Raw genomic sequence first — 56180 nt, forward strand, 5'->3', positions numbered from 1 at the left:
ACCCTAGCGGCCCAGGCAGAGCACGATCAGGGCGGTCGTCGCCGCGGTCTCCGCCAGGCCGCCGAAGACGTCCCCGGTGACCCCGCCGAAGCGGCGCGTGCAGTGCCGCAGGAGGAGTTCGGCGGCGACGAGGGCGGCGAGGACCGCCAGCACCGGCCCTATGGCGTCGTACGGCTCGAAGGAGGCCCCCGCGGCCCCCGCCCCGGCCGTCCCCGACCCGATCAGGACGACGACGCCGCTCCCGTACGGCCCCCACCACGCTCCCGCGCCCGCCGCGGCCAGCGCGACGACGCCGGCGGCGAGGACCGCCCCGCGCACCGGGACCACCCCCGCCACCGCCGCGCCCAGCCCCTCCGGCCGCGCCGGCGGCACCCCGTCGCGGGCGGCCAGGGTCAGCGCGAGGCGGGCGGCGACGGCCGAGACGACGGCGGCCAGCGCGCCCAGGGCCCACGAGGCGTCGTAGAGCTGCGTCAGCGCGGCCACCTGCGCCAGCAGCACGAGAACGAGCGTGAGCACCCCGAAGGGGCCGATGTCCGACTGCTTCATGATCCGCAGCGCGTCCTCGGCGGGCTTTCCGCTGCCCAGACCGTCCGCGGTGTCGGCCAGCCCGTCCAGGTGCAGCCCGCGGGTGAGGACGGCGGGCACGGCGGCGGAGGCGACGGCGGCCAGCAGCGCGCTCGCGCCCAGCCGGAGCAGCAGCAGCCCGAGTCCGGCCGCGCAGCCGCCGACCACCAGGCCGACCAGAGGGGCGCTCAGCATGCCCCCGCGGGCGGCCGCCCGGTCCCAGCGGGACACCCTCACCGGGAGCGCGGTCAGGGTGCCGAAGGCGAAGCGGAGGCCGTCGAAGGGCGAGGTCGTGGACACGGCGGCAGAGTAGCCCGGACGCCCCGCCCGCGAGGCAGCCCGCCCCGCCGCCCGTGAGACTGACGGCATGGGCCACTGGCTGCAGCGCAACGTCGTCGAACCGGGCAAGCTCCCCCTGCTGCTCGCGCTGGCCGCGTTCGTGCTCACCTTCCTGGTCACCCGGGTCATCACCCGGCTGATCCGGGCCGGCCGTGGCCCCTTCGGCAACATCAGCTCCGGCGGCGTGCACATCCACCATGTGGTGCCGGGCGTCGTCCTGACCGTCGCGGGCGGCTTCGGCGCGGTGGCCAGCGGGCGGCACGGCTTCGGTTCGAGCGCCTGCGCGGTGGTCTTCGGCATCGGGACGGGGCTCGTCCTCGACGAGTTCGCGCTGATCCTGCACCTGGACGACGTGTACTGGACGGAGGCGGGCCGCAAGAGCGTGGAGGCCGTGGTCCTGACGGCTGCGCTGGGCGGACTGCTGCTGGTGGGCTTCGCGCCCTTCGGGGTCAACGACATGAGCCAGGCGGAGCTCCAGGACCGCGGGGGCGTCCTCGTGACCGTCGCGGTCAACCTCCTCTTCTCGCTGGCCGTGCTGACCAAGGGCAAGGTCATGACGGCCGTCTTCAGCGTGTTCGTGCCCTTCGTGGGTCTGATCGGCCTCGTCCGGCTGGCCCGTCCGGGCTCGCCGTGGGCCCGGCGGTTCTACCGGCGGCGCCCCCGCGCGCGGGCGAGGGCGACGCTGCGCGCCTACCGTCACGACCGGCGCTGGGCCCGTCCGCGCCGGCTCGTCGGGGACTGGCTGGGCGGCAAGACCGACGCGGAACTCACCGCCTCCGCCGAGCGGCGCTGACGCCGGCGGGCCTGCGCGGCCCCGCACAGCGCCAGGACCGCGGCGATCGCCGCCAGATGCTCCTTGCCCGCCAGGTTGCCCTTCACCGCCACTTCGACGGCCATCGCGACGATCACCGCGGCCGCCGTCGCGTACGCGCGATGACGCCAGCCCAGGAACACCGCGAGGCCGACCACGGCCGCCGACGGGCCGGTGTCCACCACCAGGGCGTCGGAGGCGGGCAGCCCGAGCGGGCCGTGCGGACCGAGGGCGATGCCCACGCGCGCGTAGAGGGTCCCGGCGAGGGTGGCGGCGTAGGCGATGACGAGCGTCCGCCACCAGCCCAGACACAGTTCGGCGATCCCGAACACCAGCAGGATCTGGGCGAGGGCGCCCCACACCGGCAGATCCAGCGCGGGGACGAACAACGACAGCGGGGTCCGTAGAAGGGCGAGCCCCAGGGGATCCTCGGCCCGCACCGCCCCGAGGTCCTGGACCGGCTGGTAGCCCCACGGCCGGTTCTGCACGACCTGGGTCGCCGACGTCAGGCACACCGCGCCCAGCGTCATCGGCGCGGCCCGCCACCGCCGGGCCGCCAGCGGATCGCGCACGGCCGTGCACAACGGCCCCCACTCGGACCGGGTCCAGCGGACGATCCGCGTCACCGGCGGGTCCCCAGGCGCCTGCGGTGCAGCCACTTCGGCAGCCCCGGCGCCTCCAGGAACCCCTCCGCCCGCGCCGCCGCGATGCCGATCCGGGGCAGGTCCGCGCTCTTCTCGAAGAGCAGGAACCTCGGCTCCCAGATGGGCCGGTACTTGGCGTTGGCGCGGTACAGCGACTCGATCTGCCACCAGCGCGAGAAGAAGCCGAGCAGCGACCGCCACAGCCTCAGCACCGGCCCGGCGCCGAGCCGCGACCCACGCTCGAACACGGAGCGGAACACGGCGAAGTTCAGCGAGACCTGCGCGACCCGGATCTCCCCGGCCGCCCGGTCCCCGCCGGCCGCCGGGTCCCCGCCGGAATCCCGGGCCTCCCAGGAGCCCCAGGCGTCCCGTGCCTCCGGGGTCTCAGGAGCCCTGGGGGTCTCAGCGGCCGCCGAAGTCTGCCGGGCCAGCCGGAGCAGCTCGATGACCATGAACTCGACCAGCCCGTTGTCGCAGTCGCGGTCCCGGCGCATCAGGTCGAGGGACAGCCCGTTCGGCCCCCACGGCACGAACGAGAGCAGGGCCCGCAACTCGCCCCCGGCGTCGGCGCATTCCAGCATCACGCAACGCCCGTCCCGCGGGTCCCCGAGCCGGCCCAGCGCCATGCTGAACCCGCGCTCGGTGGCCCCGTCCCGCCAGTCGTCGGCGCGACGCACCAGGGACGCCATCTCGTCGGCCGGAATGTCCTCGTGCCGCCGGACGCGCACGGTGTACCCGGCCCGCCTCACCCGGTTGCAGGCCTGCCGGACGGTCCGCATGGCCCGCCCCTCCAGGGTGAACTCGGCGACGTCGACGATCGCCTCGTCGCCGAGCTCCAGCGCGTCCAGCCCGTGCCGGGCGTAGACCGTCCCCGCCTCCTCGCCCGCCCCCATCACCGCCGGGATCCAGCCCTGCGCCCGCGCCTCGGCGAGCCACGGCTCGATCGCGCCGGGCCAGGCCTCCGGATCGCCGAGCGGATCGCCGGAGGCCAGCGACACCCCGCCCAGGACGCGGTAGGCGACGGCCGCCTTCCCGGTCGGCGACCAGCGCACGCTCTTCTCCCGGCGCAGCGCGAAGTACCCGAGCGAGTCCCGCTCGCCGTGCCGGTCGAGGAGCTCCCGCAGCCTCTTCTCGTCGTCCTCGGTGAGCGGTTCGACCGCCCGCCGGGAGCGGAAGGCGGCGTACAGGACGGCGAGGACGAGCGCGGTGCTCAGCACGTTGACGGCGACGTCGACCCAGGTGGGAGTGGTGATCGCGGCGACGCGGTAGTCGTCGGCGGCGACGGAGACCAGCCGCAGCGCGCCGTAGCGCCAGCGTTCGAGGAAGGTGGACGGCGCGGACGACCGGTCGGTCGCCGTCACCAGCAGCGCGGCCAGCAGCGACGAGGCCAGCAGCCCGCCGGCCGCGACGGCGGCGGCGAGCTTCGGGTTGGACCGGTCGCCCTTCGCGTAGAACTCCCGCCGCCCCGCGACCAGCGCGGCGACGAACACGGCGGTCAGCGCGAGAGAGACCCAGTTCTGGGGCTGCCGTCGGATCTCCGGGAACGCCATGGCCAGCGCGAACAGGCCCAGGAACGCCCCGCTCAGACAGACGTTCAGGATCCACGCGGCCCGCTTGCGCCGCCGCATGGTGACGGCCAGGAACGCGGTGAAGGCCCCGGACGCGAATCCGGCCGTGAGCAGGTACGGCGTGAAGAGGTTCTCCTGGTTGTGCCGCCGTACGTCCTGCCCCAGGGAGACCCACGCCGCACTGAGGAAGTTGACGAACGCGACGGCCCGCAGGTACCAGACGGCGAAGGCGGCGGCGCCCCGGGTGTTGCCCATGATCGGTGATCATATGGGTGCACTTCCGGGAAACGGCTCTTTTGCTGCCGCCTGTCCCTTTTGGCCTCGCTGTCCTACTCCGCCGCGGATTCCTCCGCGTAACCCCCGGTCGCGGGACCCCCGGTCGTGGAACCCTCAGTCGCAGAGTCCTCGGACTTCTCGTCGGCCTCCGTGGCCTCCGTGGCCTCCGTGGCCTCCGCGGTCTCCTCGGCCTCCTCGGCCTCCGCGGGCTTCTCCGGCAGCTCGGCGGCCAGCGCGGCCGCCGCCTGCACCAACGGCAGCGCGAGCAGCGCCCCGGCGCCCTCCCCGACCTTCACGCCCTGGTCCAGCAGTGGTTCCAGAGCCATCCGGTCGAGTGCCTTCGCCTGTCCCGGTTCACCGCTCTTGTGGCCGGCCAGCCACCAGTCGGGCGCCCGGAAGGCGATCCGCTGTCCGACGAGCGCGCACGCGGCCGCCACGACCCCGTCCAGGACCACCGGCAACTTCCGTACCGCGCACTGGAGGAGAAAGCCCGTCATGGCCGCGAGGTCGGCCCCGCCCACCGTCGCCAGCAGGTGCAGCTGCTCGCCCAGCACCGGCCGCGCCCGCCTCAGCGCGTCCCGGACGGCGGCGCACTTGCGCATCCACGCGAGGTCGTCGATCGCCTCGCCGCCGCGCCCGGTCACCACGGACGCGTCGGTCCCGCACAGTGCGGCGACCAGCACGCCCGCGGCCGTCGTCCCGCCCACGCTGACATCGCCGAGCACGACCAGATCGGTGCCGGAGTCCGCCTCCTCGTCCGCGACGGCCACGCCCGCCAGGAAGGCGGCCTCGGCCTCCTGGAGCGTCAGCGCGTCCTCGACGTCGATACGGCCGCTGCCGCGCCGCACCCGGTGCCGCACGACGTCCGCGGGGAACGCGTCCGGGTCGCAGTCCAGCGCCATGTCCACGACCCGTAGCGGCACGCCGAGCCGACGGGCGAGCACGGACACCGGGCGGCCGCCCTCCAGGACCTCCCGCACCAACTCCGCGGCGCTGCCCGCGGGCCGGGCGGAGACGCCGAGCTCGGCGACGCCGTGGTCGCCCGCGAACAGCACCACCCGCGGCCTCTCGATCGGCCGCACCGGCGACGAGCCCTGCGCCGCCGCCAGCCACTCACCCAGGTCGTCCAGTCGCCCCAGCGATCCGGGCGGCACGATCTGACGCTCCCGGCGCGCCTCTGCGTCACGGCGCGTCCCGCCGTCGGGGCGCTCGATCAGATCGGTGAAGTCGTCGAGATTAAGCGAGCTCATTCGCCGAACAGTACCGGCACCGATCGACCGGTTCCGCGCCACGTCGCCACCACACCGGCGCGACGTCGTTGCACCCCGCACCGGTATCCCATACGTTCCGTTTTGCCGTATATCACCACCCGCTCCTTTCTCCCCTTCCCCTCCTTCTCCTCGCCCCCCTCCCTTTTCTCCCCCGTCCCCTTTCCCGTCCCTTTCCCCCTTGCCCTTTCTCCCCTTCGCCCCGGAGCCGCTCATGCCTCTCAGGCCCGTCCACGAGCCGCGCCGCGACGACTGCCCCTGGTGCGCCTCGAAGCGCCTGCGCACCCGCCTGCGCGCACCTGATCTGCGGCTGCCAAGGCCCGGCACGTTCGTCGTCGACGAGTGCCGGGACTGCGCGCACGCCTTCCAGAACCCGCGCCTGACCCCCGAGGGGCTGGAGCTGTACGCCGCCGAGGAGAACCGGCCCGTCGACCGCGGACGCCTGCAGGCCACGGCCCGGACGATGCTGCGTTTCCCCGAGCCGGAGAGCTGGCTGGACGTCGGGACGGGGGACGCCGCCTTCCCGGAGGCGGCCAGGCCGCTGTTCGCCTACACGGCGTTCGACGGGGTGGACCCGACCCCGCGGGCGGAGCGGGCGAGGGCCGCGGGCCGGCTCGACGAGGCTCACGTGGGCCAGTTGACGGCCCCCCAGATCCTGGCCCGGCTGCGCGGCCGTTACGACGTGGTCAGCATGCTCCACCACCTGGAACACACCCGGGACCCCAGACGGGAACTCGCGGCGGCGCTGGCGGCCCTGCGTCCCGGGGGCCACCTGCTCCTCGAACTCCCCGACCCCGCGAGCGCGTTCGCGCGCGTCCTGGGCAAGTGGTGGCACTTCTACGACCAGCCCCGCCACCTCCATCTGATCCCCCTGGCCAACCTCCGGGCCGAACTGGAGGCGCGAGGCTGCGAGATCGTCGTCACGGACCGCAGAGCCGCCCACGCCCCACGGGACCTGGCGGCCGCCGCCGCGCTCTACGCCCGGCGCACCCGCCTGCCCCGGGTGGCCGGATCCCTGACGGCCCCGGCCGCGGCCCTCGACCACCTGCTGGCCCCCGCCCTGCGCCGCACCCGCTTCTGCAACGCCTACCGGATCGTCGCGCGCCGCGGCTGAGCGGGCCGGGCCCCGGGCTCACCCCCGGAGCACCAGCGCCTGCCCCGAGACGACCAGCACGACCTGCTCGCACTCGTCCGCGACCGCCGCGTTCAACCGCCCCAGCTCGTCGCGGTAACGCCGCCCCGACGCCGTGGCCGGCACGATTCCCGAACCCACCTCGTTGGACACCAGCACCACCGTCCGCCGAGCCGAGCGCACCGCCTCCGCCAACTCCGCCACGCGGGAACGCAGCGCCCGCTCACCGCCGTCCGCCCACACCGCGTCGTCCCACGCCCCGACGGAGTCCATGACGTCCGTCAGCCACAGCGAGAGACAGTCGATCAGCAGCGGCGCCCCCTCCTGGACCAGCAGCGGCGCCAGGTCGCAGGTCTCCGTCGTCCGCCACGACCCCGGCCGCCGCTCCCGGTGCGCGGCCACCCGCGAGGCCCACTCGGTGTCGCCGCCCCGGGCGCCTCCGGTGGCGACGTACAGCACGCCGGGGAAGGACTCCAGCCGCCGCTCGGCCTCCACGGACTTCCCCGACCGGGCGCCGCCCAGCACCATCGTCCGCCGCGGCACGTCCGGCACGGCTGACATGGCTGACCCGTCGTCGTATACCCCCACCGTCAGCGTCGAGCCGTCCGGCACCGCCCGCGCGCCCGCCGCCGCGAGCCGCCGCCGCAGCTCCGCGCCCGGCGCCACGTCGTGGTCCAGATGGACGGCGACCACGTCCGTCGTGGGCCCCACCGCGCCGACCGCCCGCAGCTTCGCCAGCCCGTCCGGCCGCCCCACCACGTCCGTGAGGACCATGTCGTAGCGTTCGGCGGGCTCCGAGCCCTCCTCCAGGCCCGCCGGCGCGCCGCCGGGCGGCAGATACAGCAGCCGCTGCCCGTCCGGGCCCGTCACCGCGTACCCGGTGCCCGGCGCGTCCATCGCCACCGCCCGCACCCGATGCCCTGTCGGCAGCATCGGATCGCGCCCGTCCGAGGCGCGGGCGGGCTGCGGCAGCCCGGCCGCCACCTCCACGGCAGGACCGTCGTGCGGGTGCGTCAGCAGGACCTGGCTCACCCCGCTCAGCGAACGCCCCGCCCGCGCGGCCGCGAACGCCGCGCCCGGAGTGAGATCGAGCAACAGGGCCCCGTCCACGAGCAACGAGGTCGCCGCCCGCGCGTGCGCGCCGAGCGAGGTCGCGCACACGGCGCAGGAGCAGTCGGGGCGGGGCAGGCCCGCCGGGGCGCCGGTACCGAGCAGAGTGACTTCCACGGAGCTGATTTTCGCGCGTGCGACCCGGTCTTGCGCATCCGGCTAGGCTGCGCAGCAGAAGCCGGACCTCGATCCGGCTTCTGCTCTGCACGTGGTCACAGCTGGGAGGCGTACATGGCGGCATGGACGTGGCGGTTCGAGAAGTCCGACGGGACGGAGGTCCAACCCGCGGTGCAGCCCGAGGAGTTCACCACGCAGGGGGACGCCGAGTCCTGGATCGGGGAGGTCTGGAAGGACCTCCTCGAAGGCGGCGCCGACCAGGTCCGGCTCTTCGAGGACTCCTCCGAGATCTACGGTCCGATGAGCCTGCAGGCCAACGAGGCGTAGGGCTTGGGCTCTCCGTGCGGACCGGGCCGGGCTCGCGGGCTCCGGCCCGGTCCGCACGCGGTCTTGGCCACGCCACCGGGGCGGTCGGACGTCCCTCACCGCGCCCGCCGCTCACCCGAACGAGCGGAGCACACCCGAGGACCGGCGGTGCGCGCCTGGGCGTGCGCTCAGCCGCGCACGCCGCACAGATGCAGCAGCGCCGCCACCTGGCGGTAGGGATCCGTGCGCCCGGCCCGCTCCTCGGCGGTCAGCAGCGCCTCGACGTCGCCGGGGATCTCCGTCGTGTCCGCGGCCGTGTCCGTGAAGACCCGCACGCCGTACCAGGCCTGCAGCGGCGCCCCGATCCCCGCGAGCGTGCCGGTCAGGGCGGCCAGCCGGTCCGCCCGCACGTCCAGACCGAGCCGGTTGCGGTACGCGACGGTGTCGAAGGCGGCCAGCGCGCCCGCCCAGTCCCCGGACATGCCCGGCCGCATGGCCAGCGCGTCCGCGTTGCGCACCAGCAGCGACAGCAGTCCGCCGGGGGCCAGCATCCGGGCGAGCCCCGCGAGCAGGGCGTCCGGCTCCTCGACGTACATGAGCACGCCGTGGCACAGCACCACGTCGAAGCTGCCGGGCAGGAAGTGCACGCCGGTGTCCCGGCCGTCGCCCTCGATGATCCGCATCCGCTCCCGGATGCCCTCGGGCTCCCCGGACAGCGCCTCCCGGGCCGCGGCGATCATCGTCGCGTCCTGTTCGAGACCGGTCACCTGATGCCCGAGCCGGGCCAGCCGCAGCGCCTGCGTGCCCTGGCCCATGCCCACGTCGAGCACCCGCAGCCGCCGCCCGACCGGGTACCGCCCGGCTATCTGCTCGTCGAGCTGCCGGGCCACCAGCTCCTGACGTACGACGTCACGCAGCCCGCCCAGCCTGCTGAGCCAGGCCTTGGCCGCCCCCCCGGAGAAAGCCGCAGTGCTCAGAGCCGCGCTCCACGCTTGACCTGCGGCTTCGGCAGCCGCAGCCGGCGCATCTGCAGCGAGCGCATGAGCGCGTACGCCACCGCGCCCCGGCGGTTGTGCCCCTCGAAGCGCTCGGCCAGCCGCTTGCGCAGCCGGAAGCCGGTGACGAGCGAGTCCAGCACGATCAGCACGATCACGACCAGCCACAGCAGCAGCGCGATGGTCTGCAGCGAGCCCACCCGCACCACGCTCAGCACGAGGATGACCACGGCCATGGGCAGGAAGAACTCCGCCACGTTGAACCGTGAGTCGATGAAGTCGCGCGCGAACTTGCGGACGGGCCCCTTGTCGCGGGCCGGCAGATACCGCTCGTCCCCGCTCGCCAGCGCCTGGCGCTGGCGGTCCATCTGGGCGCGGCGCTCGTCGCGCTGGCGCTTGGCCGCGTCCTTGCGCGACGTCGACGTGTTGGCGACGCTGCGGCGCTGGGACTGGGCCTCACTGCGCTTGGGCGTGGGCCGACCCTTCTTCGCCTGGGGGTCGCGGGGCTGCTTGGAGTCGGTCACCACCGCGTTGGCGGGAGCCTTCTCTTCCTTGGCACGGCTACGGAACACAAAACCCAAGGGTAAGCGCTCCCGGGCATGGACCCCAGCCCGGAGGGGAACGATCCGGCAACACCAGTCGTCTGTAGAAGGGACAGACCCGGGCGAGCACGAGGAAGAGGGGGCACAGGGTGACGTACGGCTCACCCTGAGAGTCACCTACTCCTCACGCCGGAGCAGGGGGCCCGGTCAGTCGTCCTTGGGGAGGAGCGCATCCGTCCCCGAACAGTGCGTCAATGGATGCAGGGCCCGTACTGTGGGTTCTGTCGCAGACTGAGAGCCGGAGTCCTTCAGAAGGGGGCGCGCGAAGCCCATGAGCGGTGTCATGAAGCGTATGGGGATGATCTTCCGCGCGAAGGCGAACAAGGCCCTTGACCGGGCCGAGGACCCGCGCGAAACCCTCGACTACTCGTACCAGAAGCAACTTGAGCTCCTGCAGAAGGTCCGTCGCGGCGTCGCCGACGTCGCGACCTCGCGCAAGCGCCTGGAACTGCAGCTGAACCAGCTGCAGTCGCAGTCCACCAAGCTGGAGGACCAGGGCCGCAAGGCGCTCGCCCTCGGCCGCGAGGACCTCGCCCGTGAGGCGCTCTCCCGCCGGGCCGCGCTCCAGCAGCAGGTCACCGACCTGGAGACGCAGCACTCCACGCTCCAGGGCGAGGAGGAGAAGCTCACCCTGGCGGCGCAGCGCCTGCAGGCCAAGGTGGACGCCTTCCGCACGAAGAAGGAGACCATCAAGGCCACCTACACCGCCGCCCAGGCGCAGACCCGCATCGGCGAGGCCTTCTCCGGCATCTCCGAGGAGATGGGTGACGTCGGCCTGGCCATCCAGCGCGCCGAGGACAAGACCGCCCAGCTCCAGGCCCGGGCCGGCGCCCTCGACGAGCTCATGGCGTCCGGCGCCCTCGACGACCCGACCGGCATCGCCAAGGACGACCTCCAGGCCGAGCTGGACCGGCTGTCGGGTGGTACGGATGTGGAGCTGGAACTGCAGCGCATGAAGGCGGAGCTCGCCGGAGGCCCGTCCTCCGGACAGCAGGCCATCGAGGGCGGCACGAGCCCGTCGCAGTCCCAGCAGCAGCCGCAGGACACCCCGCGCTTCGACAAGCAGTGACCCGGCGCGGGGGCCCGGAGCCGAGGAGGGCGACGTGATCGTACGGATCATGGGAGAGGGCCAGTGGAAGCTGGCCGACTCCCGCTTCGCCGAACTGAACAAGCTGGACGACGAACTGCTCGCGGAGATGGAGAGGGGCGACGAGAAGGGCTTCCACCGCACCCTCGGCGCCCTCCTGGACGCCGTCCGCCGTCTCGGCGACCCCCTTCCGGACGACGCACTGGAACCCTCCGAACTCATTCTCCCGTCCCCGGACGCGAGCCTGGAGGAAGTCCGGGAGATGCTGAGCGACGACGGTCTGATCCCCGGGTGAGCGGGCGGCCCGGGGCGGCCTCCTGAGGGAGCGGGGGCTCGGGGGCGCCCTGCGCCTCCCGGCCACGGCAAGGAAAGCGACGGCAACTGAAAAGTGACCCCTCAGTGACCCCCCTCGCCCGGGCCCGGCGCCAGCTGAAGGCCCACCCGCTGGCCCTCGACGCCTCCCTCGCGGCAGGCGTGCTGCTCTGCATGCTCGCGGGCTCCTTCGTCGACCCGCACGGGGAACAGGGCGTCAGCTGGAGCGTCCGCAGCCCCGACCCGCTCAGCCTGCTGCTCATCACCTTCAGCGCCGTCGCCCTCGTCTTCCGCCGCAGCGCCTCCATGACGGTCCTCGCTCTCACCGGCGCCGCCTCCGTGACCGAGTCCGTCACCGGCGACCCCCGCGCCCCCGTCGCCATGTCCGCCGTCGTCGCCCTGTTCACCGTCGCGGCCGCCACCGACCGCCCCACCACCGTGCGGGCCGGCCTGCTCACCATGACGGTGCTCACCGGCGCGGCCATGACCGCCGGACCGCTGCCCTGGTACGCCCAGGAAAACCTCGGCATCCTCGCCTGGACCGGCATCGGCGCCACCGCCGGGGACGCCGTGCGCAGCCGCCGGGCCGCCGTCCAGGCCATCCGGGAACGCGCCGAGCGCGCGGAACGCACCCGCGAGGAGGAGGCCCGCCGCAGGGTCGCCGAGGAGCGCCTGCGTATCGCCCGCGACCTGCACGACGTCGTCGCCCACCACATCGCCCTGGTGAACGTCCAGGCCGGAGTCGCCGCGCACGTCATGGACAAGCGGCCCGACCAGGCCAAGGAGGCCCTCGCGCACGTCCGCGAGGCCAGCCGCTCAGCGCTCAACGAACTGCGCGCCACCGTCGGCCTGCTGCGCCAGTCCGGCGACCCCGAGGCCCCCACCGAGCCCGCCCCCGGCCTGGACCGCCTCGACGAGCTCGTCGGCACCTTCCGCAGCGCCGGCCTCCGGGTCGAGGTGGCCCGCACCGACCACGGCACCGAACTCCCCGCGGCCGTCGGACTGGCCGCCTACCGGGTCGTCCAGGAGGCCCTCACCAACGTCCAAAAACACGCGGGCCCCGAGGCGAAGGCGGAGGTCAGCGTCGTGCGCGTCGGGCCGAACATCGAGGTCACGGTCCTGGACGACGGGCAGGCGGCCGACGAGGAGAGCACACCGACCGGCGGCGGCCACGGCCTGCTCGGCATGCGCGAACGCGTCACCGCCCTGCGCGGCACCCTCACCACCGGCCCGCGCTACGGCGGCGGCTTCCGCGTCCACGCGATCCTGCCGGTCAAGACCCGCGCCCGCACCGCGGCGCCCAGCACCGCAGAGGATCTCGTATGACCATCCGCGTCCTGCTCGCCGACGACCAGGCGCTGTTGCGCAGCGCCTTCCGCGTGCTCGTCGACTCCGAGCCCGACATGCAGGTGGTCGGCGAGGCGTCCGACGGCGCGGAGGCGGTCGCGCTGGCGAGGCGGGAGCGCGCCGACGTCGTCCTGATGGACATCCGCATGCCCGGCACGGACGGACTCGCCGCGACCCGCCTGATCAGCGCCGACCCCTCCCTCGCCCAGGTGCGGGTGGTCATCCTGACGACCTTCGAGGTCGACGACTACGTCGTGCAGTCGCTGCGGGCCGGCGCCTCCGGCTTCCTCGGCAAGGGCAGCGAGCCGGAGGAACTGCTCAGCGCGATCAGGATCGCCGCGGGCGGCGAGGCGCTCCTCTCGCCCACCGCCACCAAGGGCCTCATCGCCCGCTTCCTCGCCCAGGGCGGCGCGGTGGACGACGACCGGGACCCCGCCCGCTCCGCCCGGCTGGGCGCGCTGACCGTACGCGAGCGCGAGGTCCTCGTGCAGGTGGCCGGCGGCCACTCCAACGACGAGATAGCCGAACGCCTGGAAGTCAGCCCCCTCACCGTGAAGACGCACGTCAACCGGGCCATGGCCAAGCTGGGCGCCCGCGACCGGGCCCAGCTCGTGGTGATCGCCTACGAGTCGGGCCTGGTGCGCCCGAGGGCGGACTGAGGGCGGACCGAGGACGGACCGAGGGCGGCTGCGGGCGGCGCGTCGCCCGGCGGCGCCCGGCTTACCTATGCTGGGCGCCTGAACTGCTCTGCGGGGGAGAGGATCGGAGCGGTGTCACTGCACAAGGACGACCCGAAGACGCTCGGCGGGTACCGGATCGTCGACCGGCTCGGCGCCGGCGGGATGGGCGTCGTCTACCGCGGCCGGTCCCGTTCGGGGCGTGAGGTCGCCGTCAAGGTCGTGCACGCCCAGTACGCCGAGGACCCGGTCTTCCGGACCCGCTTCCGCCAGGAGATCGAGGCGGTCCGCAAGGTCAGCGGCGCCTTCACCGCCCCGGTCGTGGACGCCGACCCGGAGGCCGTCCGGCCCTGGATGGCCACCCAGTACGTGCCGGGTCCCACGCTCGCCGCCCGCATCCGCGAGCGCGGCCCGCTGCGCGGCAGGGAACTGCGCCGGCTCGCCCTGGGCCTGGTGGAGGCGCTGCGGGAGATCCACCGGGCCGGGGTCGTCCACCGCGACCTCAAGCCCGGGAACGTCCTGATCGCCGAGGACGGGCCCCGCGTCATCGACTTCGGGATCTCCCGGGCGGCGGAGAACCAGACGCTCACCGAGACCGGCAGGATGATCGGCACCCCGCCGTTCATGTCGCCCGAGCAGTTCACGGACGCCCGCTCGGTCGGCCCCGCCTCGGACGTGTTCTCACTCGGCGCGCTGCTGGTGTTCGCCGCGACGGGGCGCGGCCCCTTCGACGCGGACAGCCCCTATCTGACGGCGTGGCGGGTGCTGCGGGAGGAACCCGACGTGGCGGACGTGGCCGAGCCGCTGCGCGCGGTCCTGACCGGCTGCCTGGCCAAGGAGGCCGGGTCCCGGCCCGGCCTCACGGAACTGGCCGAGGCGTTCGCCCAGGCGCTGCCCGAGCCCGCCGCGGGAGACGCGGAGACGATGTCCCTGCGTCTGCCGTCTCCGCCCCCGGCGGGCGAGGAAGCGGGCCCACCCGCCGCCGCGCCCCGCCCCGGCCGCCGCTCCCGGCTGCGCCGGTGGCCGGTCCTGGCCGGAACGGCGGGCTTCCTGGCCCTGGCGCTCACCGCCTACCTGCTGCTCGACCTCGATCCCTTCGGCAGGACCGAGCAGTCGGGCGGCGCCGGCGCCGGCAGCGGGTCGGTCAGCTGGGACCCCCTGCCGGACGGCTGGAAGCCCTGGCGTACCTCGGTGTACGGCGCGGCCGCGAGCGGGGTGACGAAACCGCTGGGCGGTGGAGCCCCCGACGGCGCCGCCCTGTCCTGCGCGACGGGCGAGGGCGCGCTGTACTGCGCCGGGGACGGCACTCTCCCGGTGCGCGTCGACGGAGCCACCGGCCGGCTCGCCTGGCGGGCGGAGTCCCTGCCGCCCGGCCTGGCGCAGTCGCGCTACAACGGCAGGATCCTCGGGGTGCACGAGGGCGTGCTGCTGGTCCTGGAGAGCGTGACGAACAAGGCGGGCAACGACCAGGGCACCACCGCCGTCGCGCTCGACGCGGCCACCGGCAGGCCGCTCTGGTCGCGCACGCTGACTCGGTCCGCGTCCACCGCCGTCCAGGCGGGCGTCTCCGGCGATCTGCTGCTGACCTCGGCCGGTCGCCGCATGACCGCCCGCGCACTGCCGGGCGGCGCCGAGCGCTGGACGGCCACCGTGCCCGCCGGGCCCACCTACTCCTGTGAGTTCCACGACGTCGACGGGGTCCCGTACACCGTCTGCCTCGACGCGGGCACACCGTCGCGCAACGTGGTCTACGCCGTGGACCCCGCCGACGGCTCCACCCGGAAGGTGAGCGTGCCGGACGGCGACGTCGACTACGTCGGCGCCCTCGGCGGCGATCTGGTCTTCGCGGTGCAGGTGCGGCGGGACCAGCGGAGCTTCGACGAGCCGGCGTACGACGAGGTCCTGCTGATCGACCCGGACACCGGCGCCGTACGGAAGAAGAAGCTGGCCGGCAGCCCGCGCGGCCAGGCGGCGCTGGTGGGCGGGGTGCTCTGCTTCGCCGACTCCAGGGGGCGGCTGGTCGCCCACTCGCCCGAGACGGGCGGGCAGCTGTGGCAGACCTCGACGACCCTTCAGCAGCCCGGCACGCCCGCCGCCGGCGCGAAGGGGCGGGCGGTGTTCGCGGCCAGCGCCTCCGGACGGGTCGCCGCCGTCGACATCAGGACGGGGCGGCTGCTGTGGGAGTCCACCGCGAGGGCCGACCGCGTCGTCGGGTCCGGCTACGCCGCGGCGCGCGTGTTCCTCGCCGAGGGCGCCGTGGTGGTGCTCAGCCCCGACGGAACCGTCTTCTCGCTGGACCCGGACCACCCCGACCGGGAACCGCTGCCGGGGTGACCTGGGCCTGCGGCGGTCCTGCTACGGCAGCGCCAGCATGCGCTCCAGCGCCAGCTTGGCGAACGCCTCGGTCTCCTCGTCGACCTCGATGCGGTTGACCAGCTTGCCCTCGGCGAGGGACTCCAGGGTCCACACCAGGTGCGGGAGGTCGATGCGGTTCATGGTCGAGCAGAAGCAGACCGTCTTGTCGAGGAAGACGATCTCCTTGCCCTCGGGCGCGAAACGGTTCGCCAGCCGGCGCACCAGGTTCAACTCGGTCCCGATGGCCCACTTGGAGCCGGCCGGGGCCGCCTCCAGCGCCTTGATGATGTACTCGGTCGACCCGACGTAGTCCGCCGCGGCCACGACCTCGTGCCGGCACTCCGGGTGCACGAGCACGTTCACGCCGGGGATCCGGGCGCGGACGTCCTCGACCGACTCCAGGCTGAAGCGGCCGTGCACCGAGCAGTGGCCGCGCCACAGGATCATCTTCGCGTCGCGCAGCTGCTGTGCGGTCAGCCCGCCGTTGGGCTTGTGCGGGTTGTAGAGGACGCAGTCCTCCAGGGACATGCCCATGTCGCGGACGGCGGTGTTGCGGCCGAGGTGCTGGTCGGGCAGGAAGAGCACCTTCGACGTGGCGGGATCCCCCTGCCCGAAGGCCCACTCCAGGGCCCGCTGGGCGTTGGACGAGGTGCAGATCGTGCCACCGTGCCGGCCGGTGAACGCCTTGATGTCCGCGGACGAGTTCATGTAGGAGACGGGCACGACCTGCTCGGCTATGCCGGCCTCGGTCAGCACGTCCCAGCACTCGGCGACCTGCTCGGCGGTGGCCATGTCGGCCATCGAGCAGCCGGCGGCGAGGTCGGGCAGGACCACCTTCTGGTCGCCCGACGTCAGGATGTCGGCGGACTCGGCCATGAAGTGCACACCGCAGAAGACGATGTACTCGGCCTCCGGGCGGGCGGCCGCGTCCCGGGCCAGCTTGAAGGAGTCGCCCGTGACGTCGGCGAACTGGATGACCTCGTCGCGCTGGTAGTGATGGCCGAGCACGAAGACCTTGTCACCGAGCCTCGCCTTGGCGGCGCGGGCGCGCTCGACCAGGTCCGGGTCGGAGGGCGAGGGCAGGTCGCCGGGACACTCGACGCCCCGCTCGCTCTTCGGGTCGGCCTCACGGCCGAGCAGCAACAGGGCGAGCGGAGTCGGCTGTACGTCGAGTTCCGTGGTCTGGGCGGTGGTCACGACACGCACCTTTTCTACTTTTCGTCGAATTGACGTTATCTATCATAACCTGCTTCACGTCACTTTGACGATGGTCATAGCGTCGGTGTGACGTGAATCCCCGTGAGACGTTTTCGGCCCGCAACCGGGTGTGCGAGCATGAGAAGGGAACGAGTAAGAGGACGAAGACGGCGAAGACAACAGCTCGGCCCGGAATGAATCCGCGGCCCCGTGGGTTGCAACCGTCGGCAAGCAGTCTCCGTACAACCCGGGAGAGATGTAGATGTCCGTATCGGACGAGACCAGCACCGTCACCGACGGCATCATCCTGTCCGACGCCGCCGCGGCGAAGGTCAAGGCCCTGCTCGACCAGGAAGGCCGCGACGACCTGGCCCTGCGTGTCGCCGTTCAGCCGGGCGGCTGCTCCGGCCTGCGCTACCAGCTCTTCTTCGACGAGCGTTCCCTCGACGGCGACGTCGTCAAGGACTTCGACGGCGTCAAGGTCGTCACCGACCGCATGAGCGCCCCCTACCTGGGCGGCGCGTCGATCGACTTCGTCGACACGATCGAGAAGCAGGGCTTCACGATCGACAACCCGAACGCGACGGGCTCCTGCGCCTGCGGCGACTCCTTCAGCTAGGTCCGCCGTACGGCCGCCGGACCGGTACCGGCCCCTGGCCGACCGGTCCGGTCGCACGGCCGGACGACGCGAAGGCGGCGTCCCCCTCCGAGGGGGACGCCGCCTTCGCGTGCGCCGGGCCGCCGGCGGACGGGCGGTCGCTACCGCGTCTGCGGCAGCCGGGCCCCCGTCTTCTCCAGCGGGACGGCCCTGCCGTCGGAGCCGATCACCTTGCGGCTGCCCGGCGCCTCGTCCAGCTGCACCACCTGGTGGTACACCTTGGCGATCATGATGCAGACCTTGCCCGGCCACGGCGTCTCCGTCACGGTGACCTTCACCTCGCTGCCGGTCTCCACCGCCGTCGCCTTGTAGTCGGCGCACACCCCTCCCGTGAAAGCGACGGTCAGCTCCCTGCCCTCGACGGTGTAGCCGTCCACGCGCACCTTCCGCTCACCGGACGCGCCGGACGTGCCGCTCGGGGTCGGAGCGGGCGCGGGCGTCGCCGGCTTCACGAACGCGGGCTCGACGGCCGGCTGCGTCACCGTGTAGCCCGCCTCGGTCCCGGCCGCCTTCACCTCGAACAGCCAGGACGGCACGAGCACCTGCCGTCCGCCCGAGGTGTGCGGGGCCAGCCCGAGCACCGCGTCCTCGACCGTCGCGGTCTGGCGTGCCGGGGTCGTCGAGGCCTTGCACGGACTCTCCAGCCGGTCCTTCAGCGGCACCGGACTGGCGCAACCGCCGATGCCCATCCGGTGGCCGCCGCCGGGCGCGGCGTTCAGCGCGTCCAGCGCCTCCCGCGCGCTCAGCAGGGGGTATGTGGAGCCCTTCACCGGCGTCTCCAGCTGCCCGTTCCCGCCGACGACCTCGCCCTGCGCGTTGACGCTGATCCCGGTCGTCCAGCCGTAGGAGGGCAGACCGCCGATCACCGGCTCGGCGTTCACCATCCGCTGGGCGCCCATGACCTGGCTCGCGTCCACCTTGGCGTCGTCCTGGCCCACCGCCTTGAGGACCGGCGCCGCGGCCTTCTTCGCGGCCGCCTCGCTCACCGGGGCGTCGGCCTGAGCCCCGGACCCCCTGGTGCACTTGACGGCGCCGGCCGAGCAGTCGTCGCCGCCGGGCGCGTACCGGGCGAACGTCCACATGCCCGGCGCCTGCCGGTTCACCCGCAGCACCGGACCCGAGCCGTCGTTGCCGACGCCGACCTTCCAGGCCTCCCCGTCGACCACCGGCGTCCCCTGGACGCCCAGCGCCTTCGCGAGCCCGGCCACGTCCGCCCGGTCGACCTCGCCCCGCGCCCAGTACACGGGCGCGGAACCGGGACCGGCGGGCAGCGTGCCCGCGGCCTTGTACGTCACCCCGTAGGGGTTCGGCTCCCCGGGCGCGATACCGCTCGTGCCGCCCTGGGGGGCACCCGTACCCGCGGAGTAGTCGTCCAGGGCGAGGACGGCGGGAGTGCCGTCGCCGGAGGGGGCCCCGGCTCCGGAGCCGCCGCCGGAACGGCCCAGGGCGCCGGAGGTGAGATACGCCCCGCCGCCGCCCACCAGCAGCACGGCGGCCGCGACGGAGGCGACGAGCACGGGGGAGCGGCGCCGGGACCCGCCGGAGGCCTCGCCGTCGACCGCGTGAGCCACGACGGGCTCGTCGGCGGGTTCGTCGGCGGGGACGGCGGCCCCACCGCCGGACGGCTCATGGGCGTCGGGGGCCGCCCCGGAAGCGGCCCCGGAGACGGCGGCCGGCGGCTCGGCGGCGGACTCGTGACGGGCTTCCTCGTCCTGAGCGCCCCGCTCCTTGGCGTCCCGCTCCTTCAAAACCGCCGCCTTCGAAGGCTCCACCGCCGTCTCTTCGGCCGAGGGCTCTCCGTCCGAGGGCTCTCCGTCCGAGGGCTCCCCGTCCGTCACCGTCTCGGCCGACGGCTCCGCGGCCGTCGTCACTGTCTCGGCCGGAGCTTCTCCGGCCTTCGCCTGTTCGGCCCCGGCCTTCACCCGCCCGGCCGTCGTCTCCTCGGGACCCTTGGTCTCCTCGGAACCCGTCGTCTCCGGCTCGCGCGCGGCGTCGTCGTTCTCGGGTCGCTCGGTGTTCACCGCATCGCTCCTTCGGCTGCCCTGCTGTCGTACCCCACATCCCCTTGACGAGGGATGCCGATGGGACGCGACGGGGGAGCGCACGGTTCCCTTCCGAGCGCCGTACCGGAGAAACGCGCCGAAGCGGGCGGGAGCGGATGCCCTGAGGGGCAGCTCCTAGTTGCCGTAGTCGGGCATGGCCTCCAGCAGCCGCGCGGACCTCGCGGGGACCTTCACGCCGTGGATGAGTGACGGGGAGACCGGACGGGAAAGGATCTTCTCCGGGGCCGCCCAGTGCGGAGCCATCCGGGCGCAGTCGCCGCGCAGCGACGCCAGGCCGGCGTCGAACTCGGCCGACTGGGGGGCGTGGAACTCGAGGTTCGTCATAACCGAACCGTATGCACGCGCAGCCTGCGAAGAAAGATCTACTATCGGGTAGTTTCGTCTGCTTCAGTGGCGCGGACGGACCGGGTAGCGTGAACTGTCAATCCCCCTCCCCACAGGAGAGTCCACGCCGTGCGCATCGCAGTCACCGGCTCCATCGCGACCGACCACCTCATGACGTTCCCCGGCCGCTTCGCGGACCAACTCGTCGCGGACCAGTTGCACACGGTCTCGCTCTCCTTCCTGGTCGACAACCTGGACGTGCGCCGGGGCGGCGTGGGAGCGAACGTCGCCTTCGGCATGGGGCAACTGGGCACCCGTCCGATCCTCGTCGGCGCCGCCGGCGCGGACTTCGACGAGTACCGGGCCTGGCTGGACCGGCACGGCGTCGACACCGCGTCGGTCCGCATCTCCGAGACCCTGCACACGGCCCGTTTCGTGTGCACCACGGACGCCGACCACAACCAGATCGGCTCCTTCTACACGGGTGCGATGAGCGAGGCCCGTCTCATCGAGCTGAAGACCGTCGCCGACCGCGTGGGCGGCCTGGACCTGGTCCTGATCGGCGCCGACGACCCGGAGGCGATGCTCCGCCACACGGAGGAGTGCCGCTCCCGCTCGATCCCCTTCGCCGCCGACTTCTCGCAGCAGATCGCCCGTATGGGCGGCGAGGAGATCCGCATACTGCTGGAGGGCGCGACGTACCTGTTCTCCAACGAGTACGAGAAGGGCCTCATCGAGTCCAAGACCGGCTGGTCGGACGCCGAGATCCTCGCCAAGGTCGGCCACCGCGTCACCACCCTCGGCGCGCGCGGCGTCCGCGTCGAGCGCGACGGCGAGGACCCGATCGAGGTCGGCTGCCCGCAGGAGGAGCGCAAGCTGGAGCCCACCGGCGTCGGCGACGCCTTCCGCGCCGGCTTCCTCTCCGGTCTGGCCTGGGGCGTCTCCCTGGAGCGCGCCGCCCAGATCGGCTGCATGCTCGCCACCCTCGTCATCGAGACCGTCGGCACGCAGGAGTACCAGCTGCGCCGCGCCCACTTCATGGACCGCTTCGCCACCGCGTACGGCGACGAGGCCGCCTCCGAGGTCCGCAAGCACCTGGCCTGACTCAGGACGTCCGGCGGACCGTGTAGACAGCGCCGCGGTCCGCCGGCTCCTCGCCGAGGTACTCCTGTCCCCGCATCTCGCACCAGGCGGGGATGTCGAGCCGGGCCGCCTCGTCATCGGACAGCACCCGCACCGTGCCGCCGACCGGCACGTCCCCGATGACCTTCGCCAGCTCGATGACGGGAATCGGGCACCGCCTGCCGAGCGCGTCCACGACGAGCGCCTCGCCCCCCGCGTCCGCCGCCGGCGCGGACGCGGACGTGGGCGCCGGCGCCCCGAGCTTGTCCCGCACCCCCGCCACCGCCCCCGGCAGCACGGCGAGGAATCTCTCCACGTCCTCCTCGGCGGCTCCCCACGGCAGGGAAACCCGCACATTCCCCTCACTCAGCACGCCCATCGCCCTCAGCACATGGCTCGGCGTCAGCGTGCTGCTGGTGCAGGACGACCCGGACGAGACGGAGAAGCCCGCCCGGTCCAACTCGTGCAGCAGGGCCTCCCCGTCGACGTAGAGACACGAGAACGTGACGATCCCGGGCAGCCGTCGATCCGGGTCCCCGACCACCTCCACATCCGGGACGACGTCCGCCACCCGCGCCCGGATCCGTGCCGTCAGGTCCCGCAGCCGGGCCGCCTCGGCCGCCGCCTCCGCCCGCACCGCCCGCAGCGAGGCCGCAGCGGCCACGATCGCCGGGAGGTTCTCGAACCCGGCCGCCCGTCCCGACTCCCGTTCGTCCACCGGCCCCTGAGCGGCGAACCGCACCCCCTTGCGGACCACGAGCAGCCCCACCCCGGACGGGCCGCCCCACTTGTGAGCGCTGCCGGTGAGCAGGGACCAGGGCCCCTCCACCGCCCCCCATGCCAGCGACTGGGCCGCGTCCACCAGCAGCGGCGCCCCCGCCTCCCGGCACGCCTCGGCCACCGCCGCCACCGGCTGCTCGGTGCCCACCTCGTGGTTGGCCGACTGCAGGGCGGCCAGCGCGGTGTCGGACCGCAGGGCGTCGACGTAGGACTCGACCGCGACCGCGCCGGTCCTGGTCACCGGCACCCGGGTCACCGCCCCGCCCGCCGCCTCGAACGCCTCGGCCGAATGCAGTACCGAGGAGTGTTCGACGGCTGACACGATCAGGTGACGTCCGGCCCGCCGCCGTCCCGCCGTCGCGCCCGCGATCCCGGTGTGCACGGCCCGGGTTCCGGAGGAGGTGAAGGTCAGTTCGTCCGGCCGGCAGCCCACCGCCTCGGCCGTCGCCTCGCGCGCCGCGTCCAGCAGCAGCCGCGCCCGTCGCCCCTCCCTGTACAGCCGGGCGGGGTCTGCCCACCCCTCGTCCAGCGAGGCCAACAGGGCCTGTCGGGCGACGGGATGCAGGGGAGCGGCGGATGCGGCGTCGAAGTAGGACACACGGCAACCGTAGAACGTGCGGCGCCCGCGCAGGGCGCGGGCCGCTTCGCGCCGCGGCTCCGTCGCGTGGGGGCGGCCGGCAGCCGGCGCTCCGCGGCCGTCGCACAAGCCGCATTGACGAGCTATTAGGCGACGCCGGGCGCTCCTCCCACCCCTTCGGGGTGACCCGCGGCGCGTATGCCACCCTCCCCGCGACCCCCCGGAGGGCGTCGGCTAGGGTTTGGTCCGCATAAACATCCAAACCCCTGCCCGACGCAGGGCGGCGACCGACCAGCGAGAAGGCAGGCCGCAGCCAACCGCGCGGGCGAGACTCTCGGGAAGGCGCTACGTGAGTCCCAACGGCTCCGACCGCTCGCCGCGGCGCCCGATGCGGCGGAAGCTGCTGCAGGCAATGACCGCGGGCCTGGTCCTGGCGACCGCCACCGGTTGCACATACAAGGACTTCCCCCGCCTTGGCATGCCCACCCCGGTCACAGAAGAGGCTCCGCGGATCCTCTCCCTGTGGCAGGGATCGTGGGCTGCCGCGCTGGCCACCGGCGTGCTGGTGTGGGGCCTGATCCTGTGGAGTGCTTTCTTCCACCGGCGCAGCCGAACCAAGGTCGAAATCCCTCCGCAGACCCGGTACAACATGCCCATCGAGGCGCTGTACACGGTCGTGCCGATCATCATCGTCTCGGTGCTGTTCTACTTCACCGCCCGCGACGAGTCGAAGCTGCTGAGCCTCGACAAGAAGCCCGACGTCACGGTCAACGTGGTCGGCTTCCAGTGGAGCTGGTGCTTCAACTACATCGAGAAGGTCGACGGTTCCCACGGGGACGCGACGACCGACGCGAACCTGGCCGCGATCCCGGACCGGTACAAGAAGGACTTCCCGTCCGACGCGGGCGGCGTCTACACCTGCGGCACCCCCGGTGAGCGGAACCCGCAGACCAACAACCCGGGCCCGACCCTCTGGCTCCCCAAGGGCAAGACGGTCCGCTTCGTCCTCACCTCGCGTGACGTCATCCACTCCTTCTGGGTGGTGCCGTTCCTCATGAAGCAGGACGTCATCCCGGGTCACACCAACTCGTTCCAGGTCACCCCGAACCGCGAGGGCACCTTCCTGGGCAAGTGCGCCGAACTGTGCGGCGTCGACCACTCCCGGATGCTCTTCAACGTGAAGGTCGTCTCTCCGGAGCGCTACCAGCAGCACCTGAAGGACCTCGCCAAGAACGGGCAGACCGGTTACGTTCCGGCCGGCATCGAGCAAACGAGCCCCGAGAAGAACCGGGAGTCGAACGTCCTGTGAGCATCCTCAACGAACCCCAGGGTGCCTCCGCAGCTGAGGACTCGTACGAGAACGAGCTGCCGGTCAGGCGCAAGCAGCCCGGCAACGTCGTGGTGAAGTGGCTGACGACCACCGACCACAAGACCATCGGTACGTTGTACCTGGTCACGTCGTTCGCGTTCTTCTGCATCGGCGGCGTCATGGCGCTCCTCATGCGCGCCGAGCTGGCCCGTCCGGGCCTGCAGATCATGTCGAACGAGCAGTTCAACCAGGCGTTCACGATGCACGGCACGATCATGCTGCTGATGTTCGCGACGCCGCTGTTCGCCGGCTTCACGAACTGGATCATGCCGCTGCAGATCGGCGCGCCCGACGTGGCGTTCCCGCGGCTGAACATGTTCGCCTACTGGCTGTACCTGTTCGGCTCGACCATCGCGGTGGGCGGCTTCCTCACCCCGCAGGGCGCGGCCGACTTCGGCTGGTTCGCCTACAGCCCGCTGTCGGACGCGGTCCGTTCCCCGGGCATCGGCGCCGACCTGTGGATCATGGGTCTGGCCTTCTCCGGCTTCGGCACGATCCTGGGCGCGGTCAACTTCATCACCACGATCATCTGCATGCGCGCACCCGGCATGACGATGTTCCGCATGCCGATCTTCGTGTGGAACGTGCTGCTGACGGCCGTCCTGGTCCTGCTGGCCTTCCCCGTCCTGGCCGCCGCGCTGTTCGCGCTGGAGGCGGATCGGAAATTCGGGGCGCATGTCTTCGACGCCGCGAACGGCGGAGCGTTGCTGTGGCAACACCTCTTCTGGTTCTTCGGCCATCCAGAGGTGTACATCATCGCCCTGCCGTTCTTCGGCATCATCTCCGAGGTCATCCCGGTCTTCTCCCGCAAGCCGATGTTCGGCTACATGGGCCTGGTGGCCGCGACCATCTCGATCGCCGGTCTGTCCGTGACGGTGTGGGCGCACCACATGTACGTCACCGGAGGCGTGCTGCTGCCGTTCTTCTCCTTCATGACGTTCCTCATCGCCGTTCCGACCGGCGTGAAGTTCTTCAACTGGATCGGCACCATGTGGAAGGGCTCCCTGTCCTTCGAGACGCCGATGCTGTGGGCGACGGGCTTCCTGATCACCTTCACCTTCGGCGGTCTGACCGGCGTCATCCTGGCCTCGCCGCCGATGGACTTCCACGTGTCCGACTCGTACTTCGTGGTGGCGCACTTCCACTACGTCGTCTTCGGCACCGTCGTCTTCGCGATGTTCTCCGGCTTCCACTTCTGGTGGCCGAAGATGACCGGCAAGATGCTCGACGAGCGCCTCGGCAAGATCACCTTCTGGACGCTGTTCATCGGCTTCCACGGCACCTTCCTCATCCAGCACTGGCTGGGTGCCGAGGGCATGCCGCGCCGTTACGCGGACTACCTCGCCGCGGACGGGTTCACCGCCCTGAACACGATCTCGACGATCAGCTCGTTCGTCCTCGGCCTGTCCGTCCTGCCGTTCTTCTACAACGTGTGGAAGACCGCCAAGTACGGCAAGCCGGTCGGCGTCGACGACCCGTGGGGCTACGGCCGCTCCCTGGAGTGGGCCACCTCCTGCCCGCCGCCGCGCCACAACTTCATCACCCTGCCGCGGATCCGCAGTGAATCCCCGGCGTTCGACCTGCACCACCCGGAGATCGCCGCGCTCGAGCAGCTGGAGCACAGCGGCCACGGCGCCAGCGCCATCGCGGGCAGCAAGGAGGCCGGCAAGTGAAGATCCAGGGGAAGATGTTCTTCTGGCTGAGCGTCTTCGTCCTCGCCATCGCGATCGTCTATGGCGTGTGGTCGAAGGAGCCGGCCGGCACCACGGCCCTCTTCCTGGCCTTCGGCCTGTGCATCATGATCGGCTTCTACCTGGGCTTCACCGCCCGGCGGGTCGACGCGGGCGCACAGGACAACAAGGAGGCGGACGTCGCGGACGACGCCGGCGAGGTGGGCTTCTTCAGCCCGCACAGCTGGCAGCCGCTGTCGCTCGCCGTCGGCGGCGCCATGGCCTTCCTCGGTGTCGCGGTCGGCTGGTGGCTGCTCTACTTCTCCGCCCCGCTGATCATGATCGGCCTGTGGGGCTGGGTCTTCGAGTACTACCGCGGTGAGAACCGCACCCAGTAGCACGCGTGACCTGCGGCGAGAGCCCGGACACTCCGTCAGGAGGGTCCGGGCTCACGCTTTTGCCGTAGCGGGGGTCCTCCGTCCGTGTCACCCAGCGCGCCGCGGCCGACCCGGCTCCCTAGCGTGAAGCCATGAGCCACGAACCACGCCCTCGCACCGTCGTCGGCTGCACCCTGCTGGTGATCGCCCTGGGCGCGGTCGCAAGCGCCTGCGGCTCGGACGACGACCCGCTCTCCGCGCGTCCCTACGACGCGACGGACCAGATCTCCTTCAACGCCCCCGACGGCGACGGCGAGAAGGCCGACCCGGACAAGCCCCTGCAGGTCACCGCGGAGGACGACGACCGCATCACGGACGTCACCGCCGTGGACGGCACAGGCCGCTACCTCGCGGGCGAACTCGCCGCCGACGGCAGCCGCTGGCACAGCACCGAGCCGCTGGCCGCAGGCGCCCACTACACCGTCCGCGTGAGCACCGAGGACGACGACGGCGCCCCCGGCCGCCGGGTCCTCGCCTTCGACACCGGCAAGCCCACCACCAAGAAGCGGCTGGCGGTCGAGTTCGGCCCCGACGCCGGCGAGTACGGCGTCGGGCAGCCCGTCACCGCCAAGCTGGACCAGCCCGTCAAGGACCCCGCCGAGCGGGCCGTCGTCGAACGCGGCCTCAAGGTCACCTCCTCGCCGTCCGTGCAGGGCGGCTGGCACTGGGTGGACGACAAGGAACTCCACTACCGCCCCAAGGACTACTGGCCCGCCCACGCCACCGTCCGCGTGCGCAGCAACCTGGACGGCATCAAGATCAGCGACCGGCTGTGGGGCGGCCCGGCCAAGGAGCTCAAACTCACCATCGGCGACCGGGTCATCGCCGTGACGGACGCCGCGTCGCACTCCATGACGGTCTTCAAGAACAACGAGGAGATCAACCAGATCCCCGTCACCACCGGCAAGCCCGGCTTCGAGACCCGCAACGGCGTCAAGGTCGTCCTGGGCAAGGAGTACTTCGTACGGATGCGCGGGACCACCGTGGGCATCGCGGAGGGCTCCTCGGACTCCTACGACCTGCCCGTCTACTACGCCACCCGCGTCACCTGGAGCGGCGAGTACGTCCACGCCGCCCCCTGGTCCGTGGGCTCCCAGGGGTACGCGAACGTCAGCCACGGCTGCACGGGCATGAGCACGTCCAACGCCGAGTGGTTCTTCGACCACATCCGTCAGGGCGACGTCGTCCAGGTCGTCAACAGCAACGGCGACACGATGGAGACGTTCGGCAACGGCTTCGGCGACTGGAACCTGGACTGGAAGAAGTGGATCACGGGCAGCGCGCTGACCGGCGCCAAGCAGCAGACGGACCAGGAGACGGCCCGTCTGAGCCCGGCGGCCGTCTAGACGCCGTCGGGGGTGCGGGGCCGGCCGTGACGGGCACGGCTCCGCGGGCGGGCGCGACAGACGGCCCCGGCCCGCGTCCGCGACGCCGCCGCGACCCGCCCCTCCTGCGCTACGCGCTCTGCTGGAGCCTCTTCGTCCGCAGCAGGGACGCCAGGGCCCCCGCGAACTCCACGGGCTCCACAGGCAGCGTCACGGCCGCGTCGGCCCGGCTCCAGGTGGCGAGCCACGCGTCCTGGGGCCGCCCGATGAGCAGCAGCACCGGCGGGCATCGGAACACCTCGTCCTTGAGCTGACGGCACAGCCCCATGCCCCCCATGGGCGCGGCCTCCCCGTCGAGGACGACGACGTCGATGCCGCCCCGGTCCAGCTCGAGCTGCACCGCCGCAGGCGTCGCGCACTCCAGGAACTCCACCACAGGGACGTCCGGTGCGGGCCTGCGGCCGGTCGCGAGCCGTACCTGCTCCCGCGTGTTGGAGTCGTCGCTGTAGACCAGCACCGTGGCGGTCGCCTGCATGCTTCCTCCGTGACATCAGTGTCGTACGGACAGAACCGATGCCGCGGATGCTACTCCCTCACCCACCTCGTCAACACCGCTTGGAACACGGCTTCGATGGGCCATCCGGGCAGTACACACGGTGCGAACACTCCGAACGGCACCCCCCGGAGTGAGGGCGGGATAAGGGACCGACATAATGTCGGTCGTGGCGACAGCAACGACAGTAGACACCGGGCACGCGCACCCGTCGGTCAATCGACCGAACCTCACCAGCGTCGGAACCATCATCTGGCTGAGTTCCGAGCTGATGTTCTTCGCGGCCCTCTTCGCGATGTACTTCACCCTGCGATCGGTGACGGGTCCTGATCACTGGAAGGAGATGGCCGAGGCCCTGAACCTCCCGTTCTCGGCCACGAACACCACGATCCTGGTGCTCTCCTCGCTCACCTGCCAGCTCGGCGTCTTCGCCGCCGAGCGCGGTGACGTGAAGAAGCTGCGGATGTGGTTCATCGTCACCTTCATCATGGGTGCGATCTTCATCGGCGGTCAGATCTACGAGTACACGGAGCTGGTGAAGAAGGACGGGCTCTCGCTCTCCTCCGATCCGTACGGCTCGGTGTTCTACCTGACCACCGGCTTCCACGGGATGCACGTGACGGGCGGCCTCATCGCCTTCCTGTTCGTCCTCGGGCGCACCTACGCGGCCAAGAGGTTCACCCACGAGCAGGCGACCGCGGCCATCGTCGTGTCCTACTACTGGCACTTCGTCGATGTCGTCTGGATCGGCCTCTTCGCCACGATCTACCTGATCAAGTAGCCGGGGCCCGCTCCCGCACTTCCACAAGCATCGACGCAGAAGATCCTGACACCGGGGTAATCCGTGAAAAAGCTCTCCGCACGACGACGCCATCCGCTGGCGGCGCTCGTCGTCCTACTCCTCGCGCTGGCATGCACAGGGGGGCTGTACGCCGCGTTCGCGCCCGCGAGCAAGGCGCAGGCAGACGACAGCGCCCAGTCCCTCACGATCGACGAGGGCAAGAAGCTCTACGCCGTCGGCTGCGCCAGCTGCCACGGCACCGGCGGTCAGGGCACCTCCGACGGTCCGAGCCTGGTCGGCGTGGGCGCCGCGGCCGTCGACTTCCAGGTCGGCACCGGCCGCATGCCGGCGGCGACCTCCCAGGGCCCGCAGGTGGTGAAGAAGAAGAACATCTACACGCAGGCCGAGATCGACCAGCTCGCCGCGTACATCTCCTCGCTCGGCTCCGGCCCGGCCGTTCCCACCAAGGCCGAGTACGGCCCGGAGGGCGCGGACATCGCCAAGGGCGGCGAGCTGTTCCGCACCAACTGCGCGCAGTGCCACAACTTCACCGGCAAGGGCGGCGCCCTCACCAAGGGCAAGTTCGCTCCCACCCTCGAGGACGTGGACCCGAAGCACCTCTACGAGGCCATGCAGACCGGCCCGCAGAACATGCCCTCCTTCCCCGACACCACCCTGTCGGAGCAGAACAAGAAGGACATCATCGCGTACCTGCACGCGGTCAACAGCAGCGACACCGACAACCCCGGTGGTCTGGAGCTGGGCGGCGTCGGGCCGGTCAGCGAGGGCCTGTTCGCCTGGATCTTCGGTCTCGGCGCACTGATCGCGGTCGCCGTCTGGGTTGCCGCTCGGACCGCAAAGGCCAAGAAGTCATGAGTAGCCAAGACATTCCAGAAGAGAACCTGCCTGCTGAGCAGTCCGCAGGACACAACGAGCATGTGCACGGCGCGGTAGGCGTCGCGGACGAGAAGAACCCGTTCGCGGACCCCGGTCTGCCGCCCCACGAGCACCGCGTCCAGGACATCGACGAGCGGGCCGCCAAGCGGTCCGAGCGTGCGGTCGCCTTCCTGTTCACGCTGTCGATGCTCGCCACGGTCGGGTTCATCGCCTCGTACGTGGCGATCCCCGCCGACAAGTCGATCTTCGTGTTCCCGATCGGCCACCTCAGCGCGCTGAACTTCGCGCTGGGCCTGACCCTGGGCACGGCCCTGTTCACCATCGGCGCCGGCGCGGTCCACTGGGCCCGCACCCTGATGTCGGACGTCGAGGTCGCCGACGAGCGGCACCCCATCGCCGCGAGCCCCGAGGTCCGTGCGAAGGTCCACGCGGACTTCCGCCAGGGCGCCAAGGAGTCGGCGCTCGGCCGCCGCAAGCTGATCCGCAACACGCTGTTCGGCGCGGTCGCCCTGGTGCCGCTGTCCGGTGTCGTGCTGCTGCGCGACCTCGGCCCGCTGCCCGAGGACAAGCTGCGGCACACGCTGTGGGCCAAGGGCAAGCTGCTCGTCAACATGAACACGAACGAGCCGCTGCGTCCGTCGGACGTGGCCGTCGGTTCTCTCACCTTCGCCAAGCCCGAGGGCCTGGAGGAGCACGACGAGGACTTCCAGAACGAGATCGCCAAGGCGGCCCTGATGATCGTCCGGCTGCAGCCGGACAACATCAAGGACAAGCGCGAGCTCGAGTGGTCGCACGAGGGCATCGTGGCGTACTCGAAGATCTGCACCCACGTCGGTTGCCCGATCTCCCTGTACGAGCAGCAGACGCACCACGTGCTGTGCCCCTGCCACCAGTCCACCTTCGACCTCTCCGACGGTGCCCGAGTGATCTTCGGCCCCGCCGGTCACGCCCTGCCGCAGCTGCGCATCGGCGTGAGCGACGAGGGCTACCTTCAGGCGCTCGGCGACTTCGAAGAGCCCGTCGGTCCTGCCTTCTGGGAGCGCGGATGAGCACGACAGAGAACCACGACAGCGCCGTGACCCGCGAACGCGGGAAGGCGCCGGCCGGCGAGCGCATCGCCGACTGGGCCGACGGCCGGCTGGGGATCTACTCCCTCGCCAAGTCCAACATGCGCAAGATCTTCCCCGACCACTGGTCGTTCATGTTGGGCGAAGTGTGCATGTACAGCTTCATCATCATCATCCTGACGGGTGTGTATCTGACGCTGTTCTTCCACCCGTCGATGACCGAGGTGGAGTACCACGGCAGCTACGTCCCGCTCCAGGGACAGCTGATGTCCGAGGCGTTCAGCTCGACCCTGCACATCTCCTTCGACGTGCGCGGCGGTCTGCTCATCCGGCAGATCCACCACTGGGCGGCGCTGATCTTCCTCGCCGGCATGTTCGTGCACATGATGCGCGTGTTCTTCACGGGTGCGTTCCGCAAGCCGCGTGAGGTCAACTGGCTGTTCGGCTTCCTGCTGTTCGTCCTGGGCATGTTCACCGGCTTCACCGGTTACTCGCTCCCGGACGACCTGCTCTCCGGCACCGGCGTGCGCTTCACGCAGGGCGCGATCCTGTCGATGCCGATCGTCGGCACGTACATCTCGATGTTCCTGTTCGGCGGCGAGTTCCCCGGTCACGACTTCGTGGCGCGGTTCTACTCGATCCACATCCTGCTGCTGCCGGGCATCATGCTGGGCCTGATGGTGGGCCACCTGATCCTGGTCTTCTACCACAAGCACACGCAGTTCGCGGGCCCCGGCAAGAGCAACAAGAACGTCGTGGGCATGCCGCTGCTGCCGGTGTACATGGCCAAGGCCGGAGGCTTCTTCTTCCTGGTCTTCGGCGTGATCGCGGCCATCGCCGCCGTGGCGCAGATCAACCCGATCTGGGCCATGGGCCCCTACCGTCCGGACCAGGTGTCGACCGGCGCCCAGCCCGACTGGTACATGGGCTTCGCCGAGGGCCTGATCCGCTTCATGCCGGGCTGGGAGATCAACCTCTGGGGTCACACGCTGGTCCTGGGCGTGTTCATCCCGCTGGTCCTGTTCGGCGTGGTCCTCGCGGCGCTGGCGCTCTACCCCTTCATCGAGGCGTGGATCACCGGCGACAAGCGCGAGCACCACATCCTGGACCGCCCGCGCAACGCGCCGACGCGTACGGCCCTGGGCGTCGCCTGGGTCACGATGTACATGATCACGCTGGTCGGCGGTGGCAACGACCTGTGGGCCACCCACTTCCACCTGTCGATCAACACGATCACCTGGTTCGTCCGGATCTTCTTCTTCGTCGGACCGGTCATCGCGTACATCGCCACCAAGCGGATCTGCCTCGGCCTGCAGCGGCGCGACAAGGACAAGGTGCTGCACGGTCGCGAGACCGGCACCATCAAGCGCCTGCCGCACGGTGAGTTCATCGAGATCCACGAGCCGCTCAGCCAGGAGCAGCTGCACACCCTCACGGCTCACGAGCAGTACGAGCCGGCCGCGATCGGCGCCACCGTCGACGAGAACGGCGTCGAGCGCAAGGTCACGGGCAAGGAGAAGCTCCGCGCCAAGATCAGCGGAGCGTACTTCGGCGAGGACCAGCAGATCCCGAAGCCCACTGTCGAGGAGTACAAGGAGATCACGAGCGGCCACGGCCACCACTGATCGCTGAGGCGTCGCCACGCCACAGGAAAGGGCCCCGTCCGGAGACCGGACGGGGCCCTTCGGCGTGCCCGCGGCTGGATAGGGTGGGGTTCACCTCGTTCCACGGCTCGCGGCTCCCGGTTCGCGAGGCGACGACGCACGACGACGCACGACGACACACACGACTCACGACGACACACGCAGGAGCGGCTATGAGCGCTGTGACCCCCGCTGGAGGCGACACCGCGGCGGGCCGTTCCTGGCCCGAGGTACTGAACGGCCTGCTGTACGGCCGCGACCAGGACGCGGACGCCACGTTCTGGGCGCTGGACCGGATCATGCGCGGGGAGGCGACCGACGCGCAGATCGCCGGGTTCGTGGTGGCGCTGCGGGCCAAGGGCGAGACCGTCGCGGAGATCAACGGGCTGGTCCGGGCGATGTACGAGCACGCCAACCTGATCGAGGTGCCGGGGCCGACCGTCGACATCGTCGGCACGGGCGGCGACGGCGCGAAGACCGTCAACATCTCCACGATGTCGGCGATCGTCGTCGCGGGCGCGGGCGCCACGGTCGTCAAGCACGGCAACCGGGCCGCGTCCTCCGCGTCCGGCGCCTCGGACGTGCTGGAGAAGCTCGGCGTCAATCTGGAGCTGACCCCCAAGCGGGTGGCGGAGGTCGCCCGGGAAGCCGGGATCACCTTCTGCTTCGCCGTCAAATTCCATCCGGCCCTGCGTCATGTGGGCGCGGCGCGCGGCCAGTTGGGCATCCGCACGGTGTTCAACGTGCTCGGTCCGCTGACCAACCCGGCCAGGGTTGCGGCCCAGGCGGTCGGGGTCGCCGATCCCCGCATGGCGCCGGTCGTCGCCGGCGTGTTCGCCGAGCGCGGCAACTCCTCCCTGGTCTTCCGCGGCGACGACGGACTCGACGAGCTGACCACCACGGCCACCTCGCGCGTGTGGGTCGTGCGCGACGGCAAGGTCACCGAGGAGAGCTTCGACCCGCGGGACGTCGGTCTCGAACTCGTCCCGGTGGAGGCCCTGCGCGGCGGCGACCCGTCCTACAACGCGGAGGTCGCCCGCCGTCTGCTGGAAGGCGAGACGGGCCCGGTGCGCGACGCCGTCCTGCTGAACTCGGCGGCGGCGCTGGTGGCGCTCGAACCGGGCGCCGGGCCGCTGGCCGAGCAGCTGCGGGCCGGCATGGACCGGGCAGCCGAGTCGATCGACTCCGGCGCGGCCAAGCGGGCGCTGGAGCGCTGGGTGGCGGCCAGCAACGCGTGACGCCGGCGAGAGCGGTCGTCCCGCGATCCGGACACGGGTTGCGGGACGACGATCACCTGTCGTAGCTTCCTGTATCAGGTCATGAGTGACAGTCATGAGGCCCCGGCCGACTGTCCGGCAACCCTCCGTCCGTGGCGGGGTGCCCCGGGTGAAGACCAGGTCGTGGACAGCAAGGTCCACGGCAAGCGCGGACCCCTCGCGTCACCAGGGGTCCTGGGTCGTCCGAGGGAGTCTCTCGTGAGCAAGCGAATGCGATAGGGCGTAGAGCCCCGCCTCCGCATCCCCTTTCACCTTCCTCCGTGGCGGAGCCATGTCCGCCCGCACGGTGGTTCCGTCCTGCCTCTCACGGGAGTTTCGCCATGTCCGTCTCCACCCTTGCCGCTGCCCGTACCCTTTGCGCCCCGCTGCCCGTTCTGGGCCAGGATGTCACCGTCCCGCTCGTGACCGGCGGCGAGGTCGCCTACGCGGCCCTCGACTACGCGGCCAGCGCCCCCGCCCTCCAGCGCGTCTGGGACGACGTGGCGGCCTACGCCCCCTACTACGGCAGTGTCCACCGCGGCGCCGGCTACCTCTCGCAGCTCTCCACGGACCTCTTCGAGAACGCCCGCCGGACCGTGACCGAGTTCCTCGACTGCCGCTCCGACGACCAGCTGATCTTCACCCGCTCGACGACCGACTCCCTCAACCTGCTCGCCTCCGCGCTCCCCGCCGGCTGCCAGGTCTTCGTCTTCGAGACCGAGCACCACGCCTCGCTGCTGCCCTGGCAGGATGCCCGGGTCACCTACCTCGACGCCCCGCGCAGCCCGCGCCGGGCCGTCGAGACGCTGGAGCGGGCGCTCGCCGAGCGCGACCCGCAGGGCCCGGCCCTGGTCTGCGTCACCGGCGCGTCGAACGTCACCGGAGAGCTGTGGCCGGTGCGCGAGCTCGCGGCGGCCGCGCACGCCCACGGCGCCCGGATCGTCCTGGACGCCGCCCAGCTGGCCCCCCACCACCCGGTGTCGGTCCGCGACCTCGACGTGGACTGGGTGGCCTTCTCCGGCCACAAGCTGTACGCGCCCTTCGGCAGCGGCGTCCTGGCCGGCCGCGCCGACTGGCTGGCCGAGGCCGACCCCTACCTTGCGGGCGGCGGCGCCAGCCGCAAGGTCACCCGGCGCGAGGACGGGGGAGTGGACGTGGAGTGGCACGAGAGCGCCGCCCGTCACGAGGCCGGCTCCCCGAACGTCATCGGCGCCTACTCCATCGCCTCGGCCTGCAAGGCGCTCACGGAGGCGGGCTTCGACGACCTGGTCGCCCGCGAGGAGCACCTGATCGCGAAGGTGCGGGAGGGGCTGGCCGACGTCCCCGAGGTGCGGATCCTGTCCCTCTTCGGCGACGACGCCCCCCGGGTCGGCGTGATCTCCTTCGTCGTCGAGGGCTGGAACAGCTCCCACTTCGCCGCCGCCCTCTCCGCCGAGTACGGCATCGGCGTCCGCGACGGCCTTTTCTGCGCCCACCCCCTGGTCCGCACCCTCCTGGGCAGCGACCCGCAGACCCAGGGCGAGTGCGGCGCGCCCGAGGCGGCCCCGGGGGAGAAGTCCCTCAACGCCATCCGCGTGAGCTTCGGCGCCGGCACGCCCGACGAGCACGTCGACCGCTTCGTGACGGCGGTCCGTGAACTGGTCACCCAGGGAGCGAAGTGGCGCTACCGCACGGAGAACGGCCGCTGCGTCCCGTCGGTGAACTGACCCGCGGCCCCCTGCACCCCGCGCCCCCGGGGGCCCGTGCCCCCGACGTCCCGACGTGGAGGGCACGCCCCTCGGGGGCGGGGAACCGCGCGCCCGGCCACGTCGGGGCCCCGCAGGACGCGGAGCGCGACGCTGCGTTACGAGTCCAGGCCGATGGCGAACGCCGCTTCCAGGTCGTGCTGCGAGTAGGTGCGGAACGCCACGTGGGTGTCCGTCCCCTCGACGCCGGGGATCTTGCTGATGCTGCCCGGGATGACCTCTGCGAGGTCCTCGTGCTGCTTCACCCGGACCATCGCGATGAGGTCGTACGTCCCCGTCACGGAGAAGACCTCGCTGACGCTGTCCAGCGAGGCGATCCGCTCGGCGATCTCGGGGATCCGGTCCACGCTGGTCTTGATGAGGACGATCGCGGTGATCACGGCTGGTTCTCTCCCTCGGGGGCCGGAGCTGGGGCGGCCTTCACTCTAGTCGCCCGCCCGTCGCCCTCCGCCGCCCTTGCGGGACCGCCCCGGGGGCCCCTCCGCTCGCCGAAGCGGGCCCACGCGTAGAAGAGCCCCAGCCCGAAGCCGACCAGGTGCGCCAGATACGCCACCCCCGGCCCCTGGGACGCCCGCCCCGCCCCCACCCACTGCAGGGCCGCCCAGAAGGGCAGCACGACCCAGGCCGGGAAGCGCAGCGGCAGGAAGAACAGGAACGGCAGGAGACTGGTCACCCGCGCCCGGGGGAACAGGTACAGGAACGCGCCGAGCACCGCGGAGATCGCGCCCGAGGCGCCGACCAGGGACTGCGACGACGTGGCGTTGGCGGCCGCGTAGCCCAGCAGGGCCAGATAGCCGCAGCCGGTGTAGAAGAGAGTGAACTCCACGCGTCCCATCCGGCGCTCGGTCATCGCCCCGAAGACGTGGAGGAAGAGCATGTTGCCCAGCAGATGCACCCAGCTGCCGTGGACGAAGAGAGCGGTGGCCGGCCTCAGGACGGCCCCTGGAGCGCCCTCGAAGAGCTCGGCGGGCACCACGCCCCAGCGCCGGAAGTAGGCGCGCTGCGCGGCCGGCAGCCCGCCGCCGGCACCGTACGCCGGGTTGAGGCCCGAGGCGGGGCCGATCACGAAGATCAGACAGCACAGTGCGATCAGGCCATGGGTCACCGGCGCCGAGGAAGTGCGGAGCGCACCGCGGACCGTCCCGTTCCAGTTGCTGATCATGGTGACAAAGCATGACGTAACAGGACGCACTCCTCTGGGCCGCCTCGCCGTCCGACGGCCCCCGTGGACGGACGGGCGGCGAGTACCCGCCAGGCCGTAGGGTTACGAGCCACACGCACGGGGGAGCCTCCGGCCCGACCCCGGCACCAGAAGCGGGACACTAGAAGGAAGCGGAAAGTCACGATGACGGTTCCCCTGCCGACCGCCGCGACGCGGTGGCGCTGCACGCTCTGCGGCAACCTCACGCGGTTCGACGTGACGCGCTCGTCGAAGGTCGTCGAGTACGTGCACCTCGACCTCGCCGGCGAGCCGAAGGTCGAGGAGCGCGACGTGGTCAGTGAGACCATCGAGTCGGTGCGGTGCCGCTGGTGCAACGCCGTGGACCAGGTGGAACTCGTGGACCGGCCGGGCGCCGGTTCCTGACGGTGGGAGCCCCTCCGCTCGAGCGACGTCGAGAGCGGGAGAGGCCCCGCACAGTATTGGGGTGTGACGGATGGTGGAGAGCGCAGGCGGGGGGCCGGGCGACGGCGCCGCCGAGATGCTCGACCGTCCGCTGCCGGACGGCGTGCGGCGCAGGGTCGTCACGATCGTCTCCGACGGCTTCGGCGGGCTGACCGTCGGCGAACTGCCCGTCCAGTTGCGCCAGTACGCCCGGTTCGCCCCCAATCGCCGGGCGAAGTTCGCGGGGAACGCGATGGCGGCCGCGCTGGAGACCGATCCGCTCTTCAGACAACGCATCGCCGAGAAGTTCAGAGAGGTGCAGCCGGAGCTGTCCGGCGCCCTCGACTCCGGCTCGCCGGCCCCGGCCGCGGATCCGCTCGACGTGGCGGCCGCGGCCTACGTGCTGCGGCCCGTCGGCTGGGTGAAGCTGGTCACCGCGGCCGGCGAGGAAGCCCAGCGGGCGGACGCGGAGCGGGCCGACGAGGAGAGCCGGGCCGAACTGGAGCGGCTGCGCGAGGAGCTCGACCGGGCCCGGGAGCAGACCCGGACCGACACCGAGCGGCTGCGCGCCGAGCTGGACGCGGCGAAGAAGGAGACCGAGTCGCTGCACCGCAAGCTGCGTTCGGCCCTCAGCGACGTCAAGCGGGGCGAGGCCGCGCTGCGCAAGGTGCAGGCCGAGTTCGAGACCGCGCGCGCCGAGGGGCACGCACAGGTGTCCGCCGCCGAGAGCGAGGCCCGGCGGCTGAAGGCGCGGCTGGGTGAGGCCGAGGCCGCCCTGGAGGCCACCCGGCGGGCGGCGCGCGAGGGCCGCAGCGTGGAGGACATGCGGGTGCGGCTGCTGCTGGACACCGTGCTCGACGCCGCCCAGGGGCTGCGTCGGGAACTGGCGCTGCCACCGGTGTCGGTACGGCCGGCGGAGACCGTCGACGCGGTCGAGCCGGGCCGGATGACGCCGAAGGACATCGCCGCCCGGGCCCTGTCGGAGCACGATCCGGCCATTCTCGACCAGTTGCTCGCGCTGCCGCAGGCGCATCTCGTCGTCGACGGCTACAACGTCACCAAGACCGGCTATCCGCAGATGCCGTTGGAGAAGCAGCGGCTGAGGCTGCTGGGGCAGCTGTCGCAGCTCGCCGCGCAGACCGGCGCCGAGGTCACCTGTGTCTTCGACGGGGCCGAACTGGCTGCTCCGGTGCTGCTCGCGCCGCCGCGCGGGGTGCGGGTACTGTTCTCCAAGCCGGGCGTCACGGCCGACGAGCTGATCCGTCAACTGGTGCGGGCCGAGCCGTCCGGCCGTCCGGTCATCGTCGCTTCGACCGACCGCGAGGTGGCGGACGGGGTGGCCAAGGTGGGCGCCCGACCCGTGGCTTCCGCGGTACTTCTGAAGCGCCTGTCCTGAAGGTCGAACTTCGCAGGTTTAATGACCGAATTGACGCAATCGTCACGCAACGTAGCGTCAATCGCGCATCACTGCTCGTGAGTTGAGTGAAAAAACTGCGTTGCGTGATGGGTTTTTTTCTTCTGAGGATTTGAACTGATCACGGCGAGGTCACTAAGGTCAGGCCTCGAACCTCCACACGGGTGATCACTCAAAAGAAGGAGCCCGTCTCCGTGGCGTCCCACCGTCGACCCAAGCAGCCGAGTCGCGCACGCGTGACCGTGCTGACCACCGCAGCCGCCGCTGCCGTCGTGCTGAGCTCGCAGGCCGCCAACGCGGCGCCCAGCCAGAAGCTCACCAAGGACGAGGTCAAGAGCAAGGTCGACAAGCTCTACGAAGAGGCGGAGCAGGCCACCGAGACCTTCAACGGGGCCCAGGAGAAGCAGGAGAAGCTCCAGAAGGAGATCTCCACCATCCAGGACAACGTGGCCCGGGGGCAGGCGGATCTCAACGAGCTGCGCGACTCCATGGGGCTCGCGGCCGCCGCCCAGTACCGCACCGGGTCCATAGACTCCTCCCTGCAGCTCCTTCTGTCCTCGAACCCGGACGACTTCCTGGACAAGGCCTCGGCCGCGGACCAGTTGAGCGCCCAGCAGGTCGAGGCGCTCAAGAAGATCCAGGAGAAGCAGCGCCAGCTCGCGCAGCAGCGCACCGAGGCCTCCGGCAAGCTCAAGGACCTCGCCACCACCCGCACGGAGCTGGGCAAGAAGAAGAAGGAAGTCCAGGCCAAGCTCGCCGAGGCGCGCAAGCTCCTCAACACGCTGACGGCCAAGGAGAAGGCCTCCCTCGCCGCCGCCGACACCCGCGCCAGCCGGGACGCCGGTCAGCGGGTCGACCTCGGCGACGCCCCCACCGGCTCCGGCCGGGCCATGGCCGCCTTCCAGGCCGCGCAGAGCCAGCTCGGCAAGCCCTACCACTACGGCTCCACCGGCACCGCCATGTACGACTGCTCGGGCCTCACCTCCTGGGCCTACGGACAGGCCGGCGTCGGCATCCCGCGGACCTCGGAGCAGCAGGCCAACATCGGCACGCGCATCTACTCGCAGAGCGACCTCAAGGTCGGCGACCTGGTGTTCTTCTTCAACGACCTGCACCATGTCGGTCTGTACGCGGGCAACGGCCAGATCATCCACGCGCCGCGCACCGGAACCGTCGTGCGCTACGAGTCGATGGGCACGATCGGCGGCCCGTTCATGTTCGGCGTCCGGGTCTGATCCACGCCGGACCGGAGTCCTGATCCACTTCAGGATCAGGACGCCACGCCGCCCGAACGGGCGAATCATGACGACGAGGAGTGACCCCACGCCCCGCCGGTGACCTGCGTCAGCGGCGGGGCGTCACTGTGCGTGCCCGCCGAGGTCTTTGGCCGACCCCCCGTCCCGGGGCTACTGTCTGCCGCGTTTCCCTGTCCATCGGTGGAAGGAGCGCGGCTTCCCGTGGGGTCCCATCGCCGCCTTGCACAGTCCGGGTTCGACCGGGGCGCCTGCAGCGCCCTGAGCGTGCTGTCCGTCGCGGCCGCCGCTCTCGGCGCCGTGTCCGCCGTACCGGCCACGGCCGCACCGCACGACGGCGCCCGTGCCGAGGTGGACCGTCTCTACGAGGAGGCCGAGAAGGCCACCGAGGCCTACAACGAGGCCGACGAACGCGCCGGCGCCCTGCGCCGGCAGGTCGGCGACGCCCAGGACCACATCGCCCGCCAGCAGGAGCGCGTCAACGGCCTGCGCGACCGGCTCGGTTCGCTGGCCGGCGCCCAGTACCGCTCGGGCGGCCTCGACCCCTCCCTGGCGCTGCTGTTCTCCGACGACCCGGAGGAGTACCTCGCCAGGGCGTCCGTCCTGGACCGGATCACCGCCCGCCAGGCCGGTGAACTGAGGGAACTGCAGGGCGCCCTGCGCGACCTCGCCCAGGAGCGCTCCGAGGCCGCCCGCAAGCTCGCCGAGCTGGAGAAGAGCCGCCGGGCCGTGGTCGGCCACAAGCGGACCGTGGAGCGAAAACTCGCCAGGGCGAGGGAGTTGCTCAACTCGCTGCCGTCCGGGGAACGCGCCGCCTACGACCGGGCCTCCCGCTCCGACCGCGAGGACCTGCCCGGCCTTTCGGGCTCGGTCCCGGCGTCCGGCCGGGCGGCCGCCGCGCTGGCCGCCGTCCGCTCCGCACTCGGCAAGCCGTACGTCTGGGGCGCCAACGGGCCCTCCGGCTTCGACTGTTCGGGCCTCATGCAGTGGTCGTACGCGCAGGCCGGCGTCTCGCTGCCGCGCACCTCGCAGGCCCAGGCGCACGCCGGCCGGCGGGTCCCGCTCTCCCAGGCCCGGCCCGGCGACATCGTCACCTACCGCTCCGACGCCAGCCATGTCGGCATGTACGTGGGCAACGGCCAGGTCATCCACGCCCCCTATCCGGGCGCGCCGGTGCGCTACGACCCGGTCGGGATGATGCCGGTCTCGTCCGTCACCCGGCCCTGACCCTCGGCCCGTCCGGCGGGCCCGCCGTACGATCGGGTGGATGACTGGTCGAGGGCGGGTGCGCGGATTCCGGGTCGTGGGGCCCTGGCCGGTGGTCGTCACGCTCCTCGCCTCCCTGGTCGCCTGCGGCGGCCGTCCCGGCACGGACGGCGCGCGGGCCGATGTGCAGAGGCTCCTCGACCGGCGGGCCGCCGCGGTCCTCCACCGCGACGCACGTGCCTACGCGGCCACCGGCGACGCGGCCGGGTTCGCCGCCGTGCGGTCCGTTCCGCTGGCGGCCTGGTCCTACCGGGTGACGGCGCTGCGGCGCGACGGGGGCGGCGCCGGCGCGGACGCCGAGCTGAGCTACCGGGTCGAGGGCTACGACCGGGCCCCGGTGGTCGTGAAGCGCATCGTGCGCCTGGCCCGGGACACGGGCGGGCGCTGGTCGGTGACGTCGGAGAAGCCCGCGAAGGCGACCGGCCAGCAGTTGTGGGACCAGGGCACGGTGAACGTCGTGCGCGGGACGCACAGTCTGGTGATGGGGGTCGGGCAGTCCGATGACCGGCTGCGGTCCTTCGCGGAGCTGGCCGACGACGCCGTCCCCGCGGTCTCGGCGGCCTGGGGCACCGCCTGGGCGGGCCATGTCGTCGTCCTGGTGCCGAAGTCGCTGGCGGGCATGGCGGGGCTGCTCGGCTCGCCCGCCGCGGCCTACCGGGGGATCGCCGCGGTGACGACGGGGGAGACGGGCGGCCGGACGAGGGCACCCGCGGACCGGGTCATCGTCAACCCCGACGCGTACGGCATGCTCGGCCGGGTCGGCCGGCAGGTGGTGCTCACCCATGAGACGACGCATGTCGCCACCCGTGCCCACACCGACGCCGCCACCCCGCTGTGGCTGTCCGAGGGGTACGCCGACTGGGTCGGCTACCGCGGCACCGGGCGCACCCCGCCCGAGGTCGCGCCGGAACTGCAGCACTCCGTCATGACCGGGAGCGTCCCGGCGGCGCTGCCCGCGGACGGCGACTTCGCGTTCTCCGGCGACGCGGGCCGGCTGGCCGAGGCGTACGAAGGCGGCTGGCTGGCCTGCCGGATGATCGCCGAGCGGTGGGGCGAGGCGAAGCTCGACGCGTTCTACCGGGCCGTCGGGGAGCACCAGGAGCGGCCGGGGGCGGTGGAGGGCGCGCTGAAGGACGTCCTGGGCACCTCCCTCCCGGAGTTCACCGGGGACTGGCAGGACTACCTGAAGGCCCAGCTCGGCTGAGCGGCCGGGACGGTGCGGCGGGCCGCCGGGTCACCCGGTCCGGCCCGGCCCGGTCAGCTCCTCGATCGCCTCGCGCAGCCACGCCCGCTCCGCCTGGCCCGTCGCCCGTGCGACCCGCAGCATGCCCCGCCGGAACAGGTCGTCCTCCCGCTCCGCCCGCACGGGCTCGCCGTCGACGTAGAAGAAGCTCGCCGGCGCCTCCAGGAAGTCCAGGCGCCGCCGCAGAACGGCCGCCTGCTCCGCGGGGTCGGGAAGGTGACGCAGGAACGCCAGGACGGTGTTGAAGCGGACCTGGTCCGTGATCTCGGCCTGCTTCGGGCGGCGCAGGCGCTCCAGCAGGTCCGCCCGCCCCCGGTCGGTGAGGGTCAGCACCCGGCGGGGAGCCGCGCCCGCGCCGTCCTCGGTGTGCTGGTCGAGCCTGCCCGCGGTGACCAGGCGGGTGATCGCCGGGTAGAGCGCGCCGTCGCTGACCGGGCGGACATGGCCGGTCAGGGCGGTGATGCGCTCCTTCAGCTCGTAACCGTGCAGCGGCTCCTCGGCGAGGAAGCCGAGGATCGACAGCTCAAGCATGGCCCTCCCTTGCGGACGCGCTGACGGCATGCTACCTCTTATCGAGCTACCTCGTTTAGAGGTAACTCGACAAGAGGTAGCTCGATAAGAGGTAGCAGACGTCAGGTACCCGACAGCAGGTATCCGACATGAGGTGTCGGCCGGCCGCGTTGCCGGACTTCCGAGGGGGACCCGTCGTGGACAGTCATCGCGGACAGCTCGTGGCGCTCGCCCGTCCGGTCTACTTCTCGCTCCTGGCCTCCGTGGCCGCCGGGATCATCAACACGGTCTGGGTGTCCCGGCTGGGCGGGCCGTCGGTGGCCGCCGTGGCGGTCGCCACCAACGCCGAGAACGTGCTGCTGGGCGTGGCGCTGGTGTTCGCCTCGGGGACGACCGTGCTGGTCGCCCATGCCAGGGGCGCGCGCGACGCCGGCGCGGTGCGTGCGGCGGTACGGGGCGGCTGGGCGCTGTGTGCGCTGGTCACGCCGGTGATCGCGGTCGGGGGCTTCCTGCTGCGCGAGCCGCTGGCCCGCCTCGTGCTCGGCGGACAGGGCGGCCCCGCCCTCCCGCTGGCCGTCGCGTACTTCGCGATCTCGATGCCGGGCGTCGCCGTCTTCTTCGCCCAGCAGCTCGTCGACGGCATCCTCAAGGGCGCGGGCGACACGAGGACGCCGATGCGTCTGGCCCTGCTCGCCAACGGTCTGATCCTGGTCGGCGACCCGCTGTTCATCCACCTCTACGGCGTGCGGGGCGCCGCCGTCTCCACGGTGCTGTGCCGGGGCGCGGCGCTCTGCGCCGGACTGTCGGCCCTGCGCCGCCACGCCGTGCTGCGCACGGCCGTCCGGGCGGTCCCCACGCTCTCCACGGGGGCCTCCCTGCGGCGCACGCTGGCGACCGGACTGCCCATGTCGGCCGACTTCACCCTGCGCCAGGGCGGGGCGCTCGCCCTGGTCGCCGTGGTGGCGCGGCTCGGGGTGACGGCGGTGGCGGCCTACGCGATCGCCTACAAGGTCATGTATGTGGCGACCATGGCCTTCTACGCCGTCCGCCAGGCCGCCTCCATCCACACCGCGCACACCCGGGGCGAGGGCCGCGAGGAGCGCCGGGCGATCGGGCGGCAGGCCGTGCTCGTCTCCGGGGCCGTGGCTCTGGTGGCCGCCCTGCTGCTGTGCGCCGCGGCCCCCTGGATCATGACCGCCTTCGGCGCCGGGCCCGGCGTGGCCCGCGAGGGCGTGCTGTTCCTGCGCTGCGTCGGGCCTTATCTGCTGCTCATGGGCGGGTTCATCGCCGTGGGCGGCGTTTTCGAGGGCAGTGGCGGAGCGCCGGTGCTGCTGCGGGTGACCCTGCTGGGCACGGCCGTGCAGCTGCCGCTGGCGTACGCGCTGTCGGGGCTGGGGCTGCCGGGGATCTGTCTGGCGCTGGCGCTCTCCATGGGCGTGCAGAGCGTGGCGGTGGGGGCGGTGCTGCGGCGGGCGTGGCCCAGGGGTCAGGAGGAGACCGCCGGCTCGCCGGTGCGGGCGGTCTGAGCGAGCGGGGCGGCGCCCGGCGCGGTCGAGCGCCACAGCCGCACGGCCGCGGTGAGCGCGGCGGCCACCAGCAGGCCGTTGCGCCAGAACATCAGGGCGACGCCGAAAGGGGTGCTCGCGACGACGTCCGCGAAGCAGGCCGGGAACTCCAGACCCGTCACGGCCGCCGCGGCCACGACCAGCGCGGCGGGCACGGTCATGCGGCCGGCCCCGGAGCACAGGCAGACCGCCGCGAGCCCGATGAGCCATACGAGGTACTGCGGGCTGATCACCCTGCTGGTGACGGTGAACAGGAGAACCGCCGTGAAGGCCGCCTCCGCGAGCGTGTGCGGCGCGAGGCGTCTCGCGGTCAGCCGCCACAGCAGCAGCCAGCCGCACGCGAGCGCCGTCAGTCCCAGCGCCACGTCGCTCACGAGGCCCGTGTACGGACCGGCGAACTCCAGCGAGCCGTAGCGGAACAGCACCTCGCCCCGCCAGCCGAGGCGCCGGGCCACATGCAGGGCGAGGCCGGCCACCGACTCCACCTCGACGCCGCGGTCCCGCTGAAAGGCCAGGAAGGCGAAGGCGCCGGGCACGGCGAGGGCGAACGCGGCGCACAGGGCGAGGGCCGTCACCGCCGCCGCACCCCACGCCCGACGGCGCACCGCGCCCGCCAGCAGCAGCACCGGCCAGCCCTTCAGCAGCGCGGCGAGGCCGGTCAGCGCTCCCATCGTCCGGGGGCGGCGCACACCGGCGGCCAGGGCGGCGACCGCGACCGCCGTCACCATCACGTCGTAGCGGGCGTAGACGGTGGGGCCCAGCAGCGGGACGCCCGCCACCCATGTCCACGCCCCGCGCAGCGACCGGCCGGGGTGCAGGCCCGTGTGCAGCAGCGGCACGAGGACGGCCAGGTCGGCGAGGAAGGCCAGGACGAAGAAGGCCGACGCGTATTGGAGGAAGGGCAGCACGGCGGGGGAGAGGATCGCGAGGGCGGCGGCGGGCGGGTACTGCCAGGTGACGTCGTCCACCGGGAAGGCCCCGGCGCGCAGGCCCTCGTACCAGCCCCGGTAGATGACAAAGACGTCGGCGGTGACGTCCGGGCCGGGGAAGCGGAGCACCCCGAAGACGAGGAGCAGCAGCGTCAGGCGGGTCGCGCCCCAGATCGTCAGCAGGCAGGCCGGGGGCCGCCGCACGGCCGTCGTCTCCATGGCGTTCATGATCTCCCCGCGGACCGTGCGGCGCTGCCGGGCGCGGCCGTGCGGGGCGTTTGGATAGGGTCGGTCGCGATGCACAAGACCCTCATCGTGACGAACGACTTCCCGCCCCGCCCCGGCGGGATCCAGGCGTTCCTGCACAACATGGCGCTCCGGCTCGACCCGGACCGGCTCGTCGTCCACGCGTCCACCTGGAAGCGCTCCCGGGAGGGCGTCGAGGCGACCGCCGCCTTCGACGCGGAGCAGCCCTTCACCGTCGTCCGGGCCTCCACGACGATGCTGCTGCCGACGCCCGCGGCGACCCGCCGGGCGACCGGGCTGCTGCGCGAGCACGGGTGCACGTCGGTGTGGTTCGGGGCGGCGGCGCCGCTCGGGCTGATGGCGCCGGCGCTGCGCAGGGCGGGCGCCGAGCGGCTGGTGGCCACCACCCACGGGCACGAGGCCGGGTGGGCGCAGCTGCCCGCCGCCCGGCAGTTGCTCGGCCGGATCGGCGAGAGCACGGACACGATCACCTACCTCGGCGAGTACACCCGCTCGCGGATCGCGACCGCGCTCAGCGCCGAGGCAGCGGACCGGATGGTGCAGTTGCCGCCGGGCGTCGACGAGAAGACCTTCCATCCGGGCTCGGGCGGCGACGAGGTGCGGGCGCGGCTCGGGTTGACCGACCGGCCGGTGGTCGTGTGCGTGTCGCGGCTGGTCCCGCGCAAGGGGCAGGACACGCTGATCCTGGCCATGCCCCGGATCCTGGCCGCCGAGCCGGACGCCGTGCTGCTGATCGTCGGGGGCGGCCCGTACGAGAAGGACCTGCGCAGGCTCGCGCGCGAGAGCGGGGTGGCCGCGTCCGTGCGCTTCACGGGGTCGGTGCCCTGGTCGGAGCTGCCCGCCCACTACGGCGCCGGTGACGTCTTCGCGATGCCGTGCCGGACGCGGCGCGGCGGACTCGACGTCGAGGGGCTCGGGATCGTCTATCTGGAGGCGTCGGCGACCGGACTGCCCGTGGTCGCCGGGGACTCCGGGGGCGCGCCCGACGCCGTGCTGGACGGCGAGACGGGGTGGGTCGTGCGGGGCGGTTCGCCGGCGGACGCCGCCGAGCGGATCGTCGCCCTTCTCGGGGACGCCGAGCTGCGCCGCCGGATGGGGGAGCGGGGCCGGCGGTGGGTCGAGGAGAAGTGGCGCTGGGACCTGCTCGCGGAGCAGCTGAAAACCTTGCTCTAGACTTTTCCGCCCTTTGCTCTAGGCGGAGGGCGAAAATCCGCTGATGCTGCGCACATGACAGCCAAACTGATGCAGCGTCAGCTGACGAGACGTCACATTCTTGGTATGGCCGCCCTCCAGACGGCGGCCGCCCTCGGCTTCACCCGCGTGGGCCTGCAGTCGGCCCGGGCGGCCGAGCCCGCCGCGGTCGAGTCCGCCCCCGCGATCGTGGTCGGCTCCGGCTACGGCGCCGCCGTCGCCGCCCTGCGCCTCGGCCAGGCGGGAGTCCGCACCCTCATGCTGGAGATGGGCCGGCTCTGGAACACCGCCGGCGCCGACGGCAAGGTGTTCTGCAACACCGCCAACCCCGACCAGCGGTCCATGTGGTTCCGCACCCGCACCGAGGCCCCACTGGCCACCTTCCTGTGGCTGGACCTCGTCAACAAGGACATCAGCCGCTACCCGGGCGTCCTGGACCGGGTGCACTTCGACGCCATGTCCGTCTTCGTGGGCCGGGGGGTCGGCGGCGGCTCCCTGGTCAACGGCTCCATGGCGGTCACCCCGCTCCCGGCGTACTTCGCCGAGCAGTTCCCCACCGTCGACGCGGCGGAGATGTACGCGACGTACTACCCGCGCGCCCGCGCCATGCTCGGCGTCAACAGCGTCGACCCCGCCTGGTTCGAATCGACCGAGTGGTACCGGTTCACCCGCGTCTCCCGCAAGCACGCGCAGAACACCGGCCTGAAGACCACCTTCGTGCCGAGCGTCTACGACTTCGACTACATGCAGCGCGAGGCGGCCGGCACCGCCGTCAGGTCGGCCCTCGGGCAGGAGGTCATCTACGGCAACAACCACGGCAAGAAGAGCCTCGACAAGACGTATCTGGCGGCGGCGCTCGGCACCGGCAACGTCACGATCCACACCATGGAGAAGGTGCGCGGCGTCAGCCGGGCCGCCGACGGCACGTACGTCCTGACCGCCGACCGCATCGACGACACGGGCAAGGTCGTCGAGACCAAGCAGTACGGCTGCACCTACCTGTTCCTCGGCGGCGGCAGCCTCGGGACCAGCGAACTCCTCGTCCGCGCCCGGGAGACCGGCACGCTGCCCGCGCTGAACGCCAGTGTGGGCGCGGGCTGGGGGACCAACGGCAACGTGATGCTGGGGCGCGCCAACCACCTGTGGGACACCGTCGGCGCCAACCAGTCGACCATGCCGGTCATGGGCATCGACGACTGGGCCAACACCGCCAACCCCGTCTTCGCGGAGATCGCGCCGCTGCCCACCGGGCTCGAGCACTGGGTCAGCCTCTATCTGGCGATCACCAAGAACCCGCAGCGCGCCGCGTTCACCTACGACGCCGCCTCGGGCGGGGTGAAGCTCGACTGGAGCGCCGCGCAGAGCGCCGTCTCGGTGAGCATGGCGAAGAAACTGTTCGACCGCATCAACGCGGCGAACGCCACCATCTACCGCTACGACCTGTTCGGCTCCGGGAGCAAGGTGTTCGCCGACGACTTCACCTACCACCCGCTGGGCGGCTGCGTGCTGGGGAAGGCCACCGACGACTACGGCCGGGTGAAGGGCTATTCGAAGCTGTACGTCACCGACGGCTCGCTGGTGCCCGGCAACATCGGCGTGAACCCGTTCGTCACCATCACCGCGCTCGCCGAACGCACGATGGCGCGGGTCCTCGCGGAGGACCTCGCGCCATGACGTGCCGTCAGCAGGCCTTCAGGGGCCGCTACTTGGCGTAGATCGCCTCGATCTCGCCCGCATAGTCCTTCGCCACCACATTGCGCTTGAGCTTCAGCGACGGCGTGAGGTGGCCCGAGTCCTCCGTGAACTGGGAGGAGAGAATGCGGAACTTCCGCACCGATTCCGCCTTCGAGACCGCGGCGTTGCCGTCGTCGATCGCCGACTGGATGGCGGCCTGCAGGTCGGCGTCCTCGCGCAGCGACGCCGCGGTCGAACCCGCCGGCTTGCCGTGGTCGGAAGCCCAACGGCCCAGGAACTCCTCGTCGATGGTGACCAGCGCGCCCACGAACGGCCGCCCGTCGCCCACCACCATGCACTCCGCGACCAGCGCGTGCGCGCGGATGCGGTCCTCGATCACGGCCGGGGCGACGTTCTTGCCGCCCGCGGTGACGATGATCTCCTTCTTGCGGCCGGTGATCCTGAGGTAGCCGTCCTCGTCGAGGGTGCCGATGTCGCCGGTGTGGAACCAGCCGTCGGCCAGCGCCTCCGCGGTCGCGCCCGGGTTGTTCCAGTACTCCTTGAACAGGTGCTCGCCGTGCAGCAGCACCTCGCCGTCGTCCGCGATCCGCACCACCGAGCCGGGCAGCGGCTGACCGACCGTGCCGATCTTCTGCCGGTCCCACGGGTTGAACGCGGTCGCGGCACAGGACTCCGTCAGGCCGTAGCCCTCCAGGACGGTGAAGCCGATGCCGCGGAAGAAGTGACCGAGGCGCTCGCCCAGCGGGGCGCCGCCCGAGATCGCGTACTCGCCCTTGCCGCCGAGCACCGCGCGCAGCTTGCTGTAGACCAGCTTGTCGAACACCTTGTGCTTGATCTTCAGTTTCAGCGGCGGCCCGGCCGGCAGTTCCAGCGCCTTGCTGTACGCGATGGCGGTGTCCGCCGCCTTGTCGAAGATCGCGCCCTTGCCGTCCGCCTGCGCCTTGGCGCGCGCCGAGTTGTAGACCTTCTCGAAGACCCGCGGCACGCCCAGGATCAGCGTCGGGCGGAAGGACGCCAGCTCGTCGGTGAGGTTCTTGATGTCCGGGACCGTGCCGAGCTTGATCGGCGCCATCATCGGGGCGATCTGCACCAGCCGGCCGAAGACGTGCGCGAGGGGCAGGAACAGCAGGACGCTGCACTCGCCCGTGCGGAACAGCGGCCGCAGCCGCTCCACGACGTTCCCGCACTCGGCGAAGAAGCTGCGGTGGGTGAGCACACAGCCCTTGGGCCGGCCGGTCGTGCCCGAGGTGTACACGATCGTCGCGGGGTCGTCCGCCCTGGCCTGCGAGCTGCGCTCCTCGACGACCTGGTCGGAGACGTCCCTGCCGAGGCGCCCGAGCTCCTCGACGCCGCCCGCCTCGATCTGCCAGACGTGCTTGAGCGCCGGCAGCGACTCGCGCACCGACTCCACGGCCGCCGCGTGGGCGTCCAGCTCGACGACGACGGCCGTCGCGCCGGAGTCCGAGAGGATCCACTGCACCTGCTCGGCGGAACTGGTCTCGTAGACGGGCACGGTGACCGCGCCCGCGCACCAGATCGCGAAGTCGAGCAGCGTCCACTCGTAGCGGGTGCGCGACATCAGGCCCACCCGGTCGCCGGGCTGGACGCCGGAGGCGATGAGGCCCTTGGCGGCCGCGTGCACCTCGGCGAGGAACGCCGTGGCCGTCACGTCCTGCCAGACGCCGTCCGCCTTGCGGGCGATGACGGCGACGTCGGGATGCTGCGCGGCGTTTCTGCGGACGATATCGGTCAGATTGCCGTCCGCAGGGACCTCGTACAAAGCCGGAAGGCTGAACTCGCGCAAGACTGCTGCTCCTCATAGGGCGCCGGCGCCACGACGTTGTGCGATGCGACGGTGCGGTCCAAGGCTCGGGCTGCGCTCAGGATCTCGGCGAACCCCGTGGATCCGGTGAATCTCGGTGGTTGAAATCCTGAGCACGACTGGACTGCCCGGACGTTACCCGCCGGTATGGCCTCTTCGACAGGGGGGTCCGACGAGATGTTCGCTGCGTCACACAGATTGGTGTCTCCCGGCCGACACTAGTCCACCACTTTACTGACTGGCCAGTAACCGGTATTCCGGCCGCCACTGTTCACGTATGCCGCACACGCCTACCCTTGATCGACATGGCATCCACACCGTCCGGAAATCCCAGGACACGCATTCACGTGGTCAGCGACGTGCACGGCAACGCGCGCGACCTGGCCCGGGCCGGGGACGGCGCCGACGCGCTGATCTGCCTGGGCGACCTCGTCCTGTTCCTGGACTACGCCGACCACTCCCGCGGCATCTTCCCCGACCTCTTCGGCGTGGAGAACGCCGACCGCATCGTCGAGCTGCGCACCGCCCGCCGCTTCGAGGAGGCCCGTGAACTCGGCGCCCGGCTGTGGGGCGGCGTCGGCGGCGACCGGGCGGCGCTGATCGAGCAGGCGGTCCGCAGGCAGTACGGCGAGATGTTCCCCGCCTTCCCGACGCCGACCTACGCCACCTACGGCAATGTCGACATGCCTCAGCTGTGGCCCGAGTTCGCCGGACCCGGCACGACCGTCCTCGACGGAGAGCGGGCAGAGATCGGCGGCCGCGTCTTCGGCTTCGTGGGCGGCGGTCTGCGCACCCCGATGCGCACCCCGTACGAGATCAGCGACGAGGAGTACGCGGCCAAGATCGAGGCCGTCGGCGAGGTGGACGTGCTGTGCACCCACATCCCGCCGGAGGTGCCGGAACTCGTCTACGACACCGTGGCCCGCCGCTTCGAACGCGGCAGCCGCGCCCTGCTGGACGCGATCCGCCGCACCCGGCCCCGCTACTCCCTGTTCGGCCACGTCCACCAGCCGCTCGTACGCCGGATGCGGATCGGGGCGACCGAGTGCGTCAACGTGGGGCACTTCGCGGGCAGTGGCAGGCCTTTCGCCCTGGAGTGGTGAAATCGCCCGACCGACCGCGCGGTAGCCTTCACGCTGCACACACGTACCCTTACGGGCCCGCATCCGGAGGAGCCACGGCGATGGCGGAACACACCAGCTCGAGCATCACGATCGAGGCGGCACCGGCCGACGTCATGGCGGTGATCGCCGACTTCGCCCGCTACCCGGACTGGACCGGAGAGGTGAAGCAGGCAGAGGTCCTCAAGGAGGACGCGCAGGGCCGCGCCGAACAGGTACGCCTGGTCATGGACGCCGGCGCGATCAAGGACGACCAGGTCCTCGGCTACACCTGGACCGGCGAGCGCCAGGTGTCCTGGACGCTGGTGAAGTCCCAGATGCTGCGCCAGCTCGACGGCTCCTACCTCCTCGAGCCGGCCGGCGCGGGCGGCACCCAGGTCACCTACCGGCTGACCGTGGACGTCAAGATCCCCATGCTGGGCATGATCAAGCGCAAGGCCGAGAAGGTCATCATCGACCGGGCGCTGGCGGGCCTGAAGAAGCGGGTGGAGTCGGGAGAGAAGTAGGACGCAGGCCCGCGGGCGCGATCTCCGCGGCGGCCCGACCGGTAGCGTTCCCCCTCATGCGCACCCTCCTGATCACCGGCCCCGGCGGCAGCGGCCGTACGACAGTCGCGGCCGCCACGGCTCAGCGCGCGGCGGCGGAGGGCGCCCGCACCCTCGTCCTCAGCGCCGACCGCACCGACACCCTCGGCGCGGCGCTCGGGGTGCGCACCGGACCGGCCCCCGTGAACGTCGCCCCGCGCCTCACCGCCTGGCGCCCCGACGCCGCGGCCGGCTTCCGCGACGACCTCGCCGGCTTCCAGGAACGGGCCGCGACCGTCCTCGACCTGCTCGGCGCCTCCCGGCTCGACCCGGAGGAGGTCACCCCTCTCCCCGGCGCCGAGGAGCTGACCCTGCTGCGCGCCCTGCGCGACGCCGCGCTCGCCGAGGCGCACGACCTTGTCGTCGTCGACCTCCCGCCCGCCCCGCAGGCCCTCGCCCTGCTGGCCCTCCCGGAGGAACTGCGCCGCTACCTGCGTCGCCTGCTCCCGCCCGAACGCCAGGCGGCCCGCGCCCTGCGCCCCATGCTCGGCCGGCTCGCCGGCGTGCCGATGCCCGCCGAGTGGCTCTACGAGACGACGGCCCGCTGGGACACGGAGCTGGCCGCCGTCGAGGCCGTCCTGGCCGACCGGGGGACCGCCGTACGGCTCGTCGCCGAGCCCGGACCGGCCGGCGCCGACGCGATCCGCGACGCCCGCCTCGGCCTGGCCCTGCGAGCCCTGCCCGTCGAGTCGCTCGTCGCCAACCGGGTCCTGCCGGACGACGCCGCCGACGACGGCCCGCTCGGCCGGCTCGTCACCCAGCAGCGCAAGACCCTTCAGGAGTGGGACGGGGCGGCCCGTCCCGTCCCCCACCTCGGCCACGACCCCCGCGGCGCCGACGACCTCGCCGCGCTCGCCGCCCCCGCCGTCAACCCGGCCGCCTCCCCGGTCGAGTGGCCCGTCGCCGACCGGCTCGCGCAGGACGGCGTGCTCGTCTGGCGCCTCCCGCTGCCCGGAGCCGTGCGCGACGAACTCGACCTGGTCCGGCGCGGGGACGAACTCGTCGTCACGACCGGGCCGTTCCGCCGCATCGTCGCGCTGCCCTCCGTGCTGCGCCGCTGCACCGTCGAGGGCGCCGCCCTGCGCGACGGCGAGCTGTGCGTGCGCTTCGCGCCGGATCCCGGTCTGTGGCCGCGGACCCGGTGAACGGCATACCGCCGTTCGGGTAACGTCGTAAGGACGAGCCGCGGCCAGGCCCGTCAACCCGCAGTCGTCAGGAGTCCGCCATGAGCGAAGAGCGCCCCACGCCCGACGCCGCCGGGGAGCCCGCCGGCGCAGACGCCGCCGAGGAACCGCGCGTGAGCGACGCCGACGCCTGGGCCACCGCCGCCGCCGAGGACCTGGCGGCGGAGAAGGCCCGCCGCCGCGCCGAGCACGGCCCGCCGCAGGGCTCGGCCGCCGACGAGCTGCGCAAGCTCGTCGACGCCGTCAGCGACAAGTTGTCGTCGATCCAGTCCCCGCTGCTCGGGGCCGTCGCCGGGCCCGCCGCCCAGCAGGCCGTCCGCCAGGTCGTCCAGCAGGCCAGGGCCGCCGTGGAGCCCGTCATCGAGCGCAACCCGGACGTCTTCGACCACCTCGCGGCGGCCGGCAGCGAGCTCCTGGCCGCCTACCGCTCGGCCGTCCAGACCCAGGAGCGGCGCTGGACCGCCGGGGCCGGCGAGCCGGGCCGTGAGGGCGGCGACGACACCGGTCCCGGCCAGCGCATCGACTTGGACTGAAGCCTTCCCGGGGCAGGGGCTCGGGTACGGTTGGCCGTAGCGGGGCTCGACCGAAACTGAGGGATTCATGGGACTCACCATCGGCGTCGACATCGGCGGCACGAAGATCGCGGCCGGCGTGGTCGATGAGGAAGGCAGCATTCTGTCGACCCACCAGGTGCCGACCCCGGGCACGCCCGAAGGCATCGTGGACGCCATCGCCGCCGCCGTCGACGGCGCGCGCGTGGGGCACGACATCGTCGGTGTGGGCATCGGCGCAGCCGGTTACGTCAACCGCCAGCGCTCGACGGTCTACTTCGCGCCCAACATCGACTGGCGCCAGGAGCCGCTGAAGGACAAGGTCGAAGCCCGCGTCGGTCTGCCCGTCGTCGTGGAGAACGACGCCAACGCCGCCGCGTGGGGCGAGTACAAGTTCGGTGCGGGCAAGGGCCACCGCAACGTCATCTGCATCACGCTCGGCACCGGCCTCGGCGGCGGCATCATCATCGGCAACAAGCTGCGCCGCGGTCACTTCGGCGTCGCCGCCGAGTTCGGCCACATCCGCATGGTGCCGGACGGCCTGCTGTGCGGCTGCGGTTCACAGGGCTGCTGGGAGCAGTACGCCTCCGGCCGCGCCCTGGTGCGCTACGCCAAGCAGCGCGCCAACGCGACCCCGGAGAACGCCGAGATCCTGCTCGGCCTCGGCGACGGCAGCCCGGAGGGCATCGAGGGCAAGCACATCTCCATGGCCGCCCGTCAGGGCGACCCGGTCGCCGTCGACTCCTACCGCGAGCTCGCCCGCTGGGCCGGCGCCGGTCTCGCCGACCTCGCGTCCCTCTTCGACCCCTCCGCGTTCATCGTCGGCGGCGGCCTCTCCGACGAGGGCGAACTGGTCCTCGACCCGATCCGCAAGTCCTACAAGCGGTGGCTGGTCGGCGGCAACTGGCGCCCGGTGGCCGACGTCATCGCGGCCCAGCTGGGCAACAAGGCCGGCCTGGTCGGCGCGGCGGACCTGGCCAGGGAGCCCGACCCGATCATGTAGTCGTGCCGGTCGTCGCACGGGCGTCGTAGCGCACGTCCTGGCCGCCGTACCGCCGGTCCGGGCCGCCGTACGAGGCGACAGCGGTAACACGGGGGCTGCTCGCAGCCCCCGTTCGCCTTTCCGGACGTAGCGGACGGGGCGGCGTATCTTGATCGCTATGCCGACGACCTCGCCGCTTCCGAACTCCCGCACCGAGCCCGACGGTTCGGCCGTCATCCGGGTCCTCAGCTACAACGTCCGCTCCCTGCGGGACGACACCGACGCCCTCGCCCGCGTCATCACCGCCTGCGCCCCCGACCTGGTCCTCCTCCAGGAGTCGCCGATCTTCTTCCGCTGGCGCAAGAAGCTGGCCCGGCTCGCCGCCGCCACCGGCCAGGTGATCCTGACCGGCGGCGGCACGGCCGCCGGACCGGCGATCCTCTGCTCGCTGCGCGCCACCGTCGAACGCACCGAGGACGTGCTGCTGCCGCTCACCCCGGGGGAGTTCCGGCGCGGCCTCGCCACCGCCGTGGTCCGCTTCGGCGGCGCCCGCGTGGGCGTCGTCAGCTGTCATCTGGGGCTGACGGCGGCCGAGCGCCACGAGCAGGGCGGCATGCTCCTGGACCGGCTGGCCGGCATGGGCGTGGAACACGTGATCGCGGGCGGCGACCTCAACGAACGGCCCGACGGACGCACCTTCGGCCGGCTCGCCGCGGCCCTTCAGGACTGCCGCACCGCGGCGCCCTGGGGGAGCGAGCACACGTTCCCCGCCTCCGGGCCGGACCGCCGCATCGACGGGATCTTCGTCACGCAGGGCGTGCAGGCTCTGGGCTGCGGGGTGCCGCACGGGCTGCCCGGAGTCACCGAGGCCGATCTGCGCGCGGCCACGGACCACCTCCCGGTCCTGGCCGCCCTCAGAGTTCCCGCCGCCCCCGACGTCCCGCCGCCGGCCGGCTAGACGACCGCTCCGCGTCCCGGATCGCCCTCGTCCTCGTCGTCCGTGCGCATCCGCATCACCAGCGTGGCGAAGCCGCCGAGGAAGCCGCCGACGCAGACGGTCGACAGCCACCACGTCATCTCCCAGCCCAGCAGCACCGCGAGCAGGAGCAGCACCGGTCCGCCGATCACCCCGAGCCAGGCGAACTTGGCCGTGGTGTCGGCGGCGGGCAGCGGCGGCGGCTCCGGCGGGACGAAGTGGCCCTCGCCGTCCTCGTCGTCCTCGTCGACGGACCCCTCGGCCGGCTCGGCCGGCGTGTGGTCGCGCGGGCCGACGCCGGGCGCGAAGGCGACCGAGCTGCCCAGGGGCTTGGCCGGATTCTTCTCCTCGCCGGGGTCCTTCACGGGCTCTTCGCCCGCTTTCGTCCCCGACTCCTCGTCGTTCGCCTCGACCTCGAGGAGCGCCAGGTCCTCGACCGACTTGAACGGCTTGGCGCCCGGCGGGTCCGGCGGCTCCTCGCCGTACCCGGCGACGATCGCGGCCCACGCGGCGGCCTCGTCGAAGGGCACGCTCTGCTCCTCCGGCTCGTGGCCCCGGCGGGCGTCCAGGCCGTCCCGCTCGTCCCGGTTCTCCCGGTCCTCGCGGTCGGAGTCGTGCTCAGCCACCTACGGCCGTCCCTTCCTTGCCGACACTGGGCGCGATCCGGGCGATGAACGCGTAGCTCTCCTCGAAGATCCGGTCCGCATCGTGGTCCAACGTTGCCACGTGGTAACTCTGTTCCAGGAGGATCTCGGTCACGTCCGTCGACGACACCCGGCTGAGCACCCGGGCCGAGTCGGCCGGCGGCACCACGTGGTCGTGCACGCTGTGCAGAAGCAGCAGCGGCTGGGTGACCTGCGGCAGTTCGCCGTCGACCAGCCGCAGGAAGGTCCGCAGGGAGTGCGCCGAGTGCAGCGGCACCCGGTCGTAGCCGCTCTCCAGGACGCCCTCCCTGGCGATGTCGCTGGTGATCCCCTTCGTCGTGCGGACGACGTGGCGGGCCACCGGAAGGGCGTACGCGGACAGACCGTGGACCTTGTTCGCGGGGTT

53 protein-coding genes and 1 riboswitch (1 of these 54 running past the window's edge) are annotated in these 56180 nt (G+C 72.2%); of the genes, 34 read left to right on the forward strand and 19 right to left on the reverse strand.

What is annotated here, in order from left to right:
* Positions 1-3 precede the first annotated feature (3 nt).
* On the reverse strand, positions 4-864 hold the full coding sequence (locus Sri02f_RS04825; RefSeq protein WP_245970439.1) for an adenosylcobinamide-GDP ribazoletransferase: 861 nt from the start codon (positions 862-864) through the stop codon (positions 4-6).
* A gap of 67 nt (positions 865-931) precedes the next feature.
* On the opposite strand from Sri02f_RS04825, the gene Sri02f_RS04830 reads away from it, so the two are divergent.
* A complete protein-coding gene (locus Sri02f_RS04830) occupies positions 932-1696 on the forward strand; it encodes a hypothetical protein (protein ID WP_108999826.1) in 765 nt (254 codons plus the stop codon).
* Here Sri02f_RS04830 and Sri02f_RS42020 read toward each other — a convergent pair.
* The 3 genes from Sri02f_RS42020 to cobT all read right to left on the reverse strand — a co-directional run bounded on the left by Sri02f_RS42020 (position 1600) and on the right by cobT (position 5452).
* Complete coding sequence (locus Sri02f_RS42020; RefSeq protein WP_159106663.1) at positions 1600-2340, reverse strand: hypothetical protein; 741 nt, start codon at positions 2338-2340, stop codon at positions 1600-1602. The genes Sri02f_RS04830 and Sri02f_RS42020 overlap by 97 nt on opposite strands.
* On the reverse strand, positions 2337-4181 hold the full coding sequence (locus Sri02f_RS04845; protein WP_245970441.1) for a phosphatidylglycerol lysyltransferase domain-containing protein: 1845 nt from the start codon (positions 4179-4181) through the stop codon (positions 2337-2339). The genes Sri02f_RS42020 and Sri02f_RS04845 overlap by 4 nt, the downstream gene beginning before the upstream one ends.
* Positions 4182-4255: 74 nt before the next feature.
* Positions 4256-5452: a nicotinate-nucleotide--dimethylbenzimidazole phosphoribosyltransferase gene (cobT, locus tag Sri02f_RS04850; RefSeq protein ID WP_245970443.1), complete on the reverse strand. Its 1197-nt coding sequence runs from the start codon at positions 5450-5452 to the stop codon at positions 4256-4258.
* A gap of 232 nt (positions 5453-5684) precedes the next feature.
* Between cobT and Sri02f_RS04855 the strand changes: the two genes are divergently transcribed.
* Positions 5685-6584: a class I SAM-dependent methyltransferase gene (locus tag Sri02f_RS04855; RefSeq protein ID WP_108999827.1), complete on the forward strand. Its 900-nt coding sequence runs from the start codon at positions 5685-5687 to the stop codon at positions 6582-6584.
* 18 nt (positions 6585-6602) lie between these two features.
* On the opposite strand, the gene Sri02f_RS04860 is transcribed toward Sri02f_RS04855, so the two are convergent.
* Positions 6603-7829, reverse strand: a complete 1227-nt coding sequence (locus Sri02f_RS04860) for a bifunctional adenosylcobinamide kinase/adenosylcobinamide-phosphate guanylyltransferase (RefSeq protein WP_108999828.1) — start codon at positions 7827-7829, stop codon at positions 6603-6605.
* Positions 7830-7943: 114 nt separating this feature from the next.
* Here Sri02f_RS04860 and Sri02f_RS04865 point away from each other — a divergent pair, with 114 nt between their 5' ends.
* Complete coding sequence (locus Sri02f_RS04865) at positions 7944-8156, forward strand: hypothetical protein (RefSeq protein ID WP_108999829.1); 213 nt, start codon at positions 7944-7946, stop codon at positions 8154-8156.
* Between the two features lie 167 nt (positions 8157-8323).
* On the opposite strand, the gene Sri02f_RS04870 is transcribed toward Sri02f_RS04865, so the two are convergent.
* Positions 8324-9025: a methyltransferase domain-containing protein gene (locus tag Sri02f_RS04870; RefSeq protein WP_108999830.1), complete on the reverse strand. Its 702-nt coding sequence runs from the start codon at positions 9023-9025 to the stop codon at positions 8324-8326.
* 83 nt (positions 9026-9108) lie between these two features.
* Positions 9109-9702, reverse strand: a complete 594-nt coding sequence (locus Sri02f_RS04875; protein WP_373865068.1) for a DUF3043 domain-containing protein — start codon at positions 9700-9702, stop codon at positions 9109-9111.
* A gap of 328 nt (positions 9703-10030) precedes the next feature.
* Here Sri02f_RS04875 and Sri02f_RS04880 point away from each other — a divergent pair, with 328 nt between their 5' ends.
* From Sri02f_RS04880 to Sri02f_RS04900, 5 genes are all read left to right on the forward strand, one after another.
* Positions 10031-10801: a PspA/IM30 family protein gene (locus Sri02f_RS04880; protein ID WP_245970467.1), complete on the forward strand. Its 771-nt coding sequence runs from the start codon at positions 10031-10033 to the stop codon at positions 10799-10801.
* 34 nt (positions 10802-10835) lie between these two features.
* Complete coding sequence (gene pspAA, locus Sri02f_RS04885) at positions 10836-11114, forward strand: PspA-associated protein PspAA (protein ID WP_108999832.1); 279 nt, start codon at positions 10836-10838, stop codon at positions 11112-11114.
* A 104-nt stretch (positions 11115-11218) separates the two neighbouring features.
* A complete protein-coding gene (locus tag Sri02f_RS04890) occupies positions 11219-12457 on the forward strand; it encodes a sensor histidine kinase (protein ID WP_108999833.1) in 1239 nt (412 codons plus the stop codon).
* Entirely contained in the window at positions 12454-13137 is a 684-nt protein-coding gene (locus Sri02f_RS04895) for a response regulator (RefSeq protein WP_108999834.1), read from the forward strand. Before Sri02f_RS04890 ends, Sri02f_RS04895 begins: the two co-directional genes overlap by 4 nt.
* A 111-nt stretch (positions 13138-13248) precedes the next feature.
* On the forward strand, positions 13249-15489 hold the full coding sequence (locus Sri02f_RS04900; RefSeq protein WP_108999835.1) for a serine/threonine-protein kinase: 2241 nt from the start codon (positions 13249-13251) through the stop codon (positions 15487-15489).
* Positions 15490-15510: 21 nt separating this feature from the next.
* On the opposite strand, the gene nadA is transcribed toward Sri02f_RS04900, so the two are convergent.
* Positions 15511-16707: a quinolinate synthase NadA gene (nadA, locus tag Sri02f_RS04905; RefSeq protein WP_109000187.1), complete on the reverse strand. Its 1197-nt coding sequence runs from the start codon at positions 16705-16707 to the stop codon at positions 15511-15513.
* Between the two features lie 262 nt (positions 16708-16969).
* Between nadA and Sri02f_RS04915 the strand changes: the two genes are divergently transcribed.
* Positions 16970-17326, forward strand: a complete 357-nt coding sequence (locus Sri02f_RS04915) for a HesB/IscA family protein (RefSeq protein ID WP_030794551.1) — start codon at positions 16970-16972, stop codon at positions 17324-17326.
* A gap of 140 nt (positions 17327-17466) precedes the next feature.
* Here Sri02f_RS04915 and Sri02f_RS04920 read toward each other — a convergent pair whose 3' ends face one another.
* Together Sri02f_RS04920 and Sri02f_RS04925 are read right to left on the reverse strand one after the other, a co-directional pair.
* Positions 17467-19386, reverse strand: coding sequence for a hypothetical protein (locus tag Sri02f_RS04920; RefSeq protein WP_108999837.1), 1920 nt, complete (start codon positions 19384-19386; stop codon positions 17467-17469).
* A 156-nt stretch (positions 19387-19542) separates the two neighbouring features.
* On the reverse strand, positions 19543-19752 hold the full coding sequence (locus tag Sri02f_RS04925) for a hypothetical protein (protein ID WP_108999838.1): 210 nt from the start codon (positions 19750-19752) through the stop codon (positions 19543-19545).
* A gap of 129 nt (positions 19753-19881) precedes the next feature.
* Between Sri02f_RS04925 and Sri02f_RS04930 the strand changes: the two genes are divergently transcribed.
* Positions 19882-20856, forward strand: coding sequence for a carbohydrate kinase family protein (locus Sri02f_RS04930; RefSeq protein WP_108999839.1), 975 nt, complete (start codon positions 19882-19884; stop codon positions 20854-20856).
* Between the two features lies 1 nt (position 20857).
* Here the strand turns inward: Sri02f_RS04930 and Sri02f_RS04935 are convergent, their stop codons facing one another.
* On the reverse strand, positions 20858-22252 hold the full coding sequence (locus Sri02f_RS04935; protein ID WP_109000188.1) for a cysteine desulfurase/sulfurtransferase TusA family protein: 1395 nt from the start codon (positions 22250-22252) through the stop codon (positions 20858-20860).
* 328 nt (positions 22253-22580) lie between these two features.
* Between Sri02f_RS04935 and ctaC the strand changes: the two genes are divergently transcribed.
* From ctaC to Sri02f_RS04955, 4 genes are all read left to right on the forward strand, one after another.
* On the forward strand, positions 22581-23540 hold the full coding sequence (gene ctaC / locus Sri02f_RS04940; RefSeq protein WP_108999840.1) for an aa3-type cytochrome oxidase subunit II: 960 nt from the start codon (positions 22581-22583) through the stop codon (positions 23538-23540).
* A complete protein-coding gene (gene ctaD, locus Sri02f_RS04945) occupies positions 23537-25273 on the forward strand; it encodes an aa3-type cytochrome oxidase subunit I (RefSeq protein ID WP_108999841.1) in 1737 nt (578 codons plus the stop codon). Before ctaC ends, ctaD begins: the two co-directional genes overlap by 4 nt.
* Positions 25270-25668, forward strand: a complete 399-nt coding sequence (locus tag Sri02f_RS04950; RefSeq protein ID WP_108999842.1) for a cytochrome c oxidase subunit 4 — start codon at positions 25270-25272, stop codon at positions 25666-25668. Before ctaD ends, Sri02f_RS04950 begins: the two co-directional genes overlap by 4 nt.
* 131 nt (positions 25669-25799) lie before the next feature.
* Positions 25800-27053, forward strand: coding sequence for a L,D-transpeptidase (locus tag Sri02f_RS04955; RefSeq protein WP_108999843.1), 1254 nt, complete (start codon positions 25800-25802; stop codon positions 27051-27053).
* 109 nt (positions 27054-27162) lie between these two features.
* Here the strand turns inward: Sri02f_RS04955 and Sri02f_RS04960 are convergent, their stop codons facing one another.
* The gene (locus Sri02f_RS04960) at positions 27163-27567 is read right to left on the reverse strand and encodes a response regulator (RefSeq protein WP_108999844.1); all 405 of its coding nucleotides are present in this window, start codon (positions 27565-27567) and stop codon (positions 27163-27165) included.
* A 178-nt stretch (positions 27568-27745) separates the two neighbouring features.
* Between Sri02f_RS04960 and ctaE the strand changes: the two genes are divergently transcribed.
* The 6 genes from ctaE to Sri02f_RS04990 all read left to right on the forward strand — a co-directional run bounded on the left by ctaE (position 27746) and on the right by Sri02f_RS04990 (position 34935).
* A complete protein-coding gene (gene ctaE / locus Sri02f_RS04965) occupies positions 27746-28366 on the forward strand; it encodes an aa3-type cytochrome oxidase subunit III (RefSeq protein WP_069771220.1) in 621 nt (206 codons plus the stop codon).
* Between the two features lie 63 nt (positions 28367-28429).
* Positions 28430-29242 (forward strand): cytochrome bc1 complex diheme cytochrome c subunit, encoded by an 813-nt coding sequence (qcrC, locus tag Sri02f_RS04970; RefSeq protein ID WP_108999845.1) that lies wholly within the window; start codon positions 28430-28432, stop codon positions 29240-29242.
* Entirely contained in the window at positions 29239-30312 is a 1074-nt protein-coding gene (qcrA, locus tag Sri02f_RS04975) for a cytochrome bc1 complex Rieske iron-sulfur subunit (protein ID WP_108999846.1), read from the forward strand. The genes qcrC and qcrA overlap by 4 nt, the downstream gene beginning before the upstream one ends.
* The gene (gene qcrB, locus Sri02f_RS04980; protein ID WP_108999847.1) at positions 30309-31955 is read left to right on the forward strand and encodes a cytochrome bc1 complex cytochrome b subunit; all 1647 of its coding nucleotides are present in this window, start codon (positions 30309-30311) and stop codon (positions 31953-31955) included. Before qcrA ends, qcrB begins: the two co-directional genes overlap by 4 nt.
* Before the next feature lie 191 nt (positions 31956-32146).
* The gene (trpD, locus tag Sri02f_RS04985) at positions 32147-33211 is read left to right on the forward strand and encodes an anthranilate phosphoribosyltransferase (RefSeq protein ID WP_108999848.1); all 1065 of its coding nucleotides are present in this window, start codon (positions 32147-32149) and stop codon (positions 33209-33211) included.
* Positions 33212-33288: 77 nt separating this feature from the next.
* Positions 33289-33405, forward strand: a riboswitch (SAM riboswitch).
* Between the two features lie 165 nt (positions 33406-33570).
* A complete protein-coding gene (locus Sri02f_RS04990) occupies positions 33571-34935 on the forward strand; it encodes an aminotransferase class V-fold PLP-dependent enzyme (RefSeq protein WP_108999849.1) in 1365 nt (454 codons plus the stop codon).
* A 137-nt stretch (positions 34936-35072) separates the two neighbouring features.
* On the opposite strand, the gene Sri02f_RS04995 is transcribed toward Sri02f_RS04990, so the two are convergent.
* Positions 35073-35354, reverse strand: coding sequence for an Lrp/AsnC family transcriptional regulator (locus Sri02f_RS04995; RefSeq protein WP_069771225.1), 282 nt, complete (start codon positions 35352-35354; stop codon positions 35073-35075).
* Positions 35351-36136, reverse strand: coding sequence for a rhomboid family intramembrane serine protease (locus Sri02f_RS05000; protein WP_108999850.1), 786 nt, complete (start codon positions 36134-36136; stop codon positions 35351-35353). Before Sri02f_RS05000 ends, Sri02f_RS04995 begins: the two co-directional genes overlap by 4 nt.
* A 183-nt stretch (positions 36137-36319) precedes the next feature.
* Between Sri02f_RS05000 and Sri02f_RS05005 the strand changes: the two genes are divergently transcribed.
* From Sri02f_RS05005 to Sri02f_RS05025, 5 genes are all read left to right on the forward strand, one after another.
* A complete protein-coding gene (locus Sri02f_RS05005) occupies positions 36320-36559 on the forward strand; it encodes a hypothetical protein (protein ID WP_108999851.1) in 240 nt (79 codons plus the stop codon).
* Between the two features lie 70 nt (positions 36560-36629).
* Positions 36630-37973: an NYN domain-containing protein gene (locus Sri02f_RS05010; protein ID WP_108999852.1), complete on the forward strand. Its 1344-nt coding sequence runs from the start codon at positions 36630-36632 to the stop codon at positions 37971-37973.
* A 212-nt stretch (positions 37974-38185) separates the two neighbouring features.
* Positions 38186-39226, forward strand: coding sequence for a C40 family peptidase (locus tag Sri02f_RS05015; protein WP_108999853.1), 1041 nt, complete (start codon positions 38186-38188; stop codon positions 39224-39226).
* Positions 39227-39448: 222 nt separating this feature from the next.
* Positions 39449-40471 (forward strand): C40 family peptidase, encoded by a 1023-nt coding sequence (locus Sri02f_RS05020; RefSeq protein WP_108999854.1) that lies wholly within the window; start codon positions 39449-39451, stop codon positions 40469-40471.
* 40 nt (positions 40472-40511) lie between these two features.
* The gene (locus Sri02f_RS05025) at positions 40512-41714 is read left to right on the forward strand and encodes a hypothetical protein (RefSeq protein ID WP_108999855.1); all 1203 of its coding nucleotides are present in this window, start codon (positions 40512-40514) and stop codon (positions 41712-41714) included.
* Between the two features lie 30 nt (positions 41715-41744).
* Here the strand turns inward: Sri02f_RS05025 and Sri02f_RS05030 are convergent, their stop codons facing one another.
* Positions 41745-42284: a PadR family transcriptional regulator gene (locus tag Sri02f_RS05030; protein ID WP_108999856.1), complete on the reverse strand. Its 540-nt coding sequence runs from the start codon at positions 42282-42284 to the stop codon at positions 41745-41747.
* A gap of 176 nt (positions 42285-42460) precedes the next feature.
* On the opposite strand from Sri02f_RS05030, the gene Sri02f_RS05035 reads away from it, so the two are divergent.
* The gene (locus Sri02f_RS05035; RefSeq protein ID WP_108999857.1) at positions 42461-43789 is read left to right on the forward strand and encodes an MATE family efflux transporter; all 1329 of its coding nucleotides are present in this window, start codon (positions 42461-42463) and stop codon (positions 43787-43789) included.
* Here the strand turns inward: Sri02f_RS05035 and Sri02f_RS05040 are convergent.
* Positions 43750-44976 (reverse strand): glycosyltransferase 87 family protein, encoded by a 1227-nt coding sequence (locus Sri02f_RS05040; RefSeq protein ID WP_109000189.1) that lies wholly within the window; start codon positions 44974-44976, stop codon positions 43750-43752. The genes Sri02f_RS05035 and Sri02f_RS05040 overlap by 40 nt on opposite strands.
* A 78-nt stretch (positions 44977-45054) precedes the next feature.
* Between Sri02f_RS05040 and Sri02f_RS05045 the strand changes: the two genes are divergently transcribed.
* On the forward strand, positions 45055-46197 hold the full coding sequence (locus Sri02f_RS05045) for a glycosyltransferase family 4 protein (RefSeq protein ID WP_108999858.1): 1143 nt from the start codon (positions 45055-45057) through the stop codon (positions 46195-46197).
* Positions 46198-46251: 54 nt separating this feature from the next.
* Complete coding sequence (locus tag Sri02f_RS05050; RefSeq protein ID WP_445009685.1) at positions 46252-47889, forward strand: GMC oxidoreductase; 1638 nt, start codon at positions 46252-46254, stop codon at positions 47887-47889.
* A 28-nt stretch (positions 47890-47917) separates the two neighbouring features.
* Here the strand turns inward: Sri02f_RS05050 and Sri02f_RS05055 are convergent, their stop codons facing one another.
* Positions 47918-49714: an AMP-dependent synthetase/ligase gene (locus Sri02f_RS05055; protein ID WP_108999860.1), complete on the reverse strand. Its 1797-nt coding sequence runs from the start codon at positions 49712-49714 to the stop codon at positions 47918-47920.
* Between the two features lie 365 nt (positions 49715-50079).
* On the opposite strand from Sri02f_RS05055, the gene Sri02f_RS05060 reads away from it, so the two are divergent.
* From Sri02f_RS05060 to Sri02f_RS05085, 6 genes are all read left to right on the forward strand, one after another.
* On the forward strand, positions 50080-50835 hold the full coding sequence (locus Sri02f_RS05060; protein ID WP_167467500.1) for a metallophosphoesterase family protein: 756 nt from the start codon (positions 50080-50082) through the stop codon (positions 50833-50835).
* Between the two features lie 80 nt (positions 50836-50915).
* A complete protein-coding gene (locus Sri02f_RS05065; protein ID WP_108999862.1) occupies positions 50916-51359 on the forward strand; it encodes an SRPBCC family protein in 444 nt (147 codons plus the stop codon).
* 56 nt (positions 51360-51415) lie between these two features.
* Positions 51416-52582, forward strand: a complete 1167-nt coding sequence (locus tag Sri02f_RS05070; RefSeq protein WP_108999863.1) for an ArsA family ATPase — start codon at positions 51416-51418, stop codon at positions 52580-52582.
* A gap of 80 nt (positions 52583-52662) precedes the next feature.
* Positions 52663-53154 (forward strand): DUF5304 domain-containing protein, encoded by a 492-nt coding sequence (locus Sri02f_RS05075; RefSeq protein WP_108999864.1) that lies wholly within the window; start codon positions 52663-52665, stop codon positions 53152-53154.
* A gap of 67 nt (positions 53155-53221) precedes the next feature.
* The gene (locus tag Sri02f_RS05080) at positions 53222-54175 is read left to right on the forward strand and encodes an ROK family glucokinase (RefSeq protein WP_108999865.1); all 954 of its coding nucleotides are present in this window, start codon (positions 53222-53224) and stop codon (positions 54173-54175) included.
* A 157-nt stretch (positions 54176-54332) separates the two neighbouring features.
* Positions 54333-55112: an endonuclease/exonuclease/phosphatase family protein gene (locus Sri02f_RS05085; RefSeq protein WP_108999866.1), complete on the forward strand. Its 780-nt coding sequence runs from the start codon at positions 54333-54335 to the stop codon at positions 55110-55112.
* Here the strand turns inward: Sri02f_RS05085 and Sri02f_RS05090 are convergent.
* Both Sri02f_RS05090 and Sri02f_RS05095 read right to left on the reverse strand, forming a co-directional pair.
* A complete protein-coding gene (locus tag Sri02f_RS05090; protein ID WP_108999867.1) occupies positions 55109-55756 on the reverse strand; it encodes a hypothetical protein in 648 nt (215 codons plus the stop codon). The genes Sri02f_RS05085 and Sri02f_RS05090 overlap by 4 nt on opposite strands.
* A protein-coding gene (locus Sri02f_RS05095) for an alpha/beta hydrolase (protein ID WP_109000190.1) crosses the window boundary here: on the reverse strand, positions 55749-56180 show its 3' portion. Its footprint extends 348 nt past the window's final position; only the last 432 of its 780 coding nucleotides appear in the window; its start codon lies off the right edge, out of view; its stop codon occupies positions 55749-55751. Before Sri02f_RS05095 ends, Sri02f_RS05090 begins: the two co-directional genes overlap by 8 nt.

Source organism: Streptomyces rishiriensis (assembly GCF_003112535.1).
In the GTDB taxonomy this organism is placed as follows: Bacteria; Actinomycetota; Actinomycetes; order Streptomycetales; family Streptomycetaceae; genus Streptomyces; species Streptomyces rishiriensis.

What these genes read in the sequence shown, in the direction of transcription:
- Sri02f_RS05000 (WP_108999850.1), bottom strand. Translation starts at nt 36,136, where the DNA reads ATGATCAGCAACTGGAACGGGACGGTCCGCGGTGCGCTCCGCACTTCC.
- ctaE (WP_069771220.1), top strand. Translation starts at nt 27,746, where the DNA reads ATGTCGGTCGTGGCGACAGCAACGACAGTAGACACCGGGCACGCGCAC.
- Sri02f_RS04880 (WP_245970467.1), top strand. Translation starts at nt 10,031, where the DNA reads ATGATCTTCCGCGCGAAGGCGAACAAGGCCCTTGACCGGGCCGAGGAC.
- Sri02f_RS05010 (WP_108999852.1), top strand. Translation starts at nt 36,630, where the DNA reads ATGGTGGAGAGCGCAGGCGGGGGGCCGGGCGACGGCGCCGCCGAGATG.
- Sri02f_RS04955 (WP_108999843.1), top strand. Translation starts at nt 25,800, where the DNA reads ATGAGCCACGAACCACGCCCTCGCACCGTCGTCGGCTGCACCCTGCTG.
- Sri02f_RS05005 (WP_108999851.1), top strand. Translation starts at nt 36,320, where the DNA reads ATGACGGTTCCCCTGCCGACCGCCGCGACGCGGTGGCGCTGCACGCTC.
- Sri02f_RS05080 (WP_108999865.1), top strand. Translation starts at nt 53,222, where the DNA reads ATGGGACTCACCATCGGCGTCGACATCGGCGGCACGAAGATCGCGGCC.
- Sri02f_RS05075 (WP_108999864.1), top strand. Translation starts at nt 52,663, where the DNA reads ATGAGCGAAGAGCGCCCCACGCCCGACGCCGCCGGGGAGCCCGCCGGC.
- qcrA (WP_108999846.1), top strand. Translation starts at nt 29,239, where the DNA reads ATGAGTAGCCAAGACATTCCAGAAGAGAACCTGCCTGCTGAGCAGTCC.
- Sri02f_RS05050 (WP_445009685.1), top strand. Translation starts at nt 46,252, where the DNA reads ATGACAGCCAAACTGATGCAGCGTCAGCTGACGAGACGTCACATTCTT.
- Sri02f_RS05040 (WP_109000189.1), bottom strand. Translation starts at nt 44,976, where the DNA reads ATGGAGACGACGGCCGTGCGGCGGCCCCCGGCCTGCCTGCTGACGATC.
- Sri02f_RS04960 (WP_108999844.1), bottom strand. Translation starts at nt 27,567, where the DNA reads ATGCAGGCGACCGCCACGGTGCTGGTCTACAGCGACGACTCCAACACG.
- Sri02f_RS05045 (WP_108999858.1), top strand. Translation starts at nt 45,055, where the DNA reads ATGCACAAGACCCTCATCGTGACGAACGACTTCCCGCCCCGCCCCGGC.
- Sri02f_RS04845 (WP_245970441.1), bottom strand. Translation starts at nt 4,181, where the DNA reads ATGGGCAACACCCGGGGCGCCGCCGCCTTCGCCGTCTGGTACCTGCGG.
- Sri02f_RS04830 (WP_108999826.1), top strand. Translation starts at nt 932, where the DNA reads ATGGGCCACTGGCTGCAGCGCAACGTCGTCGAACCGGGCAAGCTCCCC.
- Sri02f_RS04990 (WP_108999849.1), top strand. Translation starts at nt 33,571, where the DNA reads ATGTCCGTCTCCACCCTTGCCGCTGCCCGTACCCTTTGCGCCCCGCTG.
- Sri02f_RS05065 (WP_108999862.1), top strand. Translation starts at nt 50,916, where the DNA reads ATGGCGGAACACACCAGCTCGAGCATCACGATCGAGGCGGCACCGGCC.
- trpD (WP_108999848.1), top strand. Translation starts at nt 32,147, where the DNA reads ATGAGCGCTGTGACCCCCGCTGGAGGCGACACCGCGGCGGGCCGTTCC.
- qcrB (WP_108999847.1), top strand. Translation starts at nt 30,309, where the DNA reads ATGAGCACGACAGAGAACCACGACAGCGCCGTGACCCGCGAACGCGGG.
- Sri02f_RS05025 (WP_108999855.1), top strand. Translation starts at nt 40,512, where the DNA reads ATGACTGGTCGAGGGCGGGTGCGCGGATTCCGGGTCGTGGGGCCCTGG.
- Sri02f_RS04855 (WP_108999827.1), top strand. Translation starts at nt 5,685, where the DNA reads ATGCCTCTCAGGCCCGTCCACGAGCCGCGCCGCGACGACTGCCCCTGG.
- cobT (WP_245970443.1), bottom strand. Translation starts at nt 5,452, where the DNA reads ATGAGCTCGCTTAATCTCGACGACTTCACCGATCTGATCGAGCGCCCC.
- Sri02f_RS05070 (WP_108999863.1), top strand. Translation starts at nt 51,416, where the DNA reads ATGCGCACCCTCCTGATCACCGGCCCCGGCGGCAGCGGCCGTACGACA.
- Sri02f_RS05085 (WP_108999866.1), top strand. Translation starts at nt 54,333, where the DNA reads ATGCCGACGACCTCGCCGCTTCCGAACTCCCGCACCGAGCCCGACGGT.
- Sri02f_RS04915 (WP_030794551.1), top strand. Translation starts at nt 16,970, where the DNA reads ATGTCCGTATCGGACGAGACCAGCACCGTCACCGACGGCATCATCCTG.
- Sri02f_RS05030 (WP_108999856.1), bottom strand. Translation starts at nt 42,284, where the DNA reads ATGCTTGAGCTGTCGATCCTCGGCTTCCTCGCCGAGGAGCCGCTGCAC.
- Sri02f_RS04925 (WP_108999838.1), bottom strand. Translation starts at nt 19,752, where the DNA reads ATGACGAACCTCGAGTTCCACGCCCCCCAGTCGGCCGAGTTCGACGCC.
- Sri02f_RS04865 (WP_108999829.1), top strand. Translation starts at nt 7,944, where the DNA reads ATGGCGGCATGGACGTGGCGGTTCGAGAAGTCCGACGGGACGGAGGTC.
- Sri02f_RS04895 (WP_108999834.1), top strand. Translation starts at nt 12,454, where the DNA reads ATGACCATCCGCGTCCTGCTCGCCGACGACCAGGCGCTGTTGCGCAGC.